The sequence below is a fragment of the Vibrio glycogenivorans genome, assembly GCF_051660965.1.
Classification (GTDB): domain Bacteria; phylum Pseudomonadota; class Gammaproteobacteria; order Enterobacterales; family Vibrionaceae; genus Vibrio.
In genome coordinates this window covers 230,685-288,355 of record NZ_JBPVIS010000007.1, presented here as the reverse complement: position 1 = coordinate 288,355, position 57,671 = coordinate 230,685, and the positions used below count along the sequence as shown (strand labels likewise).

The following is a 57,671-nucleotide window of genomic DNA, read 5'->3' as shown; positions in this document are numbered from 1 at the left end:
GCTGATTAGACTCGCTCATCAGCTCAGCGTGCTGCTGTTTGAGCTCAGCTAACTGGTTGAGCTGCCCATCCATCGCAATGCTGCGCTGCTCGAGACTGCTCACCCGAGCCTGCTGCGCATCCACGAGCGAGATAAGATAGCCACTGATCGCCCACTGCAGTGCAATCGCCGCCAGCACGCCAAACACCAGCACTATCCAAAAGCGCTGTTGATGGGCTCGGCGGCGCTGTTCTCGCCAGGGTAATAGATTAATCGTACTCATCAGCATGCGCCTCCAGCCATTGCCAAGCGCCCAGCGCTGCTCCCAAAGCGGTCGCGTAATGACTTGCGGGCGGCTGACAGCGCGTCTTGACAAGGCCGCCAAGATCCAAGCTCTCAACAGGTAGTTTGATACGCACTTGAATCGCTTGAATCAACTCAGCGGCATTGCCCCCCGTCAACCAAAGCCCCTCAATCTGCTCCGGCGCACTGGAGGCAATCCGTACCATCAGAGACTCCAGCTTATCCAGGAACTCGGCAAAGTGCGTATCAACGTGGTTAGAGCTATGTGCAGAGGTTGGTGGCTGGGGATTTTGTGGCAGAACAGTTTGTTGCTGAGCTGTTTGTTGCTGAGCAATAGAGAAGTGCACCACCTGTACTATCTGTTGTCCCTGCTCTGGTGCGGCGCAAACAATCGCTTGGCTAACGCCGATGTCCACCAGTAACCAGTGCTTGTTTCTGTGCATGGCGGCGGCAAGATGCCAGATTTGTAACAAGGCATGCGCTTGGGTATCCACCACCAGCGGGCGAAGCCCTGCCGCCTTTACGATCTCGGTGCGGTTGTCGACTAGATGTCGCTTGGTGGCATAAACCTGATAAGACTCTTTGACCTCAAGCCCGCTTGGCTGAGCGACATAGTCGAGGTAAAGCTCACTAATATGACACGGCGATTGGGCCGCAAACTGGTCAGCTATCAAGGCCTCACGCCCAGCGCTGTCGGTGGCGATATCCAAGCTGACCGGCTTACAAATCACCGCATGGCTAGGCAATGGGATCGCCGCATAACGCCGAAAACCTGGTAGTTTTTTGTTCAGTTGTTTGAGTTTATTGACACTGTCTTGATACTTCAGCTCGTGGTTAGCGCAAAATAACGCCTCCTCCACGGTCAACTCATGGCACGCTAGAATGGTGCAGTGTTGTTTTGCGGGCTTTACAACCACTGCCTTGATACTATAGCGACCAAAATCGATGCCCGTGAGCTGTGGAATACCCATAGTAGAAAGCTCCCTCGATAAAAGCAGCAATCTTTTTTTTCATTTGCTGCAGATTTAAGCGATAATTAGCCATGAGCTTTTTTTAGCTTAGAGTACAAGGGTTTGCTAATTGGCAACCTTAACCAATCAAGGATTTTTCGGTGAAATTCATAAAGCGATTATTCATTTTCACATTGGTTTGCATGATTCTTGGAGTCAGTGCAATTTTTGCTTTGTATTTATATGTGGAGAAAGATCTGCCTAATGTTGATGAGCTACGTCAAGTTGAGCTCGAAACGCCAATGCAGATTTTCAGCCAAGACGGCAAGTTGATCGCCCAATTTGGCGAGAAAAAACGCATCCCAGTTCAGTTTGAGGACATCCCTCAAGAGCTGATCGATGCCCTGATCGCCACAGAAGATAGTCGTTTCTATTCCCACTATGGTTTTGACCCGATTGGTATCACCCGTGCGGCCGTGGTTGTGGTCATGTCAGGCAGCGCTCAGCAGGGTGCGAGTACTATTACCCAGCAGCTAGCGCGTAACTTCTTTCTCTCTAACGAGAAGAAGATCATGCGTAAGGTGCAAGAGATCTTCCTTGCGATGAAGATCGAGCAACTGCTGACCAAAGAAGAGATCCTTGAGCTGTACATCAACAAGATCTTCCTTGGCTATCGTTCCTACGGTTTTGGCGCCGCCGCGCAAACCTACTTTGGCAATGATCTGGAAGATTTGACCCTAAGCCAGATTGCAACTCTGGCGGGCATGCCAAAAGCCCCATCAACCATGAACCCAATCTACTCACCACAACGCGCCATCAGTCGTCGTAATGTGGTGCTAATGCGCATGCTTGAAGAAGGCTATATCACGCAACAGCAGCATGATGATGCGCGCGCGGAAGAGGTAGTATCGAAATACCACGGCGCTGAGATTGAACTCAGCGCACCTTATGTTGCGGAACTGGCGCGCGCTTGGATGGTTGAGCGCTATGGTGAAGATGCCTACACCTCGGGTATGAGCATCTACACCACGGTTGACTCTAAGCTTCAACAAGCCGCGAACACCGCAGCGATCGATAACCTGTTAGCTTACGACGAGCGACACGGCTACCGCGGTGCACGTGAAGCAGCATGGCAGGAAGGCGACACGCCTCTCTCAAGCGATGAGATCAACCGCTTCCTGCGTCCACATCCTATCTACGGCCAGCTACGACCAGCGGTAGTGACCGCTGTCGATGCCACTGGTGCACAGGTGCAGGTTAAGAGCCGTGGCCTGCAGATCGTCGAGTGGGACAACATGAAATGGGCACGCCCATTTATCAATGATGACCGCCAAGGTGCTGCGCCAAAATCACCAAGTGAGGTGGTTAGCGTTGGTGAGATGATCTGGGTACGTGAGCTTGCAACCTTAGTTGAAAACCAACCGTCAGTTGAAAGCGAACTAGTCGCTGAAGGCGAGCAAATAGCTGATAGTGAAGAAGGTCAAGAAAACCAAGTAGTGAGCACATGGCGTCTTAGCCAAGTGCCGGAAGCGAACACGGCCTTTGTGGCAATGAATCCTGAAAATGGCGCAGTGATCTCACTGGTGGGTGGCTTTAACTTCGTCCACAACAAGTTCAATCGCGCAACCCAATCAGTGCGTCAGGTTGGTTCAAGCATCAAGCCGTTTATCTACTCGGCAGCCATCGATAATGGCATGACGCTAGCAACCCTAATTAATGATGCGCCAATCAACCAGTGGGACAAGAGCCAAGGCACCGCGTGGCGTCCAAAGAACTCACCACCGACATACACCGGTCCAACGCGCGTGCGTATCGGCTTGGCGACCTCTAAGAACGTGATGGCTGTGCGTGTACTGCGTGAAGTGGGTCTGGATGAAACCCGTGACTACCTGACTCGCTTTGGCTTTGATAAATCAGACCTTCCTCGCTCTGAGACGATCGCGCTTGGCGCAGGCAGCCTGACACCAATGCAGATGGCACAGGGCTACTCGGTATTTGTTAACGGCGGTTACTATGTTGAGCCGTTTTATATCGAGCGCGTTGAAGACCCATTTGGCAAGCTAGAGTTCGAGGCGCAGCCGAAAACGATTTGCGCTCAAGACTGCACCACCGCCGCGATTGATGAGTTCCAAGAGCAAGATCTCGAATCGTCTCACGCGCCGCAAGTGATCTCTGAGCAAACCGCGTTTTTGATGCGCGAGATGATGTACAGCAACGTATGGGGCGGCGGCAACTGGCGCGAAGGCACCGGCTGGAACGGTACTGGCTGGCGCGCTCAGGCACTCAAACGTCGTGATATCGGTGGCAAAACCGGTACCACCAACGACTCTAAAGACGCCTGGTATAACGGCTTCGGCCCTGGTGTTGTGGCCACCGCTTGGGTCGGCTTTGACACCCACACGCGCAAACTTGGCCGCACCACCACCAACCAAAACTTGGGTAAAAATCAGGTTACCGGCGCTGAAGCAGGCGCACGAACCGCGCTACCAGCATGGGTAGACTTTATGTCAGTCGCCCTTGATGGCGTCCCACAACAAGGCAAGGATGTACCAAAAGATATCATCCGCGTACGCATCGACCGCGACAGCGGCCTGCTCACCAACAAGTTTGATGGTTCAACCATGTTTGAGTACTTCTCTGAAGGCACCGAGCCAACGGATTATGTGACTAGCTCGAGTGTGGGTGGCGGGCTTTCTGATGGGGATGAACTGTTTTAGGGGGCGGGGTTCGGGGACGGACTTTGTCCTTCGAGGAGCGAGGGGTTTGCACTCGCTTGACGCTCTAATGATTAAAGCGCCTTTCGAGGCGCTTTAATCGTTTTAGGGGCGAGCTTTAGAGCTAACTTTGTCTTTCATAGCTTAATGCTTTTACTCGCTTCCCGTAGCGTAGCGTCCCCGCTCCTCGCACCCTCTATTCGTCAGTAAGACGAGTCCGAATAGACTCAGCCAATTGCTCAAATCTCCCCCGCAATGGCGAGCCTGGTCGATACGCGAGGGTGATCTTGCGTGAAGGGGTTGGATTTTGGGCGCTGATGTAGCAGACGCCGTCTTTTTGCTTTTCTTTGGGTAGGGCGAGATCGGGCAATAGGGTGATGCCTGCGCCCGCTGCGACCATGTTGCGCAGGGTCTCTAGGCTGGTGGCTTTGAAGCGATCGTCGTCTTTAGCGCCCGCTGCGAAACAAAAGCCTAGGGCTTGGTCGCGCAGGCAGTGGCCGTCGCCGAGCATCAGGACTGTTTTGCCATTCAAGTGCTGCATGTCGATGCTGTCGTGCTGTGACCATTCATGATCGCATGGGACGGCGAGGCTCATTGGCTCATCGTAGAGGGTGATCTCTTTGAACTGTTCGGTTTCGGAAACGGCCGCGAGCACCAGACAATCGAGCTTGCCATCTTGCAGCATTCTTACCAGCTCATGGGTTTGCGCCTCATGGAGGAACAGCTCAAGCTGAGGGAATTGCTCTTTAAGGCTTGGGATGATCTTTGGCAGCACATAAGGCCCGACTGTCGGAATAAATCCGATGTGCATTGGGCCGACCATTTCGCCACTTTGGCCGCTGGCCATCTCTCGAAATAGCTTAATCTCCGCTAGGATTCGTTTAGCTTGATCGACCAATTGCAAACCAGCATCAGTAAACAGCACCTTACGACTGCTGCGCTCAAGGAGCGCTGTACCGAGCTCGTCCTCGAGCTTGCGGATCTGACCACTGAGTGTTGGCTGGCTGACAAAACACGCCTCGGCCGCTTTGCGGAAATGATTGTGTTCTGCGAGTGCAACTAGATACTCAAAGTCACGAATATTCATTGATTTATCACCATTTGATAGAACTTACCTATCGAAACGATAACACCAAACGATTATCCCTATCAAAAGTTTTTGCCGATAATGAACCCATCAAAGCAGAGAGCAACAGAAAATCATTATAAGAATCGCTCTTAAACAATGCTCAACAACCGAATTCAAAAATATAACTTTTAGGGGTATCAACATGTTCGCATCAAAAGAAGGTCAGGCAGTACCACAAGTCACTTTTCCAACTCGCCAAGGTGATGAGTGGGTTAACATAACAACAGATGAGCTATTTAAAGACAAAACCGTCATCGTATTCAGCCTACCAGGCGCGTTTACACCAACCTGTTCATCAAGCCACTTGCCACGCTACAACGAGCTATTCTCGGTATTTAAGCAGCACGGCGTCGACGAAATCCTGTGTGTATCAGTGAACGATACCTTCGTGATGAACGCTTGGAAGCAAGACCAAGAAGCAGAAAACATCACCTTCATTCCTGATGGCAACGGCGAGTTCACAGATGGCATGGGCATGCTGGTTGATAAAAATGACCTAGGCTTTGGTAAGCGTTCATGGCGCTACAGCATGCTGGTGAAAAACGGTGTAGTGGCGAAGATGTTTATTGAGCCAAACGAGCCGGGCGACCCGTTCAAGGTATCGGATGCAGACACTATGCTGAGCTATGTTGCGCCAGAGCATAAAGTACAAGAGTCGATCACCGTATTCTCAAAACCTGGCTGTCCTTTCTGTGCCAAGGCGAAACAAAATCTAATCGACAGCGGTCTAGAGTATGAAGAGGTTGTGCTGGGTAAAGATGCCACCACCGTGAGTCTTCGTGCGGTAACGGGTAAGTCGACAGTGCCACAAGTGTTTATCGGTGGTAAGCACATCGGCGGCAGCGAAGAGCTTGAAGCTTACCTAGGTTAATCCTTTCCCTATCCAGTTACCTATCCTCAGGGATAGGTAACTTTCTACTTCTAAACCCTTTATGTCTTCTCCTTTGCTTCCACCGCTTGGAACAAAGAACACCTAAGAGAGTCCATTATGAAACAGTTAAACGTTGATGTTGCCGTTATTGGTGGAGGCACCGCAGGTCTTGGTGCTTACCGCGCTGCCAAAGCGCACACCCCAAGCGTGGTTTTGATTGAGGGCGGCCCTTACGGCACTACTTGTGCGCGTGTCGGCTGTATGCCTTCTAAGCTCTTGATTGCGGCAGCGGAAAGCGTGCACCAAATCGAGAAAGCACCAGGCTTTGGCGTGCACCCGCAAGGTGAGATTGTAATTAATGGCCCAGAGGTGATGGATAGAGTGAAACGCGAGCGTGACCGCTTTGTCGGCTTTGTGCTTGAAGGAGTCGATGAGATCCCAGCGCAAGACAAGATTGCTGGTTATGCTCAATTTGTCGATGATACAACCCTGATTGTCGATGACCATACTCAAATTAATGCTAAGCGTATTGTGATTGCGACAGGCTCACGCCCGGCTTATCCAGCGGTATGGAATGAGCTTGGTGATCGTCTAGTGATCAATGATGATGTGTTTGATTGGGATGACTTGCCAGAAACTGTGGCTGTGTTCGGTCCAGGCGTGATCGGCCTCGAGTTAGGTCAAGCCCTGCACCGCTTAGGGGTTAAGGTCAAACTGTTTGGGCTTGGTGGGCAGGTGGGCCCACTGACTGACCCAGAGATCATGGCCTACGCCGATAAAGCATTCAAGCAAGAGTTCTATCTGGATGCTGATGTCAAAGTCGAGTCGATGAAGCGCCTTGAGGGGCAAGATAAGGTTGAGATCCAGTTTATCAATCACGATGGTGAGCTAGAGAGCTTTATCGTTGACTACGTGCTTGCCGCAACGGGGCGTCGTCCCAATGTTGATAAGCTGGCGCTTGAAAACACCAGTGTTGAACTTGATGATCGCGGCGTACCGACGGCAGATCACTACACGCTGCAAACCAGCGCCGAGAGCATCTTTATCGCTGGTGATGCCAGCAATCAGATCCCGCTGCTTCACGAGGCCGCCGACCAAGGCCGCATCGCAGGCGACAACGCCGGACGCTTCCCAGACATCCGCGCTGGCTTGCGCCGCTCGCCGATATCCGCGGTGTTCTCCGACCCACAAATCGCCATGGTCGGTGAAACCTTCCGCCAACTTGAAACGCGCCTTGGCAACTGCGGCTGCTTTGCCACCGGCGAAGTCTCCTTCGAGGGCCAAGGCCGCTCACGCGTCATGCTACGCAACAAGGGCCTACTCCACGTCTACGGCGAACAAGGCACCGGCCGTTTCCTAGGCGCAGAGATGATCGGCCCCAACGCCGAGCACTTAGCACACCTGCTTGCGTGGGCGCATCAAAACAAGATGACGGTATCAGAGATGTTAGATATGCCGTTCTACCACCCTGTGATTGAGGAAGGCGTACGCACTGCACTGCGTGATTTGAATGCCAAGCTGCATTTAGGACCAGAGATGATCAAACACTGTTTAGACTGCGGACCTGGCTGTTAAAACACAGGAGCGGGGACGTTTCACTACGAGTTACACTGCGTTCCGGGTGACGAGTAATTTATCGCGAGCACTCCCCTCCTCGATCCCCGTAGGACAAAGTCCGTACCCGCACCTCGAACCTCTCTTCTAGAGTCAGGAAAGAAAAAAGCCCCGACATCAATGTAGATATCGGGGCTCTCTTAGATTCTTCTAAGAAAAAGCAGTGGTACTTTAATAGACCGGGCTTTTTCTTAATGGTTCCATACGGTAACGATCTTTTTGATCTTTTTTTGTGCACGCTGCACAAACGTTAGGCAACACTCTGTTTTGCAATCAATTGTTCGGCGAAATTAATCTCTAGTGCCACCTCATCACAAGCGTGTTGGCGCGGGCACTGGTCGCAGTCTTTGAGGACTTTCTCAGGCAACAAGCTCTTCGAGGTTGGAATAAAGTCGTGGTTCATAAAGAACTCTGGGGTACGAGTCAGCACGAACACCTTCTTGATGGCCATCTGCTTGGCTTTTTCCACCAAGTGCTGAACAATCGCCGTACCATGGCCTTGTCCATGCCAGCCAGCTTCTACGCCGAGTGAGCGGATCTCCGCAAGGCCAGAGTCGTAGACGTACAAGGATGCACAACCGGTTACCTCGCCATGGTGCTCGGAGACAGAGAAGGAGCCAATATCGCGCACCAACTCGTTTCTCGAGCGTGGTAGGTTCTCGCCCATGTTCGCCCAGTAGGTCACCATACCCTCGAGTGATTCGATATCGGTTAGACGCGCAGGGCGTACCTTCACCGCTGACGTATCACGTGCCGTCAGGCGCTTCTCTGCTTGCTCAACCGCAAACGAGACTTGCGCTGGTGAGACGCCGCCAAGCGCACTACGTTTCTCAAGACAAGATTCGATGGTCAGGATGTTATACACATCCTCATCGATAACCTCAGAGAAGACCTTAAGCTCTTCAATCGACAGCTCTTCCAGTGCGCAGCCTTTGGCAATCGCGCCGACGACTGCGACACCAACAATATGGTGCGCCTCACGGAATGGAATGCCTTTCGCGACTAGGTAATCAGCCAGCTCAGTCGCATTCGCGTAACCCTGTTTGGCCGCTTCTAATGTGCGCTCGCCATTGACCTTGATGCCATCAAAACACAGCGCCGCCATTTCCATACAATCATTCCAGGTATCCAGAGCGTCAAACAGACCCTCTTTGTCTTCCTGCATATCCTTGTTGTACGCCAGTGGCAGCGCTTTAACCGTCATCATCATGCCCGCCAGTGAGCCATAAACGCGACCGGTTTTACCACGGATAAGCTCCAGCGCATCCGGGTTTTTCTTCTGTGGCATCAAAGATGAACCAGAGGTCACCGTATCCGCCAGCTCAATAAAGTTCGACTCGCCTGAGTTATAGAAAATCATATCTTCAGCCAGACGAGAGAGGTGCAGCATAGAGATAGAGGCAATCGACATCAGCTCCATCACGTGGTCGCGATCAGATACTGAATCGAGCGAGTTACGCGTCGCACGTCTAAAGCCAAGATTATGCGCCAGCTTTTCACGATCCATTGGGTAAGCCGTGCCCGCCAGAGCGCCCGAGCCTAGAGGACAGGTATCCAGACGCTTAATCGCATCGCTCAAACGCGAGTAATCACGCTCAAACATCTCAACATAAGCTAGGCACCAGTGTGCAAAAGTGACTGGCTGCGCGCGCTGCAGGTGGGTATAGCCAGGGAGAACCGTGCCTTGGTGCTGACGCGCCACCGACACCATCTGAGATTGGAGGCGATCCAGCGCCAGCAGCAACTGCTGCCCTTGCTGACGACACCATAGCTTAAGGTCTGTCGCCACCTGATCATTACGCGAGCGTCCAGTGTGCAATTTCTTGCCCAGATCGCCCACTTTACCGATCAGTTGCTGCTCAACCCAAGAGTGAATATCCTCTGCATCCGATGCCAAGATCTGATGCGGGTCTTCCATCACCTCAAGCTTAAGCTCATTCAGCGCCAACTCGAGCTTTTGCTGCTCATCTTCAGTTAACACATCAACCGACAGCAGTGCCTTCGACCAAGCAATCGAGCCAACAATATCTTGCTCAGCCAATCGATAATCAAAGCGCAACGAATCGTTAAAGTCTTTGAATCTCGTGTCTGCCGCTTGGGTGAATCTTCCGCCCCATAATGCCATTGCTGTTCTCCTAATGCTTCCCTGGTCGGTTTTGTTTATCCGTCTATAGGATTATAAGGTACGGTAATTTTGGGTGGAAATAAAGTAATAATTCACATTTTTTACATAAATATTCAAAACCAAAGGTGCGAGGTGCGGGTACGGACTTTGTCCTTCGGGGAACGAGGAGTTTGTCGAGTGGGATAAGGTCTGCGATATCCTGAACAATATCATTTAAATGATGTTGATAAAAAGACTCATGGGGATAAACGAGATCTTGGGGAGCTCATCAGCTCCCCCAACAATAAAGCGAGCTGGAAACTAAATAGTTCCAGCTCGCTTCTCACATCAAACACTCGTAGCGTAGCGAACCCGAAGAGCGAAGCTCGTCCCCGCTCCTCGCCCCTGCTCATAGAGCATTATTTCTTGGCTTCATTAAGAGCACGGATGCGGCTAGATAGTGAGTAAAGGCGAATAAACCCGCCAGCGTGGCTTTGGTCGTAAACCTCGTCTTCACCGAATGTCGCGAACTCTTCTGAGTATAGGCTATTGTCAGAGCGTTTCTGCGTCACAACGGCTTGGCCTTTGTAGAGCTTAACCACAACCTCACCGTTCACATCCTGCGCTAGCTCTTCAGAAGCGGCTAGGATTGACTTACACAGTGGCGTGAACCAGCGGCCGTCGTAAACTAGGTGCGAGGCTTTTACGCCCAGCTCTTCGCGGAACTCGAACGAAGCTTTATCCAGTACCAACTGCTCAACCGCACGCAGGGCTTCCATCATGATGGTGCCACCCGGAGTTTCATAGCAGCCGCGTGACTTCATGCCGACTAGGCGGTTTTCAACGATATCGATGCGGCCAACGCCATGCTTAGCACCTTTCTCGTTGAGGTAGACAAGCGCGTTGTATGGCGTCATTGCTTCGCCATCAACTGCGACGACTTCACCTTGTTCTACTTTCAAAGTAACAGTTTCTGCTTCATTTGGTGCTTGCTCAGGGGCAACGGTCCATACCCAACAGTCATCGTTTGGTGCGTTCCAAGTATCTTCCAGTACGCCGCCCTCGGTTGAGATGTGCCAAGCGTTAGCATCGCGCGAGTAGATCTTAGTTAGAGATGCAGAACATGGGATGTTGCGCTCTGCTAGGTAATCCAGACACTCTTCACGGCTGACTAGGTCCCACTCACGCCATGGGGCAATTACGTGCAAATCTGGGGCAAGGGCTGCAAACGCGCCTTCAAAGCGTACTTGGTCGTTACCTTTACCGGTACAGCCGTGACACAAGGCATCTGCACCGACTTTACGCGCAACTTCAACTTGTGCTTTCGCAATGATTGGGCGCGCCATTGACGTACCAAGTAAGTACTTACCTTCGTAGTAAGCGCCGGTTTTTAGCGTTGGGTAGATGTAGTCAGCGACCATCTCTTCTTTTAGGTCAACCACGAAGCACTCAGAGGCGCCAGATGCTTTTGCCTTCTCTTCGATGCCTTCTAGCTCTTCTGCACCTTGGCCAACATCGGCGACAAACGCCACGACTTCACAATCGTAGTTCTCTTTTAGCCACGGGATGATCACGGACGTATCCAGACCGCCAGAATAGGCTACGACGACTTTATTTACTTGAACGTTACTCATTTTATTTCTCCATGTTCTCCAACACTGAGCTTGGCGGTCAGGTGGAATCGTTGTTCTTTAAATCCATTAATTACAAATTCATTCAGTACAAAACCGATAGCTACAAATTCGTATTTTCAATTCTTTATGCCTAAGAAATTAGGCATTAGTGAGGCAAAAACTGGGTACCGATGTTTTTACCTGCAAAAAGTTCTTTCAGCTGATCAGGGTAGCGCCAGCTTGCGACCTCAATAGAGCGCCCTAGCTCTTGCGCGGCCTGCAGCGCGGCCTCGACCTTAACAATCATGCCATCGGTGATCACTTGACCTTCAATCAAAGCGTGCGCCTGCTTCTCATCGAGTGAGTGCAGCAGGTGCCCCTTGCCATCGAGTACGCCGCTCACATCAGACAGCAATACCAAGTCAGCATCCAACGCGCCAGCCACCGCAACAGCCGCTTGATCAGCGTTCACATTCATCAACTGACCACCCGCTGTTAGGCCGATAGAGCTGATGATAGCCAAAGCACCTGCAGCCAGAATCGCTTGCAGCACTGAAGAGTCGCCCGGGGTAGCTTGGCCTACCGCACCAAGCTCAGGGTCGAGCTCAGTCACCTGACACAGACCGCCATCGGCAAGGCTCAAACCAACCGTATTGAGCTTGGCGGCCACAGCTTGGCCTTGTAGCAGCTTATTGGCTGTGCCCGCTAGCGCTCCAGCAATCACCGAGATCTGATCATAAGGCGTCACGCGCAGACCATTTTTCTTCACCGTCTCTAGGTTGAGCTTGCTCATTAGCTCATCGACTAAGTAGCCGCCGCCATGCACAATCACAATCGCACGCCCAGCTTGTTGCTGGTAATCGGCAATCGCGCCGAACAGTTGTTGCAGTGTATCTTGGCACGATAGTGCTGCGCCGCCTAGCTTAATCACTAATGGAGTGGTCATCGTTGCTCTCCCTATACCAGTGCAGTAAGTGGTTCAAAACCATAATGAATATTCAAACATTGCATTGCCTGACTCGATGCGCCCTTAAGCAGGTTATCGATAGCAGACACCACAATCACATGCTCGCCTTGCACCTGCCAGCCAATATCACAAAACGGGGTGTACTGAACATCTTGCAGGCGTGGAATGCCTGCTTTCAAGCGCACTGCAGCCTGACCTTGATAGGCAGATTGGAAGGCCTCGGCCACCTGCTCAGCGCTCACGCCAGTTTTCAGCTTCATGGTGATGGTAGCGAGAATGCCACGCTTAAAATTACCCAGGTGCGGGGTAAAGATCACCTCTTGTCCAAGGTGGGTGGCGATTTCAGGCTGATGACGGTGATTAAACACCCCATACGGCTGCAAGCTCACCTCACAAAAGCTGTTGGTCATGCTGGCCTTGCGCCCAGCGCCCGATACGCCGCTGGTTGCGTTGATCACAGGCCACTGCTGAGCGTCCAAAAGATTGCTTTCAATCAGCGGCTTGATGGCCAGCTGAGAAGCCGTTGGGTAACAGCCTGCCACAGCGACAAGCTTGGCCTGCTTGATCGCCTCTTGATTCCATTCTGCTAGGCCATAAGCCGCGCTCTCAAGCTGCTGCGAGAATTGATGCTCAAAGCCATAAAACTCTTGGTAGAAGGCTTGGCTTCTGACGCGATATGCTCCGGAAAGGTCAAACACCTGACAGCCGTGCTCAAGAAACACCGGCGCTAAGTCATGGCTGACCTCGTGCGCAGTGGCAAGAAATACCACGTCACACTCGGCAGCAACCGCTGCGACATCGCTCAGCGGTGAAACCGGCATTTCGATAAGACCGGCCAGTTTGCCGTGCAGCTCCGCGATCGATTTATTCGCATCCAAGCTATTGGCGGAGACATACAAACCTGATAGCGTGAGTTCAGGATGTTTGTGCACCATCAGAGCAAGCTCTGCCCCTGTGTATCCGCTTGCGCCGACTATGACCGTTTTTAAAAGCTTTGACATCCTACCGATTCCATTTGGTTAGCATTAAACTGTTTTTAGTGACTTTGGTTGTTAGTCATTTCAGTCATTAATGGCCGTAACTATTAGTGACTATAAATTTTCATTTTTAGTTTTATTGTGGTTTTTTATTCATTAAAAATGACTTAATATGTGTTTTACCGTCAATTTAACTCACTGTCAACAGGGAAAGTAGCGAGAATATGTCATTACCTAAATTTATTGATGTTTATCAAGGCTTGATTGCCACCCCATCGATCAGCTCCAGCGACCCGAGCTGGGATCAGGGCAATGCGAAAGTGATTGAGAAACTCGCCACCTGGATGAAAGACCTTGGCTTTGAGGTAGAAACCGAGCTGGTAGAGCCAGGCAAGTACAACCTGATTGGTAAGATCGGCTCTGGCGAGGGTGGACTGCTGCTCTCTGGTCACAGCGATACCGTGCCATTTGATGAAGGCCGCTGGAGTTTTAACCCACACGCCCTAACAGAAAAAGACGGGCGCTTTTATGGTCTCGGCACTGCCGATATGAAGGGATTCTTCGCCTTTATTCTTGAGGCAGTAAAAAACGTCGACTGGAGCAAGCAACAAAAGCCGCTATACGTGCTCGCCACCTGCGATGAAGAAACCACCATGCTCGGCGCGCGTCACTTCACCGCCAACGCCCCATTTAAACCGGATTACTGCATCATCGGCGAGCCCACCAGCCTTAAGCCCATTCGCGGCCACAAAGGCCACGTCGCCAATGCCATCCGCATCACGGGTAAATCAGGCCACTCGTCCGACCCAGCGCTCGGCGTCAATGCCATCGAAATCATGCACGAAGTGCTGTTCGCCATGATGCAACTGCGTGACAAGCTGATCAAAGAGTACCACCACCCAGGCTTCGCCATCCCAAGCCCAACGCTTAACCTTGGCCACATCCACGGCGGCGACAGCGCCAACCGCATCTGCGGCTGCTGCGAGCTGCACTACGACGTGCGCCCACTCCCAGGCATCAGCCTAGACAGCCTCGACAATATGCTGCGCGGCGCCCTAAAAGAAGTCGAAGCCAAGTGGCCCGGTCGCATCGCCATCACCCCACTCCACGAGCCCATCCCCGGCTACGAGTGCCAACACGACCACCCATTCATCGGCAGCATAGAAACCCTCACCGGCCACCAAGCCGAAACGGTCAACTACTGCACCGAAGCCCCATTCTTGCAAGAGCTCTGCCCAACGCTAGTCATGGGCCCCGGCTCAATCGACCAGGCCCACCAGCCGGATGAATTTCTCTCGCTGGAGTTTATTGAGCCTACTGTTGATATCTTGAAACGGGCGATTTACGAGTACTGCTTTTAATCTTGCAAGGGGCGAGGCGCGAGTACGCTGCGCTACGGGGTTCGAGGAGTTTAGTGATCGTTGGATAAGCCGCGCAAACCCTCTCGCTCCTCGGAGGGCTCTAGCCCGAAACCCGCTCCTCGCCCCTATAAAGGTTCGAGGCGCGAGTACGCTGCGCTACGGGGTTCGAGGAGTTCAGTGATCGCTGGACAAACCGCGCACACCCCTCGCTCCTCGGAGGGCTCTAGCCCGAAACCCGCTCCTCGCCCCTATAAAGGTTCGAGGCGCGAGCACGCTGCGCTACGGGGTTCGAGGAGTTCAGTGATCGCTGGACAAACCGCGCACACCCCTCGCTCCTCGGAGGGCTATAGCCCGAAACCCGTTCCTCGCCCCTATAACCCAGGAACATATTTGGTAGAATAACGAAAAATCCCCAAATACCCTGCAAGGAGACTCCGTGCTAAACAGTTTTTTATCCTATTTGAAGAAAGAGTGGTTTCTAACCGGAATGATCACTGCTGTGGTGCTGGCGGTGCTGATACCGTCAGTGGGGCAATCTTCGGGGCTATTGCATCTTGATCAGGTGACGGCGGTGGGGATTGCGGTGATCTTCTTTTTGCATGGGGTGGGGTTGTCGCCTGAGGCGCTTAAAGCGGGGGTGACTAACTGGCGATTACATGTGTTTGTCCAGAGTGCGACGTTTATTGCTTATCCGATTCTATGGCTGGTGTTTGGGGATGTGTTTCATGCTTTGATGCCGGCGGCTTTGGCGTTTGGTTTTTGTTATTTGTTTGTCTTGCCGAGTACGATTTCTTCATCGGTGGCGATGACCAGTGCGGCGAAAGGTAATGTGCCTGGAGCGATTTTCAATGCTTCGCTTTCGAGTGTGCTAGGCGTGTTAATCACACCAATGCTGATCCAGTGGTTTATGGGTATGGATGGCGTGGAGATGGACATGTGGGATACGATCGTCTCAATCTCTTCAATGCTGCTGCTACCGATGGCACTCGGTCAGTTGTTACGCCCTGCCCTACTCTCTCATTTTGAGCCGCACAAAGCGATCATCAACAAGATCGACAAATGGGTGATCCTGCTTATCGTGTTCAATGCCTTCAGCGATTCAGTCGCCGACGGCATCTGGCAAGACTTCGCCCTATCAACGCTAGCCCTAACATTAGCCGCAACCTCCATCATCCTAGTCATCGTCGTCCACAGCATGCAGTGGATAGCCCGCAAAGCCGGCTTCAACCGCGAAGATGAAATTGCCGCCGTCTTCTGCGGCACCAAGAAAACCCTTGCCGCGGGGGTGCCGATGGCGAAGGTTATTTTCGGCGCAGATCCAATGCTTGGCATGCTATTGCTGCCAATTATGTTTTATCACCAGATCCAGATTTTTTATTGTGCGATATTGGCGAGCCGGTACGCCGAAGCTCGCGCTTCGTAGGGGCGGGGTTCGGGTTTCGGGCTGAAAGCCCTCCGAGGTGCGAGTGGTGGGCGCGGTAACTACAACGCCCACTAAGCTCCTCGAAACTCGAAGCTAAGCGTCCCCGCGCCTCGAACCTGCATAGGGGCGAGGTTCGGGGTTCAGGCTAGAAGCCTTCCGAGGTGCGAGGGGTGGGTGTGGAAACTACAACGCCGACAAAACTCCTCGAACCCCGAAGCGAAGCGTCCTCGAGCCCCGCACCTGTGTTTTTAGTCGCTACCAAACAAGTCGCGAGTATAAACCTTCTCTTCAACATCACTCAGCTCTTCAACCATACGGTTAGAGACGATTACGTCACAGCTGGCCTTGAACTCTTCAAGGTCGCGCATGACGAGTGAATTGAAGAACTCATCTTGTTCAAGGACGGGTTCGTAAACGACAACCTCGATACCTTTTGCTTTGATACGCTTCATCACACCCTGGATGCTTGAGGCGCGGAAGTTGTCTGAGCCAGACTTCATAATCAGGCGGTAGATGCCCACGCGTTTTGGCTGCTTGCTGATGATCGAATCGGCGACGAAGTCTTTACGTGTGCGGTTGGCTTCCACGATGGCACTGATGATCTCGTTTGGCACGTCTTGGTAGTTGGCGCGCAGCTGCTTGGTATCTTTTGGTAGACAGTAGCCGCCGTAACCGAACGATGGGTTGTTGTAGTGGCTGCCGATACGTGGGTCAAGGCCAACGCCCTCGATGATTTGACGAGAGTTCAGACCGTGAGTTTCTGCGTAGGTGTCTAGCTCGTTAAAGTAAGCCACGCGCAGCGCTAGGTAGGTGTTGGAAAATAGCTTCACTGCCTCCGCTTCGGTTGAATCAGTGAACAGAACCGGCACGTCCTTTTTCTCTGCGCCTTCAAGCAGCAAGTCAGCAAACACTTTCGCGCGCTCAGACTGCTCACCGACGATGATACGCGATGGGTGCAGGTTATCGTAAAGGGCGCGGCCTTCACGCAAGAACTCTGGTGAGAAGATAACGTTGTCGCTGCCAAGCTCTTCTTTCACGCGCTGAGTGTAACCTACCGGCACAGTCGATTTGATCACCATCACCGCGTCTGGGTTAATCGCCATCACGTCTTTGATCACCGCTTCAACCGAGTTGGTGTTGAAGTAGTTGGTTTGCGGATCGTAATCGGTTGGTGTGGCAATCACCACGTACTCTGCCCCCGCATAAGCCGCTTGCTTATCCAGTGTTGCAGTGAAGTTGAGTGTTTTGTTGTGTAGAAAATCAGAAATCTCAGCATCCACAATTGGTGACTGCTTACGATTCAGCATTTCCACTTTCTCGGCAATGATATCCACTGCCACCACTTCGTGGTTTTGTGCGAGCAACATCGCGTTCGAAAGCCCGACGTACCCTGTCCCTGCTATTGCTATTTTCATTGTATTTTCTAAGCCATACTAAGTTAATTTTTACTGGGCAAATAGTAACAACTATTTGCATGAAGATCTTCATCAAAGATGGCTTAAGAGTGCGTTCTCCGCGAGCCATGCTAAACTATTGTATTACTATCTATAATATTAATTATCCTGATTACTTTTGTGATGAAGCCAAGACTAAAAACACTATGGCAAGGGCTGGGTCTCGTCCTGCTTGCCAGCGCTGCGCTTGCCCAGGCAAAACCTTGGGTTGAGCCTAACGATCTACACTTAAGAGCCGACCTACAACTGCTCGCTAATGCGGGTATTATCACTGTCCCTCTCACCACCTACCCCCTAATGTGGGACGGGATCATCAGTGATGTGCGCGCCAATAGTGGCAAGGCCAATACCAGCCTTGAAACCAGCGCGCTGCAGCGGGTTAATCGTGCCTATCGCGCCTCGCAAGGCACTCGAGTCAAACTCGAGGCGGGCATTGCCTCTGATCCCGCGCGCTTCCAACACTTTGGCACACCGATGCGTGAGAAAGCCGAAGTCACTGCTGGCGTCAGTGATCAAGGGCGATGGTGGGCATACAACCTAGAGGCCACGCTTGCCTATGATGCGCAAGACGGTGAGGACGCTCGGTTAGACGGCTCTTACATCGCTGGGATTTTTGGTAACTGGGTGATTAGCGCAGGCTACCAGCAACAATGGTATGGCCCTGGCTGGGATACCACCTTGTTAATGAGCACCAACGCTCGTCCATTGCCATCAATTAATGTCACTCGCCACCGCCCTGAAGCGTTCGATGTACCCATCCTTGAGTGGCTCGGGCCGTGGACACTGACCACAGGTGTAGGCTGGATGAATGACGACCGTTACATCTCTGATGCACTACTATGGACCTTCCGCGGCACCATCCAACCACACCCAAACTTCACCATTGGCGTATCTCGCTCGGCGCAGATCTGCGGCACCACCAACGAGGGCTTTAAAAAAGCGTGTGACCTGGAAGAGTGGTGGAAAATGCTGATTGGTGACACCAACGATTATGTCGGTGGTAACCCAGGTGAGGATGATCCGACCGCCAATAACCCGGCTAACCAACTCGCGTCAATCGATTTTCGTTGGGGCCATACCCTGCGCGATGTGCCGTACAGCATTTATTACGAGATCATGGGCGAGGATTCGTTCAAATGGCGTATCCCACCGTTCAATGCACACAGCCATTTGTACGGTGCAGACATCAGTTACTACATTGCCGATCAGCGCATCACAACCTTCTTTGAGTATTCAGAGACAATGCCAAGCTGTTTCTACAAGTACAACTGTGCCTATGAGCACGGCACCTATAAGTCCGGCTATCGCTATCACAGTCGCGTGATTGGCTCAACCTATGACAACGATGCCAACACCTACACACTAGGCTTTGTCGGTATCAATAATCGCAATAACCACCTGTGGAAGGCTAACTTTCGTTACCTTAGGTTAAATAAGCAAAACAACGATTTTATTCTCAACCCTGAATGGGGTGGAAATCAGGTCTCTGATGGTGAAGATACCTGGATGTTGGACTTTAGTTATCGCTTCCCACTGCAACAAGGTGAGCTTGAGTTAGGGGGACAGTACAGTTATATCAAGTATCGTGATGGCACAGCTAATGAAGATGATATATCGGGGTACGTACAGTATCGGTATGGCTTCTAGGCACCCCATTACGGGATAACCAACATAAAAAACATAGGGAGCCAACTAGGCTCCCTATGTCTGTTTAGGCTAACTTAGTGATTTAGTTACCACCACCGCCGCCACTACTACCAGAGCCGCCTGAACCACCGGTGCCGCCGGTACCACCACCGCCCCCACCTGGAGTCCCACAGATACCCGCATCAAAAGGAAGTATGTACTCATAAGAAGACTGGCCAGCCGCTAGAGTGATTGTATCCGTAGCGGTACTATCCCCTTTTATGTCTCCCTGTAGTGTACCTGATATGCGATACGTGCCAGGCTCAAGCAAATTAATCGCTGGAATACCTTTTTGCACATTAAAGCTGATCATTCGATATGGGATACCAAACAAGATTTTATCAATATCCACCACCCCCGGTTGATCCACATACTCATCGGTGTCGCTACATTGACTTTGTAAGCTCATCAAGAGTGATACATCCGTTGACGGCTCAGGTTTTAGCGTGAGTGTTGCACCATCAAGATTACAGAAGCTCCCTGTGATCGCTCCGCCTGACACTGTGATAGGGTCCCCATCTTTATCGACAGCCTTTTCAATTATGCTCTCAGCGTTTCCGCTGCGGAATCGCATTATTTCTAACCGACCATCACTACCAGCAGGTACACCGATCAACTTATGAGAGCTTCCCCAAAGTGGCAACAAGCCAGGGCTCCAGCCACCACCATCTCGAGTTAACTTCGCTTCAACTTGGAAGTTATTAAGATCCACCCCAGTTGTAGAAAAGTTAATCGTACAGTTTTGATTCCAGTAATCGAGGTTATAGTAGGACAGGTGTGAAATGAGCGCAGTCACTTCGAATGTGTTGGTTGCATCATCATAATCCCCAACCTCAACCTCCTGGTCTTCATCCTTCCACTTCCCAGTCAGCTCGTCATAAGACCACAGTGGAATAACATCACCTGTTTCAATATTTTTGCCGTCAGGGTCTTTCGTATCCCCAGAGACTCTAAAGGTGAGAGGAACTGGATCACTAAACTCAGAAACAACCTCATTTTGATCATTTTTTATCTCGATAGCAGCGAAGCCAGCTGAAATAAACGTTCCGCCCGACAAGTCAGGGTCCGGCTCTTCTGTATCACCTGAAGCAATTATTTCTGCTGGCGATAAACCACCAGGGAAGGCCTGCAAAGAAGACTCAAAAAGCTCCCCATTACCATTCGGCTCATTCGAAAAATAAACCATATTAGCGGTAAGTGGGCCTGTTATAACTTCCTGGTTCCGTCCTCGCATAACGGTTGCTGGCGGTATCGTCAACTCTACAGATCCTCCCGCAACCGCTTCCGCATTAGAATCTCCCTCTTCGGGAACTGGCGTTTGAACCTTAATTTCTTCAATAACGGCCCCCTCCTCATCGGTCTCACCGCTACCCTCTGTCGCGGTAACCGCTACCTGATCTGTCTCAGGCTTTTGTGAGGTAAGTGTTATGATCTGAAAGCCGGCCCCCTCATCAGTGATATCTACCTCCGCAGGAATGACAATCGTATTTCCAGATGTCCAATAGCCGTCACGGAAAACAACAAGCTGAAGCTCAATCTCTTCTGCATTCGCCCCCTCTTTGCGTGATAAGATGAAGCCACCAGTATCCGTCTGATAACTGCGCTCCTCCTGCTCTACATCGTTTCTGGCACTAGCAGCAGTATCGGTTCTTGTCGCATTGGTGACTTCTAGCGTATCCAAGTCACTTTTGGCTCCCTGAAGGGTGAAGTTTACTGGCCCCTCCAAAGCACCCTCACCTGTCCCCTCAAAAGAAATCGAGTAAGGGCTGCTAAACGCCTCAGCCTCTGTTGGTGGGTTGTATACTGTATTCTTATTGTCTGAGCGCTCACACCCGGTTAGCACTGCCAGACCTATCATTGTCGCTAATAACGTCTTATTCATGATTTAAGCCTTTTAATTGTGTTTGTTTTCAACTCAACACGTCGAGCTAGCCGAGCGCCGTTAAAATGCGTATTGAACGCCAAGGTTATAAGTATGGAAGTCTGGTGAACCACCGATGTTGTTGTAATAGCGGTACTCTAAAACCCCATTCCATTGATTTTGGAAATTCATCGTCACACCTACACCATATGTGGCTGAGACATCAGAGTCATCACAACATGCCACGCCATTCGCTTCCCAGTCATAAGCAATGCCGCCCAAGCGGCCAAAGACATTAAACTGATCATCGACGTCATAAATAAACTTGGCGGCAAAATCAAAACCGGATGCCTTAAAATCCCCAGGCACATCATCCAGTGATACTTTCCCCAAATCGACGTACCCCAACTCCACGGCAAGCCAAGGATACTCTTCAAGCTGTGCACCAGCGTAAAATCCCCATACAGTGGTGTCCCGATCAACGCCTGTCGAGTTGGTCACCGCCGAGTCCATATCGGTGAGTTTACCCGCCCCCAGTGAAGCCCCCACATAAAACGATGGTGTCATCTCCTGCGCGGCAGTTGAAAATGCAGTGAGGGTAGACACCACTGCCAGTGCCAAACAATGTTTGTTTTTCATTGTACTTCCCTTATTTTCTAGCCTCTGTTAATAATCCTTTAAAACCCAAAAACCTTATCGATAGAGCAAGTAGGCGTCTCTCAATCTCGTCAAATTGGCATTGATATAGCCAGCCGATAGCCTATCTCGGTTGTAATAATTGCGATCGATATTGTTTTGCAAATCCGATTGCTGGACAGCACTAAAGTCCAGCAAGTTCTGAGGGTTGCGCACCATGGTGCGATAACCCCATGTCCATTGGTCGATACCGCGTATTTGCACCGGATTTGGCGCCATGTCCTTTCTAAATGTCAGTGGGACAGAAATGTTCAAGCCAGCAAAGCTTTGATCGGTGTCTTGATAGTAAACACTTACTGAGGTATCCCCGAACCAATGACGGCTGGTCACAGTAAAACCCTGGTCACCAAAAAAGTACTCGCCTGCCGTTGCCTCAAGCGCCCAATCATAGCGATCGAGATAATAGCGATAATTAGCAATCACCGGCTTCGCATCTTCAATCGAGTCATTCTCTCGGTGCTGATAGTGAGAAGCCTCGACACCAAATCGGTGTCTGCCATGGGGTGACTGCCAACGAACCTCACCAGTCCCACCAAGGTAATCGGTCATGATGATGCCAACGCTAAGCTGAGTCATAATATTGCCGGGCAGTTTCAACCCTTGATGGAAAAGGGCACGGTCAATATCGCTCTGGTGACGATTACGACCAAATCGTTGTCCATCCTCATAATCATCGGAATTTGAAATTGGCAGCATATGCCTGATATCAACCAAGCCACCTGTCCACACCGGCACTTGTAAATTGGTCGACAGCGCAAGCGAGTAATCAAACGCGCCAAACTCAGTACCTAATGTGGAATAAAGACTTGGTGACAAAATGATTTTTGGCTTAAACACGTGGGAGTTTTCCCGTTCGTTCACCCAACGAACATCATCAAAATCACGACTGGTCTCTGAAATGCGCAAACGGGGAGATTGAGCGGATGACTGAGGCGCAAAGACACTTTGCAGATCTTCTTGGCTACCTGAGATATAAATAACAGGAATATTGTTATTGAGTAGAGCAAAAGAGAACTGCGCAAAATCTGTGTTATCTCGGATCAAGCCAAGAATGACCCCAATCGCATCCAGCTCGTTGCGGTTAAACAGATTATTCTCCGCTTTCACCAACACCGTCTGATTGACACTGCCTACCGATACATTTTCAAAGCCATATTCAACTAACTTGCCTTGCAAAACCTTAAGCTGCTGTGGTGAGCCAGAAGCAAGAGTGGGTTCAGAGACACGCTCATTGCTTGTGCTGGCTGCCTGAGTAGCCTTAGCGCTCTCTAGCGCAACGGCGGACTCGCTGATCTCTGCATCCGCAGCCTGCTCGACAGCCGTAGGCTGAGTAATATCGACACCCGGTCGCGACTCACTACCTCGATTATAACGTGATGCAAAATTTGGCCCTGCCAACGGCAAAGTCAGCCCGAGTCCAAGCCACTTATTATCACGCGTCGGCGTATCGGAATCCGAGTACGCTTGCAGTGTCAGATGTGCAGTTGATCCCAGCGGCAACCAATCCTCAGGTGTGAATAACTTAAGGCCAGCATTTGCCCCCGTGCCATCGTAATCACTGACCAGCTGCAACCAAGAGAAGGGCTGATATTCAACACCACCAAAAACGCCCGAGAGATAATGGTTACCCATTTGATGATTGGTTTTGGCATCATTATCGCCATAACCAAGTGAGAAACGAAACTGAGCGACTTGCTTGCTGGCCACCGCATAATAAGCACGATGACGCACGGCCTGACCACCGAGATCGCTACCGCCCAAGGCTAACTGAAACCACTCCTTGGGTATGAGCCAATCAAAACCCACCTTCCCAGCGACAGAGAGATCACAGAGTCCATCGCAAGCATCAAAGTCATAGTATGTTAGTTGAGCGACAAACTCGGTGTAAGGAAATAATCCAAACCCCATCAATAATGTATCGTGAGCTCGGCTACTTGTCGTGTAATCGACATTATCCTCAGTGTTGTAATTCAGCGTCACATCACCGAAAGGCAAGGTATCGGCATGCGGCGTTCTCAGCACCCCCGTCCAACCCGTTTGCGCCACCGTTGTTTTCAACGGCTCAGCACCTGCTAAAGAGCACACGAGCATAGGGCTACACAGTGCCAATACCACGACTGTCTTCTTTACCAACAATGCACTCCTTGTCACTGCCTTGGCTAAGCCATTTTTTTTAAGCGCTACGTTTACACCTATCAGGGTTTTGCATACCTGATTACTACGCACCAGTCTGAGCACCATCTACATCCTTCTAATCCAATGGCCTATAGTTGTAAGCTAGAATAAATTACTTCAACATCAACAATCTAAAGCGCTGTCAGAGCTTGTAACTGGTTAGCTTAAGCTCACTTTGTTGCATATAGCGTGATCTAGCACATACTTTTCATGAATTTCTGATTACTTTTTACCCGCACGACATACTTAAAATGAGTGCTTAGTCAGAAAAAACACAGTAAACTTAGATCTCTGTTCCACCCTGTATTTTTTTGCATCGACTTGACACTTAAATCCTTCACAATCGGTCGTTAATAATAACTAGGTCAATTCGCTATTATTTTCCCAAAGAGAGAAAGTTCGCATGAGCACCATTTTTACTTATCGTTACGCAAAGTTTCGCCAGAAACGCAAAAATATTGGCAAGGTTATCGAGGCGAGCGTGATTGCCATGATCTTTCTTGCGATCGCGGTGCTAATGCTGACCGAAAACCTGCAGTACATGACTGCCGCAATGGCCGTGATTTTTGTTTGCATGTGCTCACTGTTCTTCTTCAAGAAGGCCGAAAAATTCCGCCGTCTGATCCCGGAATAATCCCAAACACAATCATAACGATTTACCGATCCGGTAAATCGTTTTTCCCTCAAGGGTCGGCCCATTGCTCGGCTAACCTTGTTTGAGCGCCACAACGTTACTCCGTTTCAACTTAACTTTCTTACTCTGCTGTTGATTACACGTCCACACCAAATCGCCAATGCCATCCGTGGGAACAAACCCGGTTGGCGCCTCGAGTAACAATCGACGAATCGTGTCATGTTCAAGCAAGTGACAGGCCTTATCCAACTTATCGAGCAAGGCTTGGTAATCATTAAGCGGCAGGTAGCTTTCGTGCGCGGTCATGATCCGCTCGTGAGCGGTGCGTTTGACGTTGTCGCCAATCAGCAACTCCTCATACAGCTTTTCACCCGGGCGCAGCCCTGTAAACTTGATCTCAATATCCCCATCGGGATGGGCAGCGGATTTAACATCCAGACCAGAGAGCTGGATCAAGTTGGTCGCCAAATCGGTAATTTTGACCGACTCGCCCATATCGAGCACAAACACATCCCCGCCCTGGCCCATGGCACCAGCTTGAATCACCAGCTGCGCTGCCTCAGGAATAGTCATAAAATAGCGAGTGATATCAGGATGCGTGACCGTAACCGGCCCACCTTTAAGAATTTGCTTTTTAAACAGCGGGATCACTGAGCCCGAAGAGCCCAGCACATTACCAAATCGCACCATGCAAAAGCGCGTACCAAACGGCTTCTTGTTCTCAAGCTCCGCCAGTGCCTGCAATCCGAGCTCTGCCATGCGCTTAGTGGTGCCCATAATGTTGGTTGGGCGCACCGCTTTATCGGTTGAGATCAGCACAAAGGACTCAACCCCGGCATCAATCGCTGCACACGCGGTATAGAAGGTGCCATAGATATTATTGCGCACCCCCTCAACGACATTGTATTCCACGAGTGGTACGTGCTTATAAGCGGCGGCGTGATAAACTGTTTGCACCTTAAACGACTTCATTGCGGTATCGAGACGGTGCTCTCGCTGCACGGAACCTAGCAGAGGAACAATATCGCACAACAGTCCTTTTTCGACTTTCAGCTGCGAAAGCTCACGCTCGATTTCATACAAACCAAACTCGGACAACTCAAACAAGATGACCGCCTTAGGGTTTTGCATCACAATTTGGCGACATAACTCCGATCCAATCGAACCACCAGCCCCCGTGACCATCACCACTTTATCTTTGATATTCGCCTCAAGCAGCGCTGGTTGCGGCGCGACAGGATCGCGACCAAGCAAGTCTTCAATCGGGACATCTTTCAGCTCATCAATCTTCGCCTTGCCCGAGACGATATCGCACATATCCGGCACAGTTCGCACCTCAACCTGCAGCTTGGTGAGCTGTTTTAAGATCACCTTACGCCGAGAGCGCCGAGCACTTGGGATCGCTAGTAATACCTGTGAGACCTCATATTTATCGATTAATGGCGCAACTTCATCCATCGCGAGCACCGGTAAGCCGAGAATCATGGTGTTGGTCAGTGTCGTATCTTTATCAATAAAAGCACGAACACGATATTCACCCGTGCCGCGCAGTGCCATCGCCAGCTGGCGTCCGCCCGAGCCCGCGCCATAGATAATTACCTGTTTGAGTTTTTTTGCCGAGCTTTGCGCCACCAGCGAACGCACTACCATTCTTGGCACACCGCACAGCAGCGCTAAAAAGGCAGCATAAATCAACGGCAAGGTGCGCGGCAGTGGCAAACCAAAGCTGAGGTTAAGCACATACAGGTAGACCGCTGAAGCCATGGTGCCTACCCCAACGACATACAACACTTGAAAAGTAAGGTAGCGCAGCACCGCACGATAAAGCCCTGCACGGACAAAAATCAGCACAGTACCGAAAGTGAGTGCACTAAGAATAAGCCAAACTTGAGGCTCAAACAGATGTTGGTTGTGACCAAGACGTGCCACCATTGCGAGATGAAACGCAATGAAGATGAGCACGCCATCGATAAACACGCTGAGCATGCGCTTGTACGCACGTGACAGCTGCCAAAAGAATTGCAGACGTTGCATAGTGAGTTACCTGACGTTGTTTTTATTTGTGCTCAATCGTGTGAGCTACTTATATTTTTATAAGCATCTAAGTGCTTACTTTAGTCCTGTCAGGTTAAACCGAACGGTTTCCGCGTGCTTGGGTGAAGCTCACAGATCGAACAAAAAACAACCAACTCACTAAGCGCATGAAACGTAGTGACAAAGAGGGGTCATTCGGATGAAGAGATCTAAGTACAATAGTACGATCGCATAATCAGCTACGACAAAGAAGGGGCATGTTTCTGCGGCTGGCCCCGTCTCAGGGCTTCACACGTCAGCGAACATCAAGGAGCTCGGGGTGATTATAGGCTCAACCTATTGGAAACCTATTTCCCTATTACTTTCCCCGGAACACCAACTACCACACTATTTTCTGGAACATCCTTAGTAATCACAGCCCCGGCTCCAATCTTGCAATTGTCACCAATCTTTACTCTGGGCAGTATCGTTGCATTGGCACCTATGTTACAAAATGAGCCAATTTGAACTCCTCCTAAAACTTTCGCCCCTGGTGAAACTTCAGAATAGTCACCAACAGATGCATCATGGCTAATAATAACATCTTTGTTAATCAGGCAAGATTTACCAATAGTTACACTCATTGTAACCCTAGCACCTTGCAGAATAGTAACGGTTGGATCTAAGTGGTTATCTAACTTTCCAACACGAGCCTCTTTAGAGATATAACCAACTTCCTCAAAACCATTTTCTTTGATAAGACTTGCTAATTTATAACGACTAGCTCCACCGACACCCAGTATTATTTTATTTTGGCCACAGGCTCTCAAACTATCAAAGTTTGTAATAATCTGATAGTTTTTCGCCAAGAACAGGTCATAGCTTTCAGAAAGGTTATCAAAAAAAACAATGTTTTCATCCAACCCATCCTCATTCAGTCCATTTAATAATTCTTTCGCTAATCCCCTAGCACCCCAAATAATCATTAATCACCTAGCCCAACTTTTAATACTTCAATAACTCGATTGACATCGCTCATGCTCAAATGCGCATGCATAGGTAGACATAGTATTCTTTCCGCAATATCGTTGCTTACTTTAGTTCCATAACTGTGGCTATCGATATAAACCCGATCTAGTGATGGTGAAAAGTAGTGCCTGCTTTCCACACCGTTATCACTCAACAAAGTAATTAATTTCTTAACCTGTTGATTGCTCTCCAACAATATTGGCATATAAGCACCATTAGCTGTTGCCTCAGGGTGCCATTCAGGGAGTTCAACAAGACTCTGCAAGCCCTTTCTATATTCAAAAAATAGCTCTTGTCGGTGCGTGATGACATCATCTATGTCGGCTAAATTAACCAAGCCTACCGCAGCCTGATATTCATTCATTTTGGCATTAATGCCTACATTAACTATGTTTTTTCCAGGCTTAATACCAAAGTTAATAATTTCCCTTGCGATCTCGAAGTCGTCTCTATCTTTAAAAACGACAGCACCTCCCTCTACAGTATGAAACACTTTTGTCGCATGGAAACTAAGTGTACTGGCGTCACCATAACCGAGTAATGACTTCCCCTTCAGATTGACACCAAACGCATGCGCTGCATCGTAAATAACCTTAAAGTTATTCTTCATACTCAAATTGTCAATTAAATCAACATCACAAGGGTTACCATAGACATGAGTGGCGACCAATGTATCTGCCTTACAGCCTTTCCTATAAGCCATTTCAACTGCGGCTGGAGATAGGTTCAAACTGTGCGGATCAATATCTGCAAAACATAACTCATCCTTTTGCCACTTAAATGCACTCACGGTTGCAACAAAACTAAATGGTGTAGAAATGACTGACTTACTGCCTAAGGCTCGTCCTGCTACCTGCAAAGCCGTTGTACCGTTATTCATCAACAGTAAGTTTTCGACACCTAAATAGTCTTCCAACTTCTCCGTCAATTCCTTGTACATTGGCCCAAAGTTAGTGTACCAACCATTCTCATTAATTTTCTCAAGCAGTGGTGTTAATTTTTTCAAATTTGGCTTGATTGGACTATTCAAAGTGATCATTTCAGCACCTCTAACATCATTCGTAACGACTTTGCTTCTCTATCTTTCTCTGAAAGAATGGGGGCAACGGTTATTGGCCACTGTATCCCAAGATCCTTATCGTCCCAAACGATCGACACCTCAGCGCTAGGGTTATAGTAATCCGTACACTTATACACAAACTCTGCTTCATCACTGGTAACATAAAATCCATGAGCAAATCCTTCAGGAACCCATAATTGGCGCTTATTTTCATTCGATAGATACTCACCAACCCACTGACCAAATGTTGGTGAATCCGGTCTAATATCAACCGCTACATCGAAAACCTCTCCAGTAACAACTCGAACTAACTTTCCTTGAGTGTTTTCAGTTTGATAGTGCAAGCCACGTAAAATTCCTTTTTTTGATTTTGAATGGTTGTCCTGAACGAACTTTGTTGGCTTTCCTGTGACTAATTCTTCGAACCTTTGTTGGTGCCAGGTCTCCATAAAGAAACCCCTCTCATCACCGAACACCGTAGGTTCAATAATTTTCACATCAGGAATTTTGGTGTCTATAACTTTCATATCTTTTAGTCCGTGTGGGCATTTAGCCATTGAGAACGATCACCCAACAACTAACGAGCAAACGTACTCGTCATTTGTCTGTATTCGTCCGCAAATTTGGTAGTCTTTTTGCTGATGCAGGAGGTGATTCAGTAAAAATGCCTGTTTTTTAGTGCACTTAGTAACAACTACAGTCCGAAGAGCTCTAATCTAAGCCTTGTGACCTTAATGGGTACAGGCAAATGGATTATAACAATGCTGTTTTGTTACTCAATAGCTATCGCTCGAATGAACACTCTGCCCTTTCTCACATAGCAGAAAGCGCATACTCTCGTTTGGGGGGAGCCACTATCAATTCATGGGATGACTCGTAGAAAGAGTACTGCATTCAGGAAACAACTAATGGCTATAGACAGCGTTCGGACAATCAGACGGCATGCCTGACAAGCAGATGTCGGGGAATGTTTAGGTTAGCCTATAGTTAGAGTCGCTTAGCTAGATACCGGTAGCCGAATTACTAAGCTGGAAGTACAGTAAGCATCATTGCCAACGCGATTTTGAGGTGGCATCTCGCTTGATCGATAATATTTTTGAAGAATTAATTGGGTCCCAAGAAGCCGTCACGACTGAGTTTCTTGACTCTTTATTAAAGAGAGGGGGACAAGGGACCCAAAGTGATTATCTAAGATTTCCCAACTCAGAAGAGTTTGTACAGCGACTCAATGCGTTGCCTCATTTCAAACTGTAAAGGCTCAACGGCATAAGTTTGGTTGTGTGGAGTAAATGGGTACCGTATCCGGCGGCGGGGAATAAACAGCTTTTAATCAGTATTTACTTTCCAGACAGCGTTAAAAAGAAAAATGGCAGCTCACCTAGGTCAACTGCCATTTGTTTAGGAATATCTTAATGCTTTGACACTTTAGCCCAGAATTATGCCCTAAGCACGAGCCTGGTTATTAACTACAACACTCAATTTTGCTTCTTCTGACTCTTCCTGACTGTGATTCCACACCAAATCACCAATGCCATCACTTGGTGCGAAACCGGTCGGTGCATTCAATAGAAGCTCACGGATGGTTTCATGTTGCATTTGGTGGCAGGCAGTATCAAGTTGGTCAAGCAGGTCTTGATACTCACTGAGCGGCAAGTGAACTTCTTGAGCAGTCATAATTCGCTCGTGTGCCGTCTTATTGACATTATCGCCAATCAGAAGCTCTTCATAGAGCTTTTCACCTGGTCGAAGACCGGCATACTGGATCTCGATATCACCATGAGGGTTCTCATCCGACTTCACTTCAAGACCTGATAGCTGAATTAGGTTTTTCGCTAAATCGATGATCTTGACCGACTCACCCATATCAAGCACAAACACATCCCCTCCCTTACCCATCGCACCAGCTTGGATCACAAGCTGAGCGGCTTCAGGAATCGTCATGAAGTAGCGGGTGATATCCGGATGGGTAACAGTAACTGGGCCACCTGCGGCAATTTGCCCTTTGAACAAAGGGATCACCGAGCCCGATGAGCCGAGAACATTACCAAAGCGTACCATGCAAAAACGAGTACCTTGTTTCTTTTTATTCTCTTGCTCAGCTAGAGCCTGAAGACCCAGTTCTGCCATACGTTTAGTCGTGCCCATCACATTGGTTGGGCGTACGGCTTTATCTGTGGAAATTAGGACAAAGGATTCAACACCCGCCTCTATTGCGGCACGGGCAGTATAGAAGGTGCCATAAATATTATTGCGCACACCTTCTATTACATTGTATTCAACAAGAGGAACGTGTTTATAAGCCGCAGCGTGATAAACCGTTTGCACCCCGAACGACTTCATCGCAGTTTCTAGGCGGTGCTCACGTTGGACAGACCCTAACAGGGGAACAATCTCACAGCTCAAGCCTCTCTCTATCTTAAGAGAATTTAACTCGCGGTCAATTTGATACAAACCAAACTCAGACAGTTCAAATAGAACAATAGAGGTGGGATTTTGCATCACTATTTGACGACAAAGCTCAGAACCAATTGAGCCACCGGCCCCGGTTACCATGACAACCTTGCCAGTGATGTTTGCTTCTAGCAGCACCGGTTGTGGCGCGACTGGATCGCGTCCTAGTAAATCCTCAATTGGTACATCTTTAAGCTCATCGATCTTGGCTTCGCCCGACACAATATCGGTCATATCTGGCACAGTTAACACCTCTACCGGCAACTTTGCTAGATCATCAAGTATCACCTTACGCCGAGCACGACTAGCGCTTGGTACGGCAAGGAGCACTTGAGAAACACTGTATTTATCAATAATCGGCGCCACATCCTCAAGAGGCAATACCGGTAACCCCAAAATCATAGTATTGGTTAACGTCGTATCTTTATCGATAAAAGCACGGACACGATAATCGCCGGTGCCACGAAGCGCCATAGCAAGCTGGCGGCCACCTGAGCCAGCGCCGTAAATTACGACTTCTTTGCTTTGCTTTGTATAACTCTGCGCAACCAGTGAGCGAACAATCACGCGTGGTGCACCGCAAAATAGCGCTAAAAAAGCGCCATAAATAATCGGTACAGTCCCTGCAATGGAATAGTCGATATAAAGCCCCATTGCTGCAAACAACACCGACGAGCAAATCGCCCCGATACTTATCACGAAAAGTGCTTGGAAAGTCAGATAGCGGAGTACCGCCCGATATAAACCAAGACGAGTAAATACTGTTACGGAAACTAAGGAGAGCATGCATAACAGCCCCCAAAGACTCGGTTCAGTCAAATGGTCAAGGTTCCCGGACCGAGCAAACAACGCTAAGTGGAACGCGAAAAAGATTAGTAAACAGTCAATAAGCACACTAACGATGCGCTTATTGGTACGTGAAAGCTGCCATATAAATTGAAGACGTTGCATAATTTATTTTTTATAGTTAGGTTATTTATATATTCAGTTATCAAAAACAGTGTTGTGACGATAAAGAGAGTATTAAATGAATGGCACCTTTAGATTTGACCACAGCAAATAATGGCTATTTATCATAATAATGATCATTTAGCAGCCAGTACCGTTTCTTTAATATAAGCTAGCTTTTACCCTTTACCGCATCACCAGAGCCACTGCCAGTAATAGTCATAATGATATATTTAAAATAATCTCTGACAGTCAGCGTATCTATCATTTGTCTGTCGGTTTTAGCCAACAGTTCAGGTGTCGACATATCAATATTTTGTACTTGAGCCAGCCCAGTAATGCCAGGAAGAACATCATAAACACCGTTCGCATCTCGTTCTTCTATGAGTTCACTTTGATTGAATAAGTTAGGTCTAGGACCGACGAGGCTCATCTCTCCTTTAAGTACATTGATAAGTTGTGGCAGCTCATCAATCTTTGTTCGGCGCAAAACTAAACCAAATTTTGTGATTGAACTATTACTGGCTAAATGACTGGCAACTGATTTTGTATCAGTCTTCATGGTTCTAAATTTAATCAGCTTAAATGGTTTTTTATTGCGACCAACTCGCTCTTGTATAAAAACTGGCGAGCCTGTATCAAACAAACCAATAATAAACACCAACAATATGATTGGCCATAGGACAATCAAACCAATTAACGATGCCAAAAAATCTATCAAACGAATCATAGTTAAATTTTCTTCTTATATCTAAGTGAATCTGCAGCTTCTAGGAATCCCTCTTCAAGAGTTTGAGGAGGAGCCCAGTCAAGTGTTTGTTTGGTGTGGGCTATATCGACTTGTAAGGACCCTAACAGGCGCTCAACTACATCTTGTTTCTTGAGTAATGTCCCAATAAGACGATAACAACCGATAGGGAAAGGAACCTGACGGTTAGAATTACCAAGGGCTTTGGCCATCTGGGTGATCATCTCTGAAGTAGAAATATCATGGTCATCTGAGACCAGAAAGGTTTGACCCGCGGCGCGAGGATGTTCGATACACGTAGCTATCAAATCAACAAGATTTGAGACAGAGACCAAGCTTCTTTTGTTACCAGTGATTGAAGCAAATGGAAGGGGGAAGCGCTTTGAAACAAGCCTCATCAATGAAGAGAAGTTTGCTTTAACTCCAGGCCCATAAACCAATGTCGGCCTTATGACCACAAGCTCCATCCCAGTATTGGAAGCGATCTCTAGCAACGCTTTCTCAGCTTCAGACTTGGAGAGGGCGTAACTATCTGACGGATTATGCTCACTATTATGCTCAAATGGCTTGTCATTGTTTGTGGACTCGCCATTCACTTTAATAGAGCTGATGAATATGAACCTTTTAACACCCGATTGCGCTGCTTGGCGAGCCAATGCTGCAGTTCCATGTGTATTTATCTGCCTATAGACATTTAGCGGATCTATCTGATCTTCAGCCATGACATGAGCTCTCGCGGCACAATGAACGATGGTATCAATGCCAACTAAGCTATCTTTGAAATCGGTACTGCCAGATAGATCATCGATGATAATGCTTTGGGAATTGTCCTTAGATGTTGTTCTACTCATCCTTACAACATCGTAACCCAAAGTATCTAGCCTTTGACATAGATTAGACCCAACGAACCCAGTCGAACCTGTGACTAAAACCTTCATAATCTACCTTCGTATATATCGATATGTTTAGATATAACGCTATCTATATCAAACTCTTGCTCTGCCAAAATTCGGCCGTTGACCCCAAATGAATGACGTAAACTATTGTCATAAAGAAGTTTCTCTATCGCTTTAACTAATGGTTCAATGGTCTTTACTGGCACTAGTAACGCTGTCTTTTTACTTTCGACAGCATCGCGGCACCCCGGAACATCCGTTGTAACAACGGCGCGGCCTATCGATGCGGCCTCTATCAGGCACTTAGGTAAACCTTCACGGTAGGAAGGCAAAACGACGACATTAGCCTTTGCCATTGTTGCCGGTATATCATCTTGATAACCCCAATGCTCAATACAATCAGGTGATAGGTACTTTTCAAGATCCGAGTAACTGATGGACTTGGGATTACCTTCGTCCACATCACCTACCAACACAAACTTTACAGCATCGTTTTTCTTGGTTATCTGATTTGCGGCCTCAAGGAATTCGGTTACGCCTTTATCAATCAGTAGCCTAGAAACCATCATAACAACGAGCTTGTCGCCACTTGGCTCTGCTTGGTAACAATATTGTTCTAAATCAACACCAGAGCCCCTTATAATCGTTGTATTTGATTCTCCAACAGCCTTTATCTTAGAGATTGTTGCGAGATCATCGACATTCTGAAAAATAATTTTTTGGGAGTCTTTGAGCGCAAACCTATATAGCAGTGAGACAAAATATCTTAGGATCCTAGTTTTTAGCTCCATACCAATAAAGGTATAACCAAGCCCAGAAATAGCAGAAACTCTTTTTATATCCCGTTTTGAGCGAGCCATAATGTTGGCATAAATAACTGGCTTTATTGTAACACTATGCATTATATATGGCTCAACAAGCCTAATGACTTTCCCAAGCTTATATAACACTAACATCTCATTGAGAACATTAGTACCGCTTCGACTGAATGGCACTTCATGAAAGACAATGCCCTCTTGTTCAATGTGTTGACGATACTCGGTTTCCGCACACGCTATATGAACATCATAGCCCATCTCAACTAAGGCTCGAGCGATAGGGAGTCGATGTGAGACAAAAAACCAATCAACGTTGACGACAAATAAAATTTTTCTTTTCATAATTTTAGCCACAATAAGACTTGAAACGACAATGATTTAAACTTGGCGAAAACTTCCACTTTAACTTAATTAAACTAATCATAAGTGTAATTATTACCAAAGACACCCTTAGGATTTTTGACCACTAAAATACAAACCATGAGTTAACTGGTAATGATTTGAATTTATATCAATGGCTACTCCACCTATCATTGCCACTGGAAAAGGCAAATGGAGCGTTTAGCAGAAAGATATATACAAAATTTTAGCTCGATGTCGCATCGCTGTGCCAAAATTGGAGGTCCAAAATAAAAACACGACAACCAACAGTAACAATGTGAGAAGTAAAGGCTTAGCAGAGCGTATCGAGAGATATTTGCTTACGACGTCTAAATAATAAAAAGTGAAGAACAAATACACTGAGTCATCGAGCACACCTAGAGCGCGGGAAGCACTCCTCACATCCCAAATAAATGAGGATAATATGAAGTATGTAACTCTAAGGAGTAATTGGAGTATCATACCCAAAGGGCCCGATATAGTGAGAGACTCTAGGTAAGCAGCCCCTCCACTAGCACGATTTGATATGACCGTGTTGATCGCTTAAGCATCTGAGCTTGATACGTTACCGATTTTATGGGTATGAGTATTTGAAGAATACAAATAAATTGCACTAAGCAAAATGCTAACCAACATTACATTAAAAACAAACTCAATATAAGCCACCACATTAAATCAGTTGAGATAATTCACAAAAAGTAGATTAAATAATCTACCAATTGAACATCATCACCCCATAAAAAGAACAGAATGAAAGCTCACCTAAGGCTAACCGCAGGGAAAGTTAAGTGACAAGGGAAACGTGTAAATATATAACCGACTCTTTGAGTCACATCACCTCCATGAAAAAACAAGCTCGAGCAAAATTGCGGAGGATAAAAAGCCAAGTAAAAAATATAAATTTGACATCAAGGGGACTATAGTCAAAAAACTATAAACAGATCCATAATTACCACCCCACTAAACAGCTAATCTATCGAACTGTAAAGCATCAAAACTTCCTTGTGGCAATGGAGATGAAAATTTATAGCCATCCTGTTTTTTATTTTAGGTGGGTAAACCAACATCTCGGCGAATTAATTGAAGCTATTACTTGCTGTAAAATTTTTTATACCAAACGATGAATTCCGCTACTCCTTCCTTAACACCGACTTTCGGCTTATAGCCAGTCGCCTCAAACAAGTCTTGTGTATCAGCGTAAGTCTGATAAACATCACCAGGTTGCATTTCACGGAAGTTCTTCTTCGCTTCGATATCCAACTCATTTTCAATCGCGCTGACAAAGTCCATCAGTTTAATCGGAGAGCCATGACCAATGTTGTAAACTGCATAAGGAGCAGAGCTTGAAGCCGGGGTACCACTCTCTACTGTCCAATCCGTTGTGCGAGTTGGCATGACGTCTGCGATTCGGACAATCCCTTCAACAATGTCATCAACATGAGTAAAGTCACGCCACATTTCACCGTTGTTGTTAATATCAATCGTATCGCCATCCAAGATCTTCTTAGTGAAAATAAACGGCGCCATGTCTGGGCGTCCCCATGAACCATAGACGGTAAAGAAGCGCAAACCCGTAGTAGGAATATCGTAAAGATGTGAATAGCTGTGCGACATCAACTCATTCGACTTTTTAGTCGCCGCGTAGAGTGACACTGGGTGGTCCACACTATCGCTTGTTGCGAATGGCACTTTTGCATTCAGGCCATAAACCGAGCTTGAAGACGCGTATATCAAGTGTTTGATTTTGGACTGGCGGCACCCTTCAAGAATATTCAGGTGACCCACCAGGTTAGAATCAGCATAGGCATGCGGATTTTCAATCGAGTATCGCACCCCGGCCTGAGCCGCAAGGTGAATAACACGCTCAAACTGCTCGCCTGAAAACAGCGCTGCCACGGCATCTCGGTCGGCAATATCCATCTCGATAAAACGAAACTGATCGTGCGCGATACGTTTTAGGCGTGCATGCTTAAGGTTAACATCATAATAATCGTTAACGTTATCAATTCCTATAACCTCGTGTCCAATTGCCGTCAGCTTTTCAACCGTCGCGCTGCCAATAAACCCGGCAGCACCGGTAACCAAATATTTCATAGAACTATCATCTCTTTCTCGAGGCTAATCTAGAGACCAGCCACTCAAGCCTTAATCATTACCAAAAAGATCGCGGGTGTAGACCTTGTCTTCAACATCACGAATTTCATCGACCATGCGATTCGATACAATCACATCACAGCTGGCCTTAAACTCGTCTAGATCTTGTATAACAAGTGAATGGAAAAACTCTTTTTCTTCCAGTACAGGCTCATAAACAACAACTTCAATCCCCTTTGCCTTGATGCGCTTCATCACACCTTGAATACTCGAGGCGCGGAAGTTATCTGAGCCAGATTTCATGATTAAGCGATAGATACCAACTCGTTTTGGTTTACTACTGATGATGGAATCGGCAACAAAATCTTTACGTGTGCGGTTAGCATCGACAATTGCACCAATGATTTCATTCGGTACATCTTCATAGTTTGCACGAAGCTGTTTGGTATCTTTTGGAAGACAGTAGCCGCCATAGCCGAACGATGGGTTATTGTAATGACTGCCGATACGCGGGTCTAAACCCACACCCTCGATAATTTGACGCGCATTCAGACCATGAGTTTCAGCATAACTATCAAGCTCGTTAAAGTACGCGACACGCAGTGCAAGGTAAGTGTTAGAGAACAGCTTAACCGCTTCAGCTTCCGTCGAACCAGTAAACAGAACTTGCACGTCTTTCTCTCGCGCACCTTCAAGCAGCAAATCTGCAAATACTTTCGCCCGCTCAGATCGCTCACCAACAATGATGCGTGACGGGTGCAAGTTATCGTAAAGTGCGCGACCTTCGCGCAGGAACTCAGGAGAGAAGAGGAGATTGTCACAACCAAGCTCTTCACTGATGCGCTTGGTATAACCAACAGGCACGGTGGATTTGATGACCATCACCGCGTTAGGGTTAATAGCCATGACATCTTTTATGACCGCTTCGACTGAATTGGTATTAAAGTAGTTAGTTTGTGGGTCGTAATCCGTCGGGGTTGCAATCACAACATACTCGGCTTCTTTATAAGCGAGTTCTTTGTCCAGCGTCGCAGTAAAGTCCAGCGTCTTGTTAGCCAGAAAATCAGAGATTTCTGTATCAACAATTGGTGACTGATTATCATTCAACAATGTGACCTTCTCTTCGATAATGTCTACGGCAATCACTTCGTGGTTTTGTGCGAGTAACATCGCATTTGATAAGCCAACGTAACCTGTGCCAGCTATAGCAATTTTCATTATTTTTCTCTTTAAATTATAATTAAATCAGAATTATACCAATCAACTCGCATGACTGATTACTCAATAATCTATTTTGAATCAGTGTCAAATAAGTGCAACGAGATAACAAAGGCATCTTGTTGCTATTATGGCTGGCTATCCAACTAGATTGACCACAATGTCTTGCTCTGGTTCTTGTGACTCTTGGCTATAAGCCCAGCAAGTCACCAATGCTATCTGTTGGTGCGAAGACCGTGGGCGCATGTAACAAAAGCTCACGGAACTTTTCATACTGCATTTGATGACAATCGACATCCAGCTTATCAAGCGGTGTTTGATACTCACCCAACGGAATATGCACCTCATGCGCGGTCATTATGCGTTCAATTTCCGATATTAATTCCGCCCAATAAAACCTGTAGCCCCTCATAAAACAACACTTTTTATATCAAACCATATGAATACTAACAATATCATCAATATCATCAATATCAAACTCTGATTCCGCCAGTAACCTGTCTTCTATAGAAAATAACTGCCTGTATCACCACAAGCTAGGTTTACCTCATAGCCATTTTTTATTACCTCTAAAGCTATGGGTAAAAGATAGGAAATGAAAAACCAATCGACATTCACAACAAAAAGTAACTTCAACAATCATCTCTTTATCCATGCTAAATAAACACCCTTACTACAACCATAACAAAGACATCTATTACCTATACAACTTGACAGATGAATAAATAGAGATTTATCATTAAGCAAAGATAATGACTAGTCAAAGCTTTAAAATTAACTACAGACCTAGAGCAAATAATACTGAATCTTTCATCCTTCATTTACATCGAATTAAAAAATCATTTATACTTTTACTATAGCTCGAAGCTGAAAATTGTTGCCTTGCAGTTTCATATGCTAATTTTGGCATAGTACTATTATATACAACACCCAAAATGGCAATTAACTTAGCTTTTATCTCTCTTTCAGAAAAGCCATCAAATATATATCCGTTGACACCATCGGAGACTATACCTGAAAGATCACTTGTGTTATTTGTTATTACCGGGACACCATTCGCCATACTTTCAACAACTTTTGTTGGAAAACCAGCTTTTGAAACCTTATTATTAGGTCTAAACAAGATGGTATAGTGACACTCCCTGATTAACTTTTGCACCTTCTCAAAGCTTAGGCTCCCATGAAAAAAACAAAAACTCAAATCACCACCGTAAATAAGCTTTGCATCTTCTAGGCTTAACCCTGCTATATGATATTCAAACTTATAACCAAGGTTTCTTATATCACTTAAGACATTAATCACCTTCCACAACAAATCTTTCTTACCCGGTGAACCGCAATAAACAAACTTGATAGAATCATAAGGCTTATAAAAATTGTTAATCTCTGGTATATCCAACGTTGGTGGAACCCTAACAACATTACATCCTTTCGACTCATAGTAACTTTTTAGATAATTACTAATAGCAATAACGTTACCAACCTTCGGTATAAGTTTGCGCATTGCTAACTCTACATTAAGATAATAAGGCATGAAACAGTGCTTAATTAAACTTTCAGCTTGATACCATTCCACAGCATCAAAAATCAACTTAACATTATTTTTCCTACACCAAGAATTCAACCTGAGCAAATAAGGACTATATCCACTATATAAGATGATATATGTCGGCTTCTCCTCCAAAGAATCTAGCCAAGAAATTGTTTTCCTACCCATGCCAAAATAAACAAGATGTTTGATTATTTTAGGAAATTTCTCTGCCGTGCGCTCTCCAATTGAAATAACATCAATACCATCAAATGTTTCATGTGCATAATCAGATTTATTTTGCCCTGAAACTATCGTAACTTTCTTACCCGATAACATTAGGGACTTAGCTACACCTAATATCCTTCTAGCAGCAGCCCCTCCCTCAGGAAAAGAAAAAGGCCCCAAATACACAACATGCTCCAATTTCATACAATCCCCAAAGTTAGTACTTACTAATATTCCTTCCAGACTACACGGCGAACGTAGTCTGTGTATGAGTGAATAATACGAACAACCTTGTCAGATACATTTGGCATACTATAGTCGCCTACTCTTCTTAGCAGGCGTTCCTCACCACTTGGTTGACTATCAAGTATCTGTAACCCCTGCATGATACGCTCAACTTCTAAGCCCACCATCATTACTGCGGCTTCTTCCATGCCTTCCGGGCGCTCATGAGCATCTCTCAAATTCAAGCTCGGGAAGTTCATGATCGAAGACTCTTCGTTTATTGTCCCACTATCTGAAAGCACGGCCTTTGCGTTTTTCTGAAGATGGTTATAATCATGAAAACCTAAAGGTTTCAACAGTTTAATATTTTCGTGAAACTGAATACCTTGAGCCTCTATTCTATTTCTAGTCCGAGGATGAGTTGAAACAATAACGGGCAAGCCAAAATGTTCAGCAACTGTATTCAAGCTCTCTGCTAATTTAGCGAGTTGTTTAGGGGAGTCGACATTTTCTTCTCGGTGAGCACTCACCACAAAGAACTGCTCTTTCGCTAAATTTAGGCGGGTAAGTATATCCGAGCTGTCAATCTGAGGCATATAATAGTGGAGCACTTCAAACATAGGACTACCAGTCTTGATAACACGATCAGCAGGTAAACCTTCAGCGATCAGATAATCACGTGCAATCGTACTGTAGGTAAGATTTATATCTGCGGTATGATCAACGATCTTGCGATTAGTTTCTTCTGGAACTCTTTGGTCGAAACAGCGGTTTCCCGCCTCCATATGAAAGATAGGTATTTTGCGACGTTTTGCTGGAATCGCTGAAATGCACGAGTTCGTATCACCCAGCACCAACATTGCACTTGGGGCCACTTCTTCTAGTACTTGGTCAACTTTGATAATAACCTGACCGATTGTTTCTGCCGCATTCTTTCCCGCGGCATTTAGAAAGTAATCTGGCTTACGAACATTGAGGTCTTTAAAGAATACTTCGTTCAGCTCATAATCGTAGTTTTGTCCCGTATGCACCAAGATATGCTCACAATACTCATCCAATTTGGCCAATACTCGTGACAATCGGATAATCTCGGGACGAGTGCCCACAACCGACATGACTTTTAACTTTTTCATTCCTATTATAATTCCTATTATAATTCCTATTATAGTGGCTTTACGATTGTGTCGGGTGCTTTTCTGTCGAATATCTCATTCGCCCAGAGCATGACAATTAGTTCTTCTTCACCAATATTAGTTATGTCGTGGCTCCAACCAGGAACCGTTTCAACAACAGTTGCTTCCCCAGAAGCGACAACCAGTTCATAACGCTCTCCGGTAACCACGTGCTGGAACTTAAATAAGGCTTCCCCTTTTATCACCAAAAATTTCTCGTTCTTAGAGTGATGATAATGGCCGCCACGAGTGATGCCTTTGTGTGCTGTAAAAACTGAAAACTGCCCTGACTCTTTAGTCTTTAGCATTTCGCAGAATACTCCACGCTCATCCTCATGTTTCGGTAAGGTGTAATGGAACTTGGATGGCTCAAAGTAACTCAAGTAGGTAGAATACAGTGCTCGAGGAAGGCCACTTCCAACATGCTCGGTCACAAGAGTGTCTCGGCTTTCGTTGAAGGCCATTAGCAAGTCAGCAACCTCACCCACGGTCGTTTTATACTCAACTGAGACTTCTCTAAAACCGCTCTCGCCAGAATTTTCAAGCAAAGCGATCAGTTCATGACAGACATCATCAATGTACACCAAAGTTACTGGCGCACTTCGATTATGAATATTGATCTCAATGTTATTCACGATGTTGTGGCAGAATGTCGCTACGAATGAGTTGTAATTTGGGCGACACCATTTTCCAAAAACATTTGGGAAGCGATAAATGAAGACTTTTGCATTCGCCTTTTTACTGTACTCTGAAACTAAAGCCTCTGCTTGAGCTTTACTTGCACCATAAGGGTTGTCCAAACTCGCTTGGATAGAGGAGCTCAGCATAATGGGAGTATTGCGCCCATTGGCTTTAAGCTCGCTCACCAAAAATTCTGTAAAGTCAGTGTTACCCTTTTTGAACTCAGACTCGTCCTGTGGACGATTGATACCAGCAAGATGAAAAACAAAATCAGCAATCGATAGCGCATGTTTAATCGTGTCTAGCGTGGAATCACTGTCTATCTGAATAATAGAATTATACCCACTATCTGCTAACATCACACACAGGTTCTTGCCAATAAAACCATGGGCACCTGTAACTACAATGTTCATTTACACGCCCTCCGGCACCGCAGTGCTCCCCGCTTCAACATCGCGGATAAAACTCAATTTTCGCAACAGTTCAACCATGCAATCAGTATTCAATCGGTGGGTATTGTGAGAATTATAATCCTCAATTTCAGATAGGTCTTTCTCACCTTCTTCATTGAATTTCGAATAGTTTAAATCACGATTATCCGAAGGGATACGATAGTACTGGCCTTGATCTTGAGCGACAAACATCTCTTCACGACTACAAAGAGCTTCATACAGTTTTTCTCCATGACGAGTTCCAATAACATTGATAGGGTGGTTAGGCCTATCCGTCACATTTAAAAGTGCGTTTACGAGTGTTTCAATAGTAGCTGCTGGTGCTTTTTGAACGAAGATATCTCCGTTAGTGCCGTTTCTAAAGGCATGAATAACAAGATCAACAGCATCATCGAGCGTCATCATGAAGCGCGTCATATTTGGGTCTGTAATAGTGATGGGATCACCACTAAATATTTGTCGAACAAATAGAGGAATTACAGATCCTCGAGATGCCATCACGTTGCCGTAACGAGTAGCACAAATCGTTGTATTAGTGTGCTCAAGGTTTCTACTCTTTGCCACAATAACTTTTTCCATCATTGCTTTTGAAATACCCATAGCATTGATTGGATAAACCGCCTTGTCGGTACTCAGGCAAACTACCCGTTCAACTTTATTTTGTATAGCAGCCTCTAGAACGTTCTCGGTCCCAATAACGTTTGTTTTTACAGCTTCTAAAGGATAAAATTCACATGACGGGACTTGCTTTAGAGCAGCAGCATGATAAATGTAATCAACACCACGCATTGCATTGTTAACACTTTGATAGTCTCGAACGTCACCAATATAAAACTTCAACTTAGGTGAGTTGTACTTTTTTCGCATATCATCTTGTTTCTTTTCATCTCGTGAAAAAATACGGATTTCTGCAATATTTGTTTCAAGAAAGCGGTCTAGGACCGCGTTACCGAATGACCCTGTCCCACCGGTAATTAGAAGAACTTTATTTTTAAACATAACAAACCTTAATTAAAACAAAAACTCATAGCCCACAGCTCATATTTAAACAGCAAAAACAAAATTCATTAAAGCTAAAGTAAAAATAAAACTAGGCTCAAGCGCTAGCTGGAGCAATCAACTACATTGAATAATTCTCAGAGCACATTCATTTCGATAAATTCACAAAAACACAGATCTTGGTGATAAATACCTTCCTATAAGGATGAGCATAAAAATCACTCAAGGAAAATTGATATTATATTTAGCTCATCCTATTGAGTTTAAAAGCCATACCTGAGCATGTGCTTCTCTCTTTATCATTCAAATATACAAACCAAATTAAAAAAGATAGAAATATCAAATGAAGGAAACATTTAGCTATAAATTCATTCCAGGAAATAATCGTGGATGGAAGAAGAATAAAACTTTGAATAGACAACAATATAGTAATTAATAATACTCTTCTATAAACACCGACATGGAATCGGAATGGGTTAATTATACGTTTATTGCATAGAATAACATTCACATAGATGTAACAGATAAGACTAAACAAGCCTGTACTAAAAGCAGCCCCAGCAACACCGTAGTAAGGCATTAGTATAATAGTAACAACAACATTAGAAATAGCGCAAAACAGTTGAAAACAGACACGATACCAGTATAGACCACTAACTTGCATAAAAGTATTTCTTGAGTTGCCAATCAGGTCAAAAGAACAAGGTATCAGAACAAATAGTAATACCGTGTAAGAATCAAGAAAATCTGGACCTAGCCAAAGGTGAATAAAGTCATAACCAAAAACAACTAGAGTAGAAAGTAAAAAATAAACTGCAATAAATTGGATTCTAGCAACATTTATCAGATTCTCCGTTAAATAGCTCGAGCCCAAATTTTTGTCAACATCTGCTATTAGCTTAGGCGTAAACACTTTTGATACATTAGTTGCCAAAGACATTAAGTATCTATAGAACATTAACCCTACAGCGTATATCGATACACTTTTCACATCAATGAACTCAGCTATTAAAAAGTTGTCCAACTTCATGTAAATTTGCGAAGCAACAACACCTAGAAAGATAGGGGCAGCATATATCCCCACATCTTTAACCAGAGAAGCGTTGATACTCTTACTCGATAACCCAATAGCGATATTTGTTCTTAAGATGGCGTAGGTAGGCTTACTAAGTAATAATATGAGTGATATTGTTACAGTTGATAAAAAAACTTGCTCAACGCCATAACCGAGATAAACCAATAAAACATTTATTATCACTATAGAGAGAGAGCCAATTAATTCCGACAGTTTTAGAAAAAGAAATTTTTCGTTAGATACAAGATATGCGTTGAAAGGGCTGCATAACAGGGTTATCACACCAACAATTCCGCACATTATGAACGACCGTTTTACCAAATAAAGTTCAGAGCCACTCAAATCTATAAACAACCAGCGCCCAATTCCAGAGTAAACGACGCATATAGAAACAATCAAAAGTAAAGATAACAAAGAGTACAAGAAAACCATGTTATCAAAGAGCAAGGTTTGATATTTTGCATCGGTTCTGCCTTGCCTAAAAAAACGTATCAGTGCATCTGAAATGCCTAAATCGAAAACAGTTAGATATGATATTACAGTCATCAACAGAATCAAGACCCCATAATCATGCACGCCAAGGCCCTTTACAAGATATGGAGTAGAAAATAAAGTAATCAGTGCATTAGCAAATATTGTAAAATATCCTATTATAACACCAAATTTTCTATCATTATTCATTAATAATCCGAACTAGTTTTTCATACTTGAAATTATCATTTAAAATATTTTCATTAAGAGGTTCGCTAGCCAATTGGTTAACTAAATCCTCTGACGTTAACAACTCCTTAAAGCCCGAGATGATAGAATCAAGATCGTTATTGACTATCAATCCACTCACTCTATCTATTAATTGTTCATTAACGCCGGAAACTAATGTAGCCAAGACAGCCTTACCACTTATTTTTGCTTCATTTACAACTCCACAAAGCCCCTCATAATAGGAAGTCACTGCCACAAAGCTGCAGAGCCTATAATAAGGAAAAGGATTATCAACTTTTCCGAGTAACACAAAGGTTGTTTTTAGACCATATTCATCAATTTTTTTCATCAAAGCATTTCTGTCTGGGCCATCACCTATTATATACCATGTAAAATGGTAGCCCTGACTTATTAGTCTTTTGTGTGCTTCTAACATCCTGAATATAGCCTTTGATTTATCATCAAGCCTACATACTGAAACTACTGTTTTACCACCATTGTTGAAACAAGGTATGATGCAAGGTTCACTATATCTCACTATCATTTTTTCAGGCGACAGTATATTATACACTACATGTGATTTATCTGATAAGTTTGGGAAAACACTGTCGAACGAATCTTTAGCCGTTTGTGATACGCAAATATAAGCTGAAGTACTATTTTGATATTGTCTTATCTGACTTTGGCTTTTATTATCTTTATCACAAACTGATAAATCATTTCTTATCCAATGTAGTACTTTTCTACTATTGACAACACTACAGCAAAATCTTGGTGATAACCCGTGAAGTGAAACTACCGCTACATCATAGTATTTATTTCTATATTGAAACTCCTTAAAAACCTGTAGAGTACGAGCAAGTACATACCGAATAAGGTCACCAAAATTTATCAGCTTATTAAAAATTCCTTTTGCTTTTTTAAACTCGACGCCATATTGACCATTTCTCAAAAATGACAGCTTAACTCGTTTATCCACACTGGAATCTAGTGCACCTCCTTTCGAATTACAAACTATCTCTACATCCCATCCTTTATCAGCTAAATAACTGGCCAGCCTTATAATTGAACGCTCAGCTCCACCCATGTTCAATATCGAGTAATGAAAAATAATAGACTTCTTCACTGTTTATTCTCTCTCAAATCTATTATTTTATCTGGCTCAAAGGAAATCGTATAGCAAGTATTGAGTAGATAATCTTCTTAAACCAACCGCCAGTAAATACTTTATAAGATAGGTTATTAACAAAAGTAGATTCCTCAACTGGCACTAAATTAAATGGCCGAGTTTCTTTTGACACCTCTTCATTGTAAACTCTCTTATCAGCCACTCTAACATTAACACCGGTACCATCAGCACCAATATTCACAATTCTTGAATACTTAGGATAAACAGTTATTTTTGATTTGCAAAACTGGTCAAATCCCCAAACTACCGACCAGGAATTTTTAGCACCTTCATATTGCCTCCTTAGACGACCAAATCTATCGGCACCACAACAATTAAACTTAAGTACCTCTGTTAAGCTTTTCGCCTTTTTACTGTATTGTTGCATGTTCCAATCTACGTCAACCCATCGGTTTTGCCATGTTCCCCACCCATGACTTGAAGTTCGTGGCATTGCATAAACATCGTTTTCAATATGCTCTGAATTAATCGGGGAGTAACCACTGATTGAACATACTGAAGGGTGGTCATAATAGTAATTAAGTGCCTTATTCATGAACACCAGAAAGTCTGGTGCACAAAGTAGGTCATCCTCCAGTACTATTACTTTACCATAATCCTTAAGAACATCATTTACTCCATTCTTAATAGACTTCGCCAAGCCGAAGTTATCGTTTCGCTCTACCATCGTAAAGCTAAGAAACTTATCTTCCAAATTAAGACTTCTTATAGCACTTCTTACTTCTGCCACTGCATTTATTCCTGACTTATCTTTTGCGCCGTCACTATAGATAATCAGGTGTGAAGATGATGATTGTTCGTTGAGGATAAGGTGCTCTAATGTTCTTTTGGTATGTAAGGGGCGATTGAATACAAACAACACTATAGGTGCTAAACTACTCATTGAACTTCCTCTGATAAATATCACTATAACAATTAAGCATTAATTCGACGTTACTTTCGATAGAGTGATTTTTAGTCGCTTCCATCTTAGCGTTAGATGACATTTCTAAGCATAGGCTTTCATCTTCAAATAGTTCTTTGATTCTGAAAGCTAACAATGTGTGATCATTGGCGCGATAGAAAAGAGCGCTATAACCATCGGTTGCCATATCAGAGACGCCGCCATTATAAGAGGAAACACAAGGCATACCTAGCATCATTGCTTCTCCGAGCGTATTTGGACTATTTTCAATAATAGAAGTCATTACGTATAGATGACTGAGTAACATTGAGCCAATCATCTCTTCCTCTGACATCACCCCTGTGAACGTAACATTGCTTGATAGACCAAGGTGTTCGATTTGCCGTTTAAGTATGCTTCTATACCCAATACGGCCTTTGAGCTTTTCTTTATAGGGGTCTTGACCAGCCACAACTATTTCAATATCTGGATACTCGTCTATTAGCAAACTCACAGCTCTCAATAATACATGCATACCTTTTCGTGCTTGAGCTGAATTACCAACAAACAACCTGTGACGCTTTATTTTATCTTTTTGCCATGTGTTTTCGTAAAATCCAGACCGTAATATGCGAGAACAATTATAGTAAGGTGCTTTTTTGTTCAAAAAGTAAGAGTGAGCTTTATCCCAATGTGTCCTACCTAGAATGTTTTTCGCGTATGACAAGGTTTCCTGCTCTAACTTTTTCCTTTTTTTAAAATAGAAAAGTTTATTTAAATACAGAATAGAAAGGTCAAAGGAGTTATGTAGTTTAGACAAAAGACCATGATTATAAAGGTTTAAAGCGGGCACTTCATAGGGGTCGTAACCGTTCAAAATGCCTTGCATAGAGACAACGTTTTCTCCCGACCAAGTTTTTAAAAACCTGAGAGCTTGAGCAGATTCGCTACCTTCCACATGCAAAATATCTGGTTCTGCGCTCTCTAATACCCAGTTGCAATCGCTTTGTTCGATATCGAATCTATCAGACTTAGATATTGGTACTATGAAGCATTTAGTACCGTTGATATTAATTGTAGTTCTTTTTTTAACATTAGCACGCATTACAACACTGAGTGAAATATTTGGTTGTTTTTCTAGCTCATTGAGCATATTGGTGACCCAACCACCAAAAGGAATTTTCTCATGGCCCAGAACTTCTGCAACCTTTGGTATCAATAAATTTACCACCCATAAAACTTTCATTTCCACCCCGAATTATAAATAAAAATCTCTGAATCTATCAGTATAGCCCTCGATAGAAAATGGGTTTCTATCATTGCAGTTATCGACCATTTTAAAGTAAGTAGTTTCATCAGTAAGAATAGTCGCCTTAAAAGCGCAGCTTATTGCATCCACTGACTCTCCTTTAATTAAATGACCATTTTCTCTGTGTTTTATATATAACCCCACATCGCCAACATCATTTGTGATTACGGGTGTAGAACATGCAATAGACTCAACAATTTTTGTAGAAAACCCCGCTTTAGAGACTCTGTTATTCGGCCTGACCAAAACAGTGTAATTCGCTTCTCTTAACGCATCCAAGGCTGATTGGTGACTAACCCTTCCAAAAAACTCTATCTTCCCCCTAAGTTTGCTCAGCGTATTTGAGTGTTCTGGAAACACATCCAAATATTGTTTCTCTGTCAAACCCAATATATTAAACTTGAAAGACAGCCTATCTTCCTCATCATGAAGTTTTTCAAATGATCTGAGTACTAAATCGACATGATCTTTTTTCATTCCAATGCCAGGGCTGCCCGCATAAAGAAAAGTCACGCACTTGTCTAAGGTTTTAGTTTGATAGACATCCCATATTTTTCTCGACTTGTCTGTTGAGAAAGGTAATAAAAATGTACTTTTTTTTCTGTAGAAATCGGTTAAATATGTAGAAGTGCATATGATTTTATCTACTTTAGTAGCCAAAATCCTCATTCGCAGTTCAGTAGCAAAGTAACGTATAGAATCTCGAACAAAGCCACTACCGTCCCAACCGTACCACTCAGTAAGATCAAGGTTTATCGCTATATTACTCTTACGACAGAAATATATTAGTTTTGCTAGAGCTATAGGTGGATAGTTATAAGCAATGATAGAATGTACATTTTCACTTCCAATTCTTTTAACAAAATTTACTATAGCACCAATATCCAAGTTAAACTTTACATTCTCGTTACAGCCATCAATTGAAAAACATGGTATTCCCTCGAAAATCGCATTTTCTTCATTATCAGGCATTTTTCCCATGATAATTGGCTCAAGCTGAATGCTTTTTAAAAGTCTTGCATTTTCAATAGCTCGATGAGCTGATGCATTCATGTTTGGTAACTTAAAGCCACCTACTATAATTACATGTCTATTTTTCTTTTTCATATAAGCTCAACAGTGCTGGAAATAACAATGACATTGCTAACCCAAAACTCATCGCTATATTATTTAAAGCAAAGAGAAAAAAAGTTACCACAAACGTCGGAAAGGTAATACTGTATAAAAACCGATTTGTAATTAGTATCTTTACCTGCCTATACAGGATTACAAACAAAAATATCGAACCAATAAAAAATCCATATTGAGCAAAGTTATCTAAGACCTGAGAGTGCTTCCCAATCGGATCCCTATAAATTGTTCCAAGTATTGGGTTATCAAAAAAAAGGACAAAACTGCGTTCATATCTCTCTACTCTGTCATCTACTGTGCCTGTACTTTGACCTTGAAAATAATGTATTAGATCCGATATCTTTAGCTGATAGTTAGAACCATCAAGAACTTTTGATATCATCTGTAAAATTTCAATTTTGTAGACCCAAAAAATCAGCAATAAGAGCGTATAAATCAAGGCGTAAAATAATGACATAAAACTAAATTCCTTCCCTGAAACAAAGAAGAAAATGTAGCAAAACACCAAAAGTATCAATGCTGCACTATACTGTGCCTTTAGAACAACCACGCTAGCAAAGACTATATTTACAATTATTAACGCTATAAATGATATTTTTTGGGGAGTAGAGATTTTAAAATACTTCAAAGACGGAAGTAAAAAAGAGACATATAAAACTGAAAAATATATCAGAGAAAACCCACCCACACCGCTTTGACTCAATTTTACAGCTTCATCACTACTACGAATAACTATACGAGCAGCCCTCACATTTTCTTCTAAGCCAACATATGTCATAAAGAGCCATACAGGCATTAAAGTTAAAGTAATCAACAATACCGGCTTAAGTTTTTCATAGCCTTTAACATAGTAAGACTCACCTATTATGACAAACACTAATAGTATATATAACTGCAATCCCGAAATTATATTTGCCACACCTTCAGCATAGTAGTTAACAATCAAAGTGTATACAACATAAACCAACGTGATAATACTTAATATTGTAGGCTTGAAAAATATTCCATTTTTATAAGTCAATTCTAAAGCAAACCAAAGTGATAGTGAGATTAAAGCAATCAGTCTACCAATAGAACTATAAGCAAGTATGGGTGATGTCACCCATACTGACAAATACATTAAGCATATAACCTGTATATGTTCTAACTTACGTCTTTCAACAATCATTTTTTCGTTTTTATATAGAATTGGACAGATACCACTCTGTCGAGATAGCTATGCCTCTTTTAATGTTGTATTCCGGTTGATATCCCAGTTGCTTGGTTGCTTTAGAAATATCGGCTTGAGAGTGTCTAACATCACCGACTCGAAAATCTCCATACGTTGGAGGTTTATCATATTTGCATGATAGTTCAGATAGCGATAGATTAATGTAATTAAACAGTTCATTAAGCGTAGTTCTATCACCAAGCGCCACATTATATACTTTATCTTTCGATGAATCTTTAGCAGTAGCGGCCAGTATATTCATTTGAACAACATTTTCGACAAAACAGAAATCACGACTGGTTTCTCCATCACCATTGATTAATATTGCATCACCTTTAATCATAGCTGAAGTCCACCTAGGAATAACAGCGGCATATGCACTATCAGGATCTTGCCGTGGTCCAAAAACATTAAAGTAACGTAGACCTATAGATTTGAATCCATATGAGCGTGCAAATACGTTAGCATATAGTTCATTCACGTACTTTGTAACTGCGTAAGGTGATAAAGGGCTTCCTATATTTTCTTCTATTTTAGGTAACGCCGGATGGTCTCCATACGTTGAACTACTTGCAGCATAAGTAAAACTTTCGACTTCGGATTCCTTTGCAGCCTTAAGAATGTTGAGAAAACCTGTAATATTTGCTGCATTTGTGGTGATAGGATCAGCTATGGAACGAGGCACTGATCCAAGTGCTGCTTGATGTAACACATAGTCAACTCCGTTCATCACTTGATGACAAACTTTTATGTCGCAAATATCACCCTTAACTAAAGAAAAACGGCTCCACTGCAACTCTGAAACTAGTTTTTTTACATCATCTAAATTATGCTGATGTCCTGTAGAGAAATTATCAAGACCTATAACCCTCTGATTTAAATTAAGAAGTGCTTCGAGCAAATTTGAACCAATGAAACCGGCAACGCCAGTAATCAACCACGTTCTTGGTGATTCGGATAGTATTTTTTTTACATTTTCGTATTGGGTCATAGTGGTTTAGCCATATCACATTGAAAAATTATAATTTAATTAGAGCATATATACTGAAGAGCTTACACTTAATCTTTTATAGGGGTAACATAAGTTCATTAGCTCAATTTTATAATGCCCTCTGAAGGTTAGCATAATAAGGCCAATAAACGTTTAAATTAAGCTATAGCCGCATATCAACACTTTCTTTTGAAAAAGTATATTTCAGGTCGTAAATGACATGGTTTGGCTTTCCGAGTTCACGAACTTTTTCGACGCCCATCTCCTTGAACTCATCATGTGCAACCGCTACTATAATTCCATCATAGTGGTTAGGTTTGTTAATATTACATAAACTCAGGCCATATTCAGATTCTGACTCTTCATTTGTACACCAGGGGTCAATTACATCAACATTTACATTGTACTCTTTTAACTCTGAAATAATGTCTACCACTTTGGTGTTGCGCAAATCAGGGCAATTTTCTTTAAATGTTAACCCCATTACTAACACATTCGCTCCTTCTACGTGAATGCGCTGCTTAAGCATTTTTTTGACTAATTCTGAGACGACGTACTTACCCATACCATCATTTAAACGACGCCCTGCAAGAATCATTTCTGGGTGGTAACCTAAAATTTGTGCTTTATGAGTGAGATAATACGGGTCAACACCAATACAGTGTCCACCAACCAACCCTGGGCGGAATGGTAAGAAGTTCCATTTAGTACCTGCAGCTTCCAACACCTCTAGCGTATCTATTTTTAACTTATTAAAAATAATTGACAGCTCATTAATCAATGCAATATTTACATCCCGTTGTGTATTCTCAATGACCTTTGCTGCTTCGGCAACTTTAATACTAGATGTTTTGTGTGTTCCCGCTGCAATAATCATTTTATACAATTGATCAACTAATTCAGCGATTTCATCATTTGAACCACTAGTAACTTTAAGGATATTTGTTACTCTGTGCTCTTTATCCCCAGGGTTGATGCGCTCTGGAGAATATCCAGCGAAGAAATCTCTGTTAAATGTTAATCCTGACACTGACTCTACAACTGGAATACAGACCTCTTCTGTAGCACCTGGATACACCGTAGACTCGTAGACTATGACGTCCCCTTTACTGACGATAGAACCTAAAGCTTCGGACGCTCTTATCAATGGAGTAAGGTCTGGCTGTTTGTGTTCATCAATTGGTGTAGGAACAGTGACTATATAAATATTTGCATCTTTAAGTTCAGATAGATTATTGGTGTAACAAAGCAGTTCTGCGTTTAGCAACTCTTCCTCTGAACACTCGAGTGTTGAATCTTTACCATTTCTTAGCTCGTCAATGCGGGATTGACTAATATCATAACCCAAAGTTGGTAACTTCTTACCAAACTCCACGGCTAGAGGTAAGCCAACATAGCCCAAACCAATTATCGCTATTTTAGTATTTTTAAACATATAATTCATAGGTAACTTATCTTTTTAACTGTTACTTTATCAAGTCAATTTCAGAAAATTTAACGTAGCTAATTTTCGTGTTAAAAAATTTATTCAATAGCAGTTATTATATTATGCATCATTTCCACTCAATATAATCTCGCGCTATTGTTTATTAAAATTCACTAAGATTTATCACTCGTGTAAGCGTAATTATAATATCCATATCCATAGGTACTCGAAGCTTTCCTTTCTAGTGCGTTAAATATTACTCCCCTGACAACAACTCCAGCTTGATCAAACCGCGACTTTGCGATTTCTAGCTCTTTCACTGTACTTTGACCATAGCGCGCCACCATCAAAGTCGTACCAGCCAACGCGCCAACAATACTTGGGTCGGTTACAGCTAGCACCGGCGGCGTATCAATTATGACTAAATCATAGTTATTGCTTGCCCAATCTATAAAGTCAGTAAATCGGGGGTGCATTAAAAGTTCTGACGGATTCGGCGGTACTTGACCACGAGTTACGACTTCAAGACCATGAATCGAAGTTTGCTTAATTATTTTTTCAATCGGTAATTTCCCACTCAGATAGTCTGACAGACCATCATCCCATTTAATGTTGAAAGAACGTTGTAGGTAGCCTTTTCGCATGTCCGAATCAATGAGCAGCACTTTTTGACCAGTCTTGGCAGCGACGGCTGCAAAGTTAGTTGAAACGAAAGATTTACCAATATTTGGTGCTGGCCCTGAAATCATCAGCACGTTATTTTTCGCTTCAAGCATCGCAAAGTGTAGACTTGTGCGGAGAGCACGCAATGCTTCAATTGACAGATCGGCAGGGTTAACCTCGGCAAGTAGGTTGCCTTCGCTACGTTTTTTCTTCATCCGCATTGACATCAGTTCTTGCTGCTCAGACTTCGGAATCGTGGCGTAAACAGCAATACCTGCTGTTTCTATCTCTTCTGGATTCTCTATACCACGATGCAACGCTGCTTTAACGAGCACAAAAGAGACACTAATCATGCCGCCAAATAACGTAGCGACTACCACGATAAGTGATTTTTTGGGCTTTACCGGGCTTGTATTGGATTGAGCGCTATCTATAATTCGTACATTTCCTACAGTACCTGCCTTCATTATATTTAGCTCTTGTACTTTGTTAAGAAGCTGTACATAGATTTGTTGGTTGACTTCTACATCGCGCGTCATACGCAGGACTTCGCGCTGGGTCTTCGGCAATTGCTGGATTTGGTGGTTGAGTCGCTCTCGCTCCCCAAGTAGTGTTTCCCGTTTTTCCAAAAGTGAACGATAAGCTGGATGATCCTTGGTAAACCTCTGGCTAATTTCGCTTTCTTTGAAGGTCAAATCATTTAGCTTTGCTTCAAGCTCAACCATCACTCTGAGTGCAGATTGAGCCTCTAAACCAAGGTCGACAGATTCATTATCTTGCCGATATTGATTTAAGCGATCTTCAGCAACTGTTAGGCTATCCTTAATGTCAGGCAGGTGTCCTTTTAAAAATAATAGGCTTTTTTCTGCCTCTGCTGATTGTCGCGCTACATTCTGAAGAAAGTAGTTTTGACTAATATCGTTAAGTACTCGCTCAATAAATTGTTTATGCTCGCCCTCGAGTGAGAGTTGAAGGATACCTGTCTGGTTACCTCGCTCTGAAATTGATAACGCCCGATTTAGACTGTTAATTGCATTAATCCGTGCGGTTTTACCTAGTGAGTAGGCTTGCTCTTTGTCACCACGTAGTTCAGTAACAAATATGTTAAACCCATTATCGCTAGCAAGTTCGCCGACTCGCCCTTTTAACAGCACTCGCTCATCACCGTCTACAACCTTAAACCCCAGGTTCTTTGAATCTGTTTGCACCAAAACCAAAGTTTTATCTTGCTTATACTGCCAATAGTCAGGAAGCTCAAGGCGACCGATATCTATATACCCTTGAGTACCACGAAGCCTCGCTAACCCTTTGCCAACAAACGGAGTATAAATGGGTCTTGCTATCGTCGCTAGATTTAGTTTATCGACAGTTTGACCCAGGACCATGCGGGACTTAATCAGCTCAATTTCGGTCGTAGCCGAAGAATCTTGGGCAAAAAGATCACTCATACCGTTACCCAGTAGCGTCGATACACCACCAGATTTTTTCTCAACCTGGATCAGTGCATCAGCTTTGTAGATTGGGGTTGAGAGCGTGGCTATCACCACACCTGTGATACCAAAGAGAATAGTGATAATAATTATAGTCCAGCGACCATCAAGTAGGACACCAAACATCTTGCCAAGGTCGATCACATCATTGGCTGGTATGTAAGAATTGGGTTGATTAACACTCATAAATAATCTAGTTCTTCTTATCAATCGTTCTACCTAAAAAGGCTGCTAGTATTGCTATCGAATTACCATGAACGGACTCGATTAATACCTGATGTCAGGTTATTAAATCCATTAATAGTTGGTACAAGCTGAGAAACTACACGATTCCAGCGAGCCAACGGCGCAGCGGTCACATAAACTACATCGTAAGGCCTCAGCTCAAACTCAGTGCCAAGCACAAGCGCAGAGGAATCTTGGATATCTAGTTGATAAATATTGGCAATCGGGGATTGATCATCACTACCGTCTTGCACACTCCGGATGACAAATACGCCCGTTGCATCCGCAGAGAGTTCGTTGATGCCGCCAACGCTACTCAATGCTTCAGTCAGGCTCATGCCTGCTCGGTCAATCTTGAGTAACTGCGGATCGTTCACTTCACCCATCACAAACACTTTTTGATTGTCGTTGCGCGGCACATGGACGATATCACCAGGGCGTAGCAACCGGTTGTGAGTTAAATCGCCACGCTGCATTAGTGCATAGAGTGATAAGTGCTGCTCTTCACCTTGACGAGTCAGAGTCACATTGCGCCAGTCAGCATCACTGGCAAGGCCGCCAGCAGCGTTAATCGCATCTAATAGTGTCAATGGTACATTGGTGATGGCTTGCTGCCCCGGGCGATTCACTTCACCGGTAACGTAGGATTTTTGTGAGCGGAATGCCGCTACGTTAACATCTACCTGTGGGCTTTCGATATAGGTTGTTAGCCGTCTGGTTAACTCTTCACGTACCTCAGTCACGGTTTTTCCCGCCACCTCAACCTTACCAATATAAGGGTAGAAGATAGAGCCATCGGCATGAACCCAGTTACCCGCTTCGGCTGAGCTTCGGAACGATCCTGCTGGAATCGTCAGCTCCGGGTGGTCCCAAATGGTGATATTAAGGATATCACCCGCACCAATCACATAGTGGTAATTCTCCAGTTCAGCATCCAACGCAGGGTTTGGCTGCGACGCAACCAGTTGCGAACGGTACTCGCGTACACGTTGTGGCGTGATCGGGTAGATATTCACCTGCTGGCTAATATCTGCTGATTCAGATTCGCCGACCACCTGACTATCATCATAGCTTAGGTGTGAACCTGGTACGGCGCAGCCTGCTAGCGTCATTGTGATCAAGGCGCTTAGTAATAACTTCTTCGAATGATACATAGACTTCTTATTAAAGAGGCGAGAAGCGAAAGGCGAGAGGCAAGGTAGCAACTGGCCGACGAGTCTCACTGACAATTATCGTAATTTGTTATAGCTTTCTTGACCAAGCTTGGGCGGATTGCTCAAGAAGATCATATGCAAAATCAAACGCTTCTCGGCTTTGGCGATATGGGTCCGGGATCTCTTTGCCACCAATCCATTGGCCAAATAGCATGGCTTTGCCTCTTGCCTCTGGGGCGATTGAAGACACCGCCTCTAGGTGCTTCTTTTCCATCACCAAGATCAAATCGTAGGCTTGGCAGAGTTCACGCGTGAGCTGCTGAGCGACATGCGCGTCAAGTTCAACGCCGTGCTCTTTTGCAACTTGTGTGGCCATGCCATCGGCAGGGTTGCCGACCAAGGCACCAACGCCAGCCGAATCGATTTGTTTATGAGGGAGTAGACTTTTGAGCAGGTACTGCCCAGTGGGTGAGCGACAGATATTACCGACACAAACCACCAGAATCTTATTAAACATGTTTTATTCACCTAAGTTTGAGTATCCGCTCGGGATACTAACTTAAAAATCATTAGCCCAATTCAATAGGCTTGAGTACAGGGTTAAAGATATGGAGGCTGAATATGAATCTAGGGACCCTAGATTGCGGTGTAAAGCAACAAAGTTCGTCATTCCTTGAGCCAAGCGCCGCTTTTCGAGCAACTGCCTTGTTGATTGGCATTCATCCATGTAGTTTTTTAACCACTATGCCCACAGCATAGAGAGGGTGTATT

Annotated in this window: 44 protein-coding genes (1 of these 44 only partly in view); 7 read left to right on the top strand and 37 right to left on the bottom strand. The window is 45.1% G+C overall.

What is annotated here, in order from left to right; all coding sequences use genetic code 11:
- Window positions 1-262 carry the beginning of a PilN domain-containing protein gene (locus ACSTTG_RS15745; RefSeq protein ID WP_438475501.1) on the bottom strand. It extends 314 nt beyond the left edge of the window, so only the first 262 of its 576 coding nucleotides appear in the window; it begins with the start codon at window positions 260-262; its stop codon lies beyond the left edge, outside the window.
- Complete coding sequence (gene pilM, locus ACSTTG_RS15740) at window positions 249-1,253, bottom strand: pilus assembly protein PilM (protein WP_438475500.1); 1,005 nt, start codon at window positions 1,251-1,253, stop codon at window positions 249-251. Before pilM ends, ACSTTG_RS15745 begins: the two co-directional genes overlap by 14 nt.
- A gap of 140 nt (window positions 1,254-1,393) precedes the next feature.
- On the opposite strand from pilM, the gene ACSTTG_RS15735 reads away from it, so the two are divergent.
- Window positions 1,394-3,949, top strand: a complete 2,556-nt coding sequence (locus ACSTTG_RS15735) for a penicillin-binding protein 1A (protein ID WP_438459874.1) — start codon at window positions 1,394-1,396, stop codon at window positions 3,947-3,949.
- A gap of 193 nt (window positions 3,950-4,142) precedes the next feature.
- Here ACSTTG_RS15735 and oxyR read toward each other — a convergent pair whose 3' ends face one another.
- Entirely contained in the window at window positions 4,143-5,033 is an 891-nt protein-coding gene (gene oxyR, locus ACSTTG_RS15730; RefSeq protein ID WP_438475499.1) for a DNA-binding transcriptional regulator OxyR, read from the bottom strand.
- Between the two features lie 184 nt (window positions 5,034-5,217).
- Here oxyR and ACSTTG_RS15725 point away from each other — a divergent pair, with 184 nt between their 5' ends.
- Together ACSTTG_RS15725 and ACSTTG_RS15720 are read left to right on the top strand one after the other, a co-directional pair.
- Window positions 5,218-5,946: a glutathione peroxidase gene (locus ACSTTG_RS15725; RefSeq protein WP_438475498.1), complete on the top strand. Its 729-nt coding sequence runs from the start codon at window positions 5,218-5,220 to the stop codon at window positions 5,944-5,946.
- 117 nt (window positions 5,947-6,063) lie between these two features.
- On the top strand, window positions 6,064-7,521 hold the full coding sequence (locus ACSTTG_RS15720; RefSeq protein WP_438475497.1) for a dihydrolipoyl dehydrogenase: 1,458 nt from the start codon (window positions 6,064-6,066) through the stop codon (window positions 7,519-7,521).
- Between the two features lie 289 nt (window positions 7,522-7,810).
- Here the strand turns inward: ACSTTG_RS15720 and argH are convergent, their stop codons facing one another.
- The 4 genes from argH to argC form a co-directional block, all read right to left on the bottom strand.
- The gene (gene argH, locus ACSTTG_RS15715; RefSeq protein ID WP_438475496.1) at window positions 7,811-9,685 is read right to left on the bottom strand and encodes an argininosuccinate lyase; all 1,875 of its coding nucleotides are present in this window, start codon (window positions 9,683-9,685) and stop codon (window positions 7,811-7,813) included.
- 398 nt (window positions 9,686-10,083) lie between these two features.
- A complete protein-coding gene (locus ACSTTG_RS15710) occupies window positions 10,084-11,298 on the bottom strand; it encodes an argininosuccinate synthase (protein ID WP_438475495.1) in 1,215 nt (404 codons plus the stop codon).
- Between the two features lie 145 nt (window positions 11,299-11,443).
- Window positions 11,444-12,223 carry an acetylglutamate kinase gene (gene argB, locus ACSTTG_RS15705; protein ID WP_438475494.1) on the bottom strand — a complete coding sequence of 260 codons (780 nt, stop codon included), beginning with the start codon at window positions 12,221-12,223 and terminating at the stop codon, window positions 11,444-11,446.
- An 11-nt stretch (window positions 12,224-12,234) separates the two neighbouring features.
- On the bottom strand, window positions 12,235-13,245 hold the full coding sequence (gene argC / locus ACSTTG_RS15700; RefSeq protein ID WP_438475493.1) for an N-acetyl-gamma-glutamyl-phosphate reductase: 1,011 nt from the start codon (window positions 13,243-13,245) through the stop codon (window positions 12,235-12,237).
- Window positions 13,246-13,445: 200 nt separating this feature from the next.
- Here argC and argE point away from each other — a divergent pair, with 200 nt between their 5' ends.
- Both argE and ACSTTG_RS15690 read left to right on the top strand, forming a co-directional pair.
- On the top strand, window positions 13,446-14,582 hold the full coding sequence (gene argE, locus ACSTTG_RS15695) for an acetylornithine deacetylase (RefSeq protein WP_438475492.1): 1,137 nt from the start codon (window positions 13,446-13,448) through the stop codon (window positions 14,580-14,582).
- A gap of 436 nt (window positions 14,583-15,018) precedes the next feature.
- On the top strand, window positions 15,019-16,005 hold the full coding sequence (locus tag ACSTTG_RS15690; protein WP_438475491.1) for a bile acid:sodium symporter family protein: 987 nt from the start codon (window positions 15,019-15,021) through the stop codon (window positions 16,003-16,005).
- Window positions 16,006-16,253: 248 nt separating this feature from the next.
- Here ACSTTG_RS15690 and ACSTTG_RS15685 read toward each other — a convergent pair whose 3' ends face one another.
- Window positions 16,254-17,420, bottom strand: coding sequence for a nucleotide sugar dehydrogenase (locus ACSTTG_RS15685; RefSeq protein ID WP_438459863.1), 1,167 nt, complete (start codon window positions 17,418-17,420; stop codon window positions 16,254-16,256).
- 162 nt (window positions 17,421-17,582) lie between these two features.
- Between ACSTTG_RS15685 and ACSTTG_RS15680 the strand changes: the two genes are divergently transcribed.
- Window positions 17,583-19,106 (top strand): capsule assembly Wzi family protein, encoded by a 1,524-nt coding sequence (locus ACSTTG_RS15680; protein WP_438475490.1) that lies wholly within the window; start codon window positions 17,583-17,585, stop codon window positions 19,104-19,106.
- A gap of 82 nt (window positions 19,107-19,188) precedes the next feature.
- On the opposite strand, the gene ACSTTG_RS15675 is transcribed toward ACSTTG_RS15680, so the two are convergent.
- From ACSTTG_RS15675 to ACSTTG_RS15665, 3 genes are read right to left on the bottom strand one after another with little or no spacing between them, the layout of a single operon-like run.
- Entirely contained in the window at window positions 19,189-21,027 is a 1,839-nt protein-coding gene (locus tag ACSTTG_RS15675; protein ID WP_438475489.1) for a hypothetical protein, read from the bottom strand.
- Window positions 21,028-21,087: 60 nt separating this feature from the next.
- A complete protein-coding gene (locus tag ACSTTG_RS15670) occupies window positions 21,088-21,645 on the bottom strand; it encodes an outer membrane beta-barrel protein (RefSeq protein WP_438459860.1) in 558 nt (185 codons plus the stop codon).
- Between the two features lie 54 nt (window positions 21,646-21,699).
- Complete coding sequence (locus ACSTTG_RS15665) at window positions 21,700-23,835, bottom strand: YjbH domain-containing protein (protein WP_438475488.1); 2,136 nt, start codon at window positions 23,833-23,835, stop codon at window positions 21,700-21,702.
- A gap of 445 nt (window positions 23,836-24,280) precedes the next feature.
- On the opposite strand from ACSTTG_RS15665, the gene ACSTTG_RS15660 reads away from it, so the two are divergent.
- Window positions 24,281-24,511 carry a hypothetical protein gene (locus ACSTTG_RS15660; RefSeq protein WP_438459858.1) on the top strand — a complete coding sequence of 77 codons (231 nt, stop codon included), beginning with the start codon at window positions 24,281-24,283 and terminating at the stop codon, window positions 24,509-24,511.
- A gap of 72 nt (window positions 24,512-24,583) precedes the next feature.
- On the opposite strand, the gene ACSTTG_RS15655 is transcribed toward ACSTTG_RS15660, so the two are convergent.
- The 26 genes from ACSTTG_RS15655 to ACSTTG_RS15530 all read right to left on the bottom strand — a co-directional run bounded on the left by ACSTTG_RS15655 (window position 24,584) and on the right by ACSTTG_RS15530 (window position 57,417).
- Window positions 24,584-26,545: a polysaccharide biosynthesis protein gene (locus ACSTTG_RS15655; RefSeq protein WP_438475487.1), complete on the bottom strand. Its 1,962-nt coding sequence runs from the start codon at window positions 26,543-26,545 to the stop codon at window positions 24,584-24,586.
- A 347-nt stretch (window positions 26,546-26,892) separates the two neighbouring features.
- Complete coding sequence (locus ACSTTG_RS15650; RefSeq protein ID WP_438475486.1) at window positions 26,893-27,510, bottom strand: acetyltransferase; 618 nt, start codon at window positions 27,508-27,510, stop codon at window positions 26,893-26,895.
- A complete protein-coding gene (locus tag ACSTTG_RS15645; RefSeq protein WP_438475485.1) occupies window positions 27,510-28,592 on the bottom strand; it encodes a DegT/DnrJ/EryC1/StrS family aminotransferase in 1,083 nt (360 codons plus the stop codon). Before ACSTTG_RS15645 ends, ACSTTG_RS15650 begins: the two co-directional genes overlap by 1 nt.
- Window positions 28,589-29,140 carry a dTDP-4-dehydrorhamnose 3,5-epimerase gene (gene rfbC / locus ACSTTG_RS15640; protein ID WP_438475484.1) on the bottom strand — a complete coding sequence of 184 codons (552 nt, stop codon included), beginning with the start codon at window positions 29,138-29,140 and terminating at the stop codon, window positions 28,589-28,591. The genes ACSTTG_RS15645 and rfbC overlap by 4 nt, the downstream gene beginning before the upstream one ends.
- 916 nt (window positions 29,141-30,056) lie before the next feature.
- The gene (locus ACSTTG_RS15635; RefSeq protein WP_438475483.1) at window positions 30,057-32,015 is read right to left on the bottom strand and encodes a polysaccharide biosynthesis protein; all 1,959 of its coding nucleotides are present in this window, start codon (window positions 32,013-32,015) and stop codon (window positions 30,057-30,059) included.
- Window positions 32,016-32,184: 169 nt separating this feature from the next.
- Window positions 32,185-32,742: a sugar transferase gene (locus tag ACSTTG_RS15630; RefSeq protein ID WP_438475482.1), complete on the bottom strand. Its 558-nt coding sequence runs from the start codon at window positions 32,740-32,742 to the stop codon at window positions 32,185-32,187.
- Between the two features lie 2 nt (window positions 32,743-32,744).
- Complete coding sequence (locus tag ACSTTG_RS15625; RefSeq protein WP_438475481.1) at window positions 32,745-33,698, bottom strand: UDP-glucose 4-epimerase family protein; 954 nt, start codon at window positions 33,696-33,698, stop codon at window positions 32,745-32,747.
- Window positions 33,695-34,816, bottom strand: a complete 1,122-nt coding sequence (locus ACSTTG_RS15620) for a glycosyltransferase family 4 protein (RefSeq protein WP_438475480.1) — start codon at window positions 34,814-34,816, stop codon at window positions 33,695-33,697. The genes ACSTTG_RS15625 and ACSTTG_RS15620 overlap by 4 nt, the downstream gene beginning before the upstream one ends.
- A gap of 1,128 nt (window positions 34,817-35,944) precedes the next feature.
- Window positions 35,945-36,949: an NAD-dependent epimerase gene (locus ACSTTG_RS15615; protein ID WP_438475479.1), complete on the bottom strand. Its 1,005-nt coding sequence runs from the start codon at window positions 36,947-36,949 to the stop codon at window positions 35,945-35,947.
- A gap of 51 nt (window positions 36,950-37,000) precedes the next feature.
- A complete protein-coding gene (locus ACSTTG_RS15610) occupies window positions 37,001-38,167 on the bottom strand; it encodes a nucleotide sugar dehydrogenase (RefSeq protein WP_438475478.1) in 1,167 nt (388 codons plus the stop codon).
- 190 nt (window positions 38,168-38,357) lie between these two features.
- Window positions 38,358-38,525: a hypothetical protein gene (locus ACSTTG_RS15605; protein WP_438475477.1), complete on the bottom strand. Its 168-nt coding sequence runs from the start codon at window positions 38,523-38,525 to the stop codon at window positions 38,358-38,360.
- A gap of 459 nt (window positions 38,526-38,984) precedes the next feature.
- Complete coding sequence (locus ACSTTG_RS15600) at window positions 38,985-40,127, bottom strand: glycosyltransferase family 4 protein (protein WP_438475476.1); 1,143 nt, start codon at window positions 40,125-40,127, stop codon at window positions 38,985-38,987.
- A gap of 23 nt (window positions 40,128-40,150) precedes the next feature.
- Window positions 40,151-41,281, bottom strand: coding sequence for a non-hydrolyzing UDP-N-acetylglucosamine 2-epimerase (gene wecB, locus ACSTTG_RS15595; protein WP_438475475.1), 1,131 nt, complete (start codon window positions 41,279-41,281; stop codon window positions 40,151-40,153).
- A gap of 29 nt (window positions 41,282-41,310) precedes the next feature.
- Window positions 41,311-42,414 (bottom strand): UDP-2-acetamido-2,6-beta-L-arabino-hexul-4-ose reductase, encoded by a 1,104-nt coding sequence (gene wbjC, locus ACSTTG_RS15590; protein ID WP_438475474.1) that lies wholly within the window; start codon window positions 42,412-42,414, stop codon window positions 41,311-41,313.
- The gene (locus tag ACSTTG_RS15585; protein ID WP_438475473.1) at window positions 42,415-43,452 is read right to left on the bottom strand and encodes a polysaccharide biosynthesis protein; all 1,038 of its coding nucleotides are present in this window, start codon (window positions 43,450-43,452) and stop codon (window positions 42,415-42,417) included.
- A gap of 244 nt (window positions 43,453-43,696) precedes the next feature.
- Window positions 43,697-45,208, bottom strand: a complete 1,512-nt coding sequence (locus ACSTTG_RS15580) for a lipopolysaccharide biosynthesis protein (RefSeq protein WP_438475472.1) — start codon at window positions 45,206-45,208, stop codon at window positions 43,697-43,699.
- Window positions 45,201-46,355 (bottom strand): glycosyltransferase, encoded by a 1,155-nt coding sequence (locus ACSTTG_RS15575; protein WP_438475471.1) that lies wholly within the window; start codon window positions 46,353-46,355, stop codon window positions 45,201-45,203. The genes ACSTTG_RS15580 and ACSTTG_RS15575 overlap by 8 nt, the downstream gene beginning before the upstream one ends.
- Before the next feature lie 22 nt (window positions 46,356-46,377).
- Window positions 46,378-47,301, bottom strand: coding sequence for a glycosyltransferase family protein (locus ACSTTG_RS15570; RefSeq protein ID WP_438475470.1), 924 nt, complete (start codon window positions 47,299-47,301; stop codon window positions 46,378-46,380).
- On the bottom strand, window positions 47,294-48,547 hold the full coding sequence (locus tag ACSTTG_RS15565) for a glycosyltransferase family 4 protein (protein WP_438475469.1): 1,254 nt from the start codon (window positions 48,545-48,547) through the stop codon (window positions 47,294-47,296). The genes ACSTTG_RS15570 and ACSTTG_RS15565 overlap by 8 nt, the downstream gene beginning before the upstream one ends.
- A 12-nt stretch (window positions 48,548-48,559) precedes the next feature.
- Window positions 48,560-49,717, bottom strand: coding sequence for a glycosyltransferase (locus tag ACSTTG_RS15560; RefSeq protein WP_438475468.1), 1,158 nt, complete (start codon window positions 49,715-49,717; stop codon window positions 48,560-48,562).
- On the bottom strand, window positions 49,701-50,861 hold the full coding sequence (locus tag ACSTTG_RS15555) for a hypothetical protein (RefSeq protein ID WP_438475467.1): 1,161 nt from the start codon (window positions 50,859-50,861) through the stop codon (window positions 49,701-49,703). The genes ACSTTG_RS15560 and ACSTTG_RS15555 overlap by 17 nt, the downstream gene beginning before the upstream one ends.
- A gap of 58 nt (window positions 50,862-50,919) precedes the next feature.
- On the bottom strand, window positions 50,920-51,942 hold the full coding sequence (locus tag ACSTTG_RS15550) for an NAD-dependent epimerase/dehydratase family protein (RefSeq protein ID WP_438475466.1): 1,023 nt from the start codon (window positions 51,940-51,942) through the stop codon (window positions 50,920-50,922).
- 163 nt (window positions 51,943-52,105) lie between these two features.
- A complete protein-coding gene (gene tviB, locus ACSTTG_RS15545) occupies window positions 52,106-53,386 on the bottom strand; it encodes a Vi polysaccharide biosynthesis UDP-N-acetylglucosamine C-6 dehydrogenase TviB (protein ID WP_438475465.1) in 1,281 nt (426 codons plus the stop codon).
- Window positions 53,387-53,541: 155 nt separating this feature from the next.
- Window positions 53,542-55,707, bottom strand: coding sequence for a polysaccharide biosynthesis tyrosine autokinase (locus ACSTTG_RS15540; RefSeq protein WP_438475464.1), 2,166 nt, complete (start codon window positions 55,705-55,707; stop codon window positions 53,542-53,544).
- 62 nt (window positions 55,708-55,769) lie between these two features.
- Complete coding sequence (locus ACSTTG_RS15535; protein WP_438475463.1) at window positions 55,770-56,900, bottom strand: polysaccharide export protein; 1,131 nt, start codon at window positions 56,898-56,900, stop codon at window positions 55,770-55,772.
- Window positions 56,901-56,988: 88 nt separating this feature from the next.
- Window positions 56,989-57,417 carry an arsenate reductase/protein-tyrosine-phosphatase family protein gene (locus tag ACSTTG_RS15530; protein WP_438475462.1) on the bottom strand — a complete coding sequence of 143 codons (429 nt, stop codon included), beginning with the start codon at window positions 57,415-57,417 and terminating at the stop codon, window positions 56,989-56,991.
- Window positions 57,418-57,671 lie beyond the last annotated feature (254 nt).

Coding starts and splice junctions, on each gene's coding strand:
- pilM (WP_438475500.1), bottom strand. CDS start 1,253: ATGGGTATTCCACAGCTCACGGGCATCGATTTTGGTCGCTATAGTATC.
- oxyR (WP_438475499.1), bottom strand. CDS start 5,033: ATGAATATTCGTGACTTTGAGTATCTAGTTGCACTCGCAGAACACAAT.
- ACSTTG_RS15725 (WP_438475498.1), top strand. CDS start 5,218: ATGTTCGCATCAAAAGAAGGTCAGGCAGTACCACAAGTCACTTTTCCA.
- ACSTTG_RS15720 (WP_438475497.1), top strand. CDS start 6,064: ATGAAACAGTTAAACGTTGATGTTGCCGTTATTGGTGGAGGCACCGCA.
- argH (WP_438475496.1), bottom strand. CDS start 9,685: ATGGCATTATGGGGCGGAAGATTCACCCAAGCGGCAGACACGAGATTC.
- ACSTTG_RS15710 (WP_438475495.1), bottom strand. CDS start 11,298: ATGAGTAACGTTCAAGTAAATAAAGTCGTCGTAGCCTATTCTGGCGGT.
- argB (WP_438475494.1), bottom strand. CDS start 12,223: ATGACCACTCCATTAGTGATTAAGCTAGGCGGCGCAGCACTATCGTGC.
- argC (WP_438475493.1), bottom strand. CDS start 13,245: ATGTCAAAGCTTTTAAAAACGGTCATAGTCGGCGCAAGCGGATACACA.
- argE (WP_438475492.1), top strand. CDS start 13,446: ATGTCATTACCTAAATTTATTGATGTTTATCAAGGCTTGATTGCCACC.
- ACSTTG_RS15685 (WP_438459863.1), bottom strand. CDS start 17,420: ATGAAAATAGCAATAGCAGGGACAGGGTACGTCGGGCTTTCGAACGCG.
- ACSTTG_RS15680 (WP_438475490.1), top strand. CDS start 17,583: ATGAAGCCAAGACTAAAAACACTATGGCAAGGGCTGGGTCTCGTCCTG.
- ACSTTG_RS15675 (WP_438475489.1), bottom strand. CDS start 21,027: ATGAATAAGACGTTATTAGCGACAATGATAGGTCTGGCAGTGCTAACC.
- ACSTTG_RS15670 (WP_438459860.1), bottom strand. CDS start 21,645: ATGAAAAACAAACATTGTTTGGCACTGGCAGTGGTGTCTACCCTCACT.
- ACSTTG_RS15660 (WP_438459858.1), top strand. CDS start 24,281: ATGAGCACCATTTTTACTTATCGTTACGCAAAGTTTCGCCAGAAACGC.
- ACSTTG_RS15655 (WP_438475487.1), bottom strand. CDS start 26,545: ATGCAACGTCTGCAATTCTTTTGGCAGCTGTCACGTGCGTACAAGCGC.
- ACSTTG_RS15650 (WP_438475486.1), bottom strand. CDS start 27,510: ATGATTATTTGGGGTGCTAGGGGATTAGCGAAAGAATTATTAAATGGA.
- ACSTTG_RS15645 (WP_438475485.1), bottom strand. CDS start 28,592: ATGATCACTTTGAATAGTCCAATCAAGCCAAATTTGAAAAAATTAACA.
- rfbC (WP_438475484.1), bottom strand. CDS start 29,140: ATGAAAGTTATAGACACCAAAATTCCTGATGTGAAAATTATTGAACCT.
- ACSTTG_RS15635 (WP_438475483.1), bottom strand. CDS start 32,015: ATGCAACGTCTTCAATTTATATGGCAGCTTTCACGTACCAATAAGCGC.
- ACSTTG_RS15630 (WP_438475482.1), bottom strand. CDS start 32,742: ATGATTCGTTTGATAGATTTTTTGGCATCGTTAATTGGTTTGATTGTC.
- ACSTTG_RS15625 (WP_438475481.1), bottom strand. CDS start 33,698: ATGAAGGTTTTAGTCACAGGTTCGACTGGGTTCGTTGGGTCTAATCTA.
- ACSTTG_RS15620 (WP_438475480.1), bottom strand. CDS start 34,816: ATGAAAAGAAAAATTTTATTTGTCGTCAACGTTGATTGGTTTTTTGTC.
- ACSTTG_RS15615 (WP_438475479.1), bottom strand. CDS start 36,949: ATGAAATATTTGGTTACCGGTGCTGCCGGGTTTATTGGCAGCGCGACG.
- ACSTTG_RS15610 (WP_438475478.1), bottom strand. CDS start 38,167: ATGAAAATTGCTATAGCTGGCACAGGTTACGTTGGCTTATCAAATGCG.
- ACSTTG_RS15605 (WP_438475477.1), bottom strand. CDS start 38,525: ATGACCGCGCATGAGGTGCATATTCCGTTGGGTGAGTATCAAACACCG.
- ACSTTG_RS15600 (WP_438475476.1), bottom strand. CDS start 40,127: ATGAAATTGGAGCATGTTGTGTATTTGGGGCCTTTTTCTTTTCCTGAG.
- wecB (WP_438475475.1), bottom strand. CDS start 41,281: ATGAAAAAGTTAAAAGTCATGTCGGTTGTGGGCACTCGTCCCGAGATT.
- wbjC (WP_438475474.1), bottom strand. CDS start 42,414: ATGAACATTGTAGTTACAGGTGCCCATGGTTTTATTGGCAAGAACCTG.
- ACSTTG_RS15585 (WP_438475473.1), bottom strand. CDS start 43,452: ATGTTTAAAAATAAAGTTCTTCTAATTACCGGTGGGACAGGGTCATTC.
- ACSTTG_RS15580 (WP_438475472.1), bottom strand. CDS start 45,208: ATGAATAATGATAGAAAATTTGGTGTTATAATAGGATATTTTACAATA.
- ACSTTG_RS15570 (WP_438475470.1), bottom strand. CDS start 47,301: ATGAGTAGTTTAGCACCTATAGTGTTGTTTGTATTCAATCGCCCCTTA.
- ACSTTG_RS15565 (WP_438475469.1), bottom strand. CDS start 48,547: ATGAAAGTTTTATGGGTGGTAAATTTATTGATACCAAAGGTTGCAGAA.
- ACSTTG_RS15560 (WP_438475468.1), bottom strand. CDS start 49,717: ATGAAAAAGAAAAATAGACATGTAATTATAGTAGGTGGCTTTAAGTTA.
- ACSTTG_RS15555 (WP_438475467.1), bottom strand. CDS start 50,861: ATGTATTTGTCAGTATGGGTGACATCACCCATACTTGCTTATAGTTCT.
- ACSTTG_RS15550 (WP_438475466.1), bottom strand. CDS start 51,942: ATGACCCAATACGAAAATGTAAAAAAAATACTATCCGAATCACCAAGA.
- tviB (WP_438475465.1), bottom strand. CDS start 53,386: ATGAATTATATGTTTAAAAATACTAAAATAGCGATAATTGGTTTGGGC.
- ACSTTG_RS15540 (WP_438475464.1), bottom strand. CDS start 55,707: ATGAGTGTTAATCAACCCAATTCTTACATACCAGCCAATGATGTGATC.
- ACSTTG_RS15535 (WP_438475463.1), bottom strand. CDS start 56,900: ATGTATCATTCGAAGAAGTTATTACTAAGCGCCTTGATCACAATGACG.
- ACSTTG_RS15530 (WP_438475462.1), bottom strand. CDS start 57,417: ATGTTTAATAAGATTCTGGTGGTTTGTGTCGGTAATATCTGTCGCTCA.